Raw genomic sequence first — 57,671 nt, 5'->3', positions numbered from 1 at the left:
CGCTTCCATACATCCTGTAACTCAGCAAACCCTTTGCGCAACACCTGGCTGGTGACACGCTGCCCATTACGCGCGTCTGTCGGCAATTTTACAAACGGTATTTGAGCAAAACCTATCCACCACACGCCGACCAACAAAAACGACAACCTGGGTGCGAAACTGGGATCAGTAATTCCAAACCACTCCGGCTTAAGGATAAAAACGAAACAAATAATCTGTATGGCGACGCATCCTACATAACCGTAAGCGAATCCCTGTGCACTCACGCGATCCTGCTGATCTGCTGTAGCTATCTGTGGCAAGTATGAATTATTAAACAAGACGCCCCCTACATATCCCATGGCGGCTAATGTGAAGCAGACTATCCCCCATTCAAGTGTTTCGAGCTTGAAAAAAAATAGTCCCATACAGGCAACCCCTCCCAGGTAAGTAAATGCCATCATAAACATCTTTCTATTGCCTTTGAAGTCAGCTACCGATGATAATATCGGCAAAATCACCGCCATGAACAAGTACGCAAACGACAGGGCAAAATTTGACAATGCAGTATTAACCACCTGAAATCCAAAGAATTCAACCCGATCTCCGTGTGCTTCCGTATAAGTGATGGCCGTGTAGTATGCCGGGAAAATCGTGGAAGTGATGACCAAATTATATGCAGAATTTGCCCAGTCAAACATAGCCCACGCCCGTATAGTGGGTTTGTGATTTTTAGATGTAACCATGATGTCATTGAAAGGGCTAAGATAGGAAATAGTTAGGTTCGGGGGAACCCTCCAATAAAAAGGGGGGCTGAACAGCCATTACGCCTCAGGCACCCCCATCTGCGTGTTTGTATTAATAGTTAATCTTCAATTGGCCTATGCCATCTCCTGCCCCAACCGCTCAAGCATGGCTTTGGTTTTTGCAATGCCCTCATCGGCCGGAAGGTTATGCCCTTCATATTCAATGCCCACATATCCACTAAATCTGGCATCACGCATGAGCTTTAGGATCCGCTTATAGTCGATGCTGCTTTCATTTCCCTGTTTGTCAAAATCGTATGTCTTCGCGCTCACGCCTTTTGCAAAGGGCAACAATTCTTCGGTGCCTTTATAACGATCATATTCTTCTAAGCATTCGGCAGCCAGGTAGGCCTCGATGGTTTGCTCCGACGGCTCACTCCGGCGGATACAGAAGTTGCCGATATCCGGCAAGGTGCCGCAATTGGGCAACGCCACATCCTGCATCACTTTGCTCAGCCATATCCCATCGGAAGAGTAAACACCGTGGTTTTCTACGATGACGGAAATGCCATAATCCTGCGCAAACGAAGCCAGTTGCCGGAGGCTCTCCGTGACACGTTGGGCGACTTCGGCGGCTGTCCCCCTTCCTGCGGCATTCACACGGATAGCGTGGCACCCCAGAAACTGAGCGGCTTCCACCCATTTGTAGTGGTTTTCGACGGCTTGTTTGCGACTAATGGCATCCGCATCCCCCAAATCGCCCTCTAAGTCACACATAATAAGCACGCTTGTAATACCTTGATCGTCACACCTCCGCTTCATCTCTTTGAGGTATGCCTGATCCTCCGCCTTATCCTTAAAAAACTGATTGACATATTCCACGGCACTTATCCCGAATTTTTCCTTAGCATACGACGGGAAATCCAGGTGGTCTAACTGCCCGCCAAAAATCAACCGGTTCAAAGACCACTCTGCCAATGAAATCTTAAAGAATAACCCGTTACCGCCTTCTTCCGCTTTGGACTCCTGCCCGTCGCAGGAAAACAACGGCAATATGGCTGGGGATGCCACCGTTGCGGCAATCCCAGCGCCTATGTTACGAATAAATCTTTTCCGTGATATCATAAGTCATCAATATTCGTCGTGTTGTACCAATGCGCCCTGGCTTCGGTCTATCTGCTCCTGCGGAATTGGGAAATACTCATTCCGGGGTTGGAAAACCAAACCGCGGTAGGCCGATAGCAACTGTCCTTCAAACGCCGAATAGCTTTCCAACACTTCTTTGGCAATGCCCCAACGTACCAAATCGAAGAAACGGTGCCCCTCCAGCGCCAGTTCAAGTCTCCGTTCGAAACGTATGGCATCACGTGCGTAGTCGGCATTGGGAAACGACGGGTAAGGCTGCACGTTGTAGGCTGCCGCCGGCGCTCCATTCACTTGCTTGCCCGGCAACTGTGCTGCGCGCTCACGGATAGCGTTAACCAACGCCAACGCTTCTCCGAGATTACCGGCCTCCACCTGGCATTCAGCGGCCATCAGGTACACATCAGCCAAGCGGATAAGATTGACATTGAGCCCGGTAATCTGCAGGGTGCCTTGCACGGCATGCGTAGAGAATTGCGACTGCTCAATCATGTGCTTGGCGCCGACGAACGGTCCTGCATAGGCCGGGTCCCTGATCCAGCTGTCTCCCGGCATAATGCCCCAATCCCGGAAGGGAACACCACGACGGCCAACGGTATAATCCAACCGAGGATCGAAAGCGATTGTCCGATCCACTGCATAATTCGTTTTGGCATTGCCGGTAAGCCCGAAATCCGAGGTATAGGCATTGGTACGGTAACTTCCGTCCAGCATTGGAAGGCCTGCTGCGTTTACACGGAAAGCATTAACCAAATCAAATGTAGGCTGAAAAAAACCACAGCAATTGACCGGTGCATTGCCATAAAAGCCTCCAAGCATGTCGCCCACATTAGCATTGTCACCGCTTCCATCGGGGTTGATGGCGTGCTGTACAGCAAATATCGATTCCGGACCGTTTTCTCGGGTGACATCAAAGTTGTCTGTAAAAGGCAAGGTGGTGATATCAGGCCTAGCATCCATCACAGCTTCAAATAAGGGTAGCGCTTCGCTATGCCGCCCCAGGTATAGCAGCACTTTGCCGAGATAAGCCTGTGCCGCTATCCGATCGACACGACCTATCTCGCCAAGCGGTTTATCAGGCGGCAAATTGTCTACAGCAAAACGGAGGTCTGCCTCGATTTGTGGGTATACATCCGTATTGTTAGGAATGGTCACCGCGTCGGCTGTCGCCGTATTTTCATCCACATAGGGTACGTTGCGAAAAACCCGCTTCAAGAAAAAATAATAATGGGCCCGAAGCATCCGCGCTTCAGCAGTAATTTCGGTAGCCCGGCTATCGCTAAGCCGCTCCCCTGAACCGGCCTGTACCGCATTCAGCAGACGCAGCGTATTATTGCACCGTGCGATACCTTCATAACACCGGCTCCACATCACCGCCAGGTTGTCATTGGTACTGATAGCCTGGTGCGATTCAATTTGATTCATATTCGGCTGATCGCCATTGTTGCTGCCTTTGTGGGCATTATCTGCCGCTACTTCACCAAACAGCCATTGGCTCGGGGCTGACGCATAGTTTCCCCACGTTCCATTCACGTTGCCATTCAACAATGCATAAGCCCCCACTAAGGTCGCCTCTACCCCTTCCGGGTTTTCCAATTGAGCGGTAATCAGTTCGCCCTGTGGCACACGTTCCAAAAAATCACCGCTGCAAGCGGTAAATACACCAACTAATGTAAGACAGATGATATTATTTTTCAACTTTTTCATTTGTTCGCTCCTTAACATGTTAAAACCCTACACTAAGACCCAATAGATACTGCCTACCGACCGGATATATCCCGAAATCAACACCGAGTGCCGAAAAAGTACTGTTAGTTTGGCTCACCTCGGGATCCAATCCGGTATACTTGGTGATGGTAAACAGGTTGGTGCCACTTACATACACCCGTAAGTTCCTGACTTTTCCTTGGAACAGGCTCCCCCCAGGGAAGTTATATCCGATCTGCAGGTTTTTCATCCTGAAGAAGCTGCCATCCTGCACATAATAGCTGGATGAGGCCAGCTCGAAGTCGGAAGCACCACGGTATGGCGAATGGACCGTACCTGTAGGATTTGATGGACTCCAGGTGTCCAGCATGCGTACGCTGGCCGAGCCGTCAAACGTGCTGAAATCCGTAAAATATCGGGTAGCTTCATACAGATCATTGCCCTGTGAACCATTGAAAAACATGTTGATATCAAAATTCTTGTACCGGGCGCCTAAACTCAGCGAGTACAAAAAATCCGGATGGGGGTTGCCAATAATGGTACGATCAAAGGGGCTGATGACACCGTCCGGTGTGCCATCCGGACCGGAAAGATCAGCGTATTTGGGGCCTCCTACCCGCGCGCCGTCATACGATGGACTGTTGGCGATATCTTCAGCACTTTGATAAATCCCAGCTAACCGGTAGCCAAAGAACGACCCGAAAGGCGCACCAGGCCGAAGGATTGTCGTTTGCAAGCTGCGGTAATTGCCATACAGTTGCTCCGTAACCGAGGGCGCCAGGGACACAACCTTATTGGTATACTTAGTAAAATTGATGCCCACATCAAATTGGAAAGGACGGTTGTCTCGCTGGCCATGGTGGTAATTTAAAGACAATTCAACGCCCCGGTTTTCCATATCGCCAATATTGATGAATGGCGAACTGCCCATACCCCCTGCTGCCGCAGGGAGTGGCACCGGATACAGCATGTCCGTCGTTTTACGGGTATACCAGTCAAACACACCGTCGAACTGACCGTCAAACAGCGTAAAATCCACACCGAGATTCAACGAGTTTACCTGCTCCCATTTGACGGCAGGATTGTCATACGCATTCTGCCATACCCCGGTCGTCAGCCCACTTCCCTCCATCGGGTAAGACGCCGACGGGATAGAGACCTCGTAGCGGCGTAGATACTGGAATCCCGGAATGCGCTGGTTGCCGGTTACGCCATAGCCAGCCCTCAGCTTCAAATCGGTTAACCATTCGGCATCATTGAGAAATGTTTCCTCGGAAACACGCCATGCCACACTGGCCGCTGGAAACACACCGTATTTATTTTCGGGGCCGAAGTTTGAAGATCCGTCCCGCCGAACTGTGGCGCTGAGCAGGTAGCGGTTATTAAACGAATAATCTGCCCGACCGAAAATGGAAAACATGGACCAAATACTGCCCGAACTTCTGTTACTGATATTGCTGGCTCCCCGCGAGAGGTAATAAAAATCCAGGTTGCCCAACAAAAAGAAGTCGTTTCTGGCGCCCCCCAGCTCGCGTGCATTTGAACGAATGGCCTCCGTACCAGCCATCACCGTCAGATCATGTAGGCCGCCCAACGTCCGTTTATAAGTGAGCGTATTCGTCCAAGTCCAATCCATCGAGAAGCCTTGCCATTCATCTAGGTTATTGGCATTGCTGCCTTCTGAGAACTCCAAATTAGGATACCCGATATTCATTCCGTTGTAGTTTTCATACCGCAATCCGAAACTGGTACGTGCGGTCAGGCCGGTCACTACATCCACTTCGGTAAACACATTGCCGAAGAAGAAATTCCGGCGGCGTTTATTGTCTTTGGCGCGGTACAACATGGCTACCGGATTCTGCGCATTGCCAAGCTTATCGCCCCGGCTACCTGCGAAGTTGCCCATCTCATCATAAACCGGTATGATGGTCGGGATACGGTATGCAAATCCCAATGCGCTGCCTTCACCCTGGTAATCTCCCGCCACGTTAGGATTCACGCCTACACCGAAAAACTCCTCGTAGCTGTATTGCAGATTCTCGCCGAAACGCACCCGTTCATTTAATGCCGAAAAAGTGGTATTCGAACGCACATTGAATCGCTCAAAATTCGTGTGCTTGACGATACCTTGCTGCTCCATGTACCCACCGGAGATCGAATAACTGGCGGCCTCCCCACCCCCGCTCACATTCAATTGATAACTTTGTATTGGTGCATTGCGTGTCATTTCTTCAAACCAATTAGTACCTGCATGATTGGCTCGTGTGATTTGATAGAACGTACCCGGGTCGCGGCTGTAGTTGTAATTTGCCAGATCTGCATCGGCCGCCGTTACGTTATGGCCAGTGGCTGCCCCGGCTACCAGATATTCTGGCAGTTGGATAACGCCGTCTACCAGCCTGTAATTGTTACCGGTAGTCTCCGAAGTGCCCGGCGTAAAATTAGGATTGTTTTCAAAGGACTGCCACAGATAATTGGCATACTGTGTCGGGTTCATCATTTCGGGGAAAGCCTCCCGCCGGGGATTCTGTGTACCGTAGTACATATCCAACGAAATTTGCGGTGCTCCTTTGGCCCCTTTCCTGGTGGTAATAATGACCACACCGTTATTTGCACGCGCTCCATAGATAGAAGCGGCAGAGGCATCCTTCAGTACCTGCATACTTTCAATGTCGTTCTGATTGAGCCAACTCAGCTTTCCTTCGTAAGGTACGCCGTCGATGACATAGAGCGGATCGTTGTTATTGATGGTACTAAAGCCACGGATACGGATTTGCGGAGTAGCCCCCGGTGCACCGTCACTGATGATTTGGACTCCCGTGGCTTTTCCCTGCAAGGCCTCAACAGGGCTGGCTACCGGCTGTGCCTTGAGTTGATTGACATCAACAACGGCCACGGAGCCTGTCACATCTTTTACACGCTGTGCGGAATAGCCGGTGACAACCACCTCGTCCAAGGTACTAAGTGATGGACGCAAACTGATGCTATAAACTTGTTTGTCCTTGTCTACCGTAAATTCCTGCGCGGCAAAGCCAATATAGCTTATCTCAACCAATTCGCCAGGATTGACAACCAGCGAAAACTGGCCGTTATCATTGGTACTGGTACCTCTGGTTGTCCCTTTTACCTTAACGGCAGCGCCCACTATGGGTGCATTGTCCTGGGCATCGACTACCGTTCCGGTAATCGTAAAATCTTGGACCATACTGAACAGCAGCACTTTATCATGCGCTACTTTATACGTAATTCCTACAGGTTTAAATACCCCTTCAAGCACGTCGGACAACGCCCCCTGAATGGTCGGCACTTTAATCCTTCGATCAGCCTTGATAGCAGATGAGCTGTAGATAAAATGTACTTCCGATTGCTCCTCTAAGGCTGCTATCACTTCTTTGATGGTAATACGCTTGGCAGAAAATGCGATCCTTTTATCTAAAACACCCTGTGCATCAGCCTCCTTAGCATGGGTGGAAAATGCCACAGTCAATGTAGTGAGGGCATATAAAAAGGTTAGTCTCATCGCTATCTTGGTTAAAGCAACAATTCGTTCTTTTTTCATACTTTTGAAAAATTATGGTTCGTTAAACAGATTTCTTGAACTGTAAAATTTCCGGAAAACATCACTTCCGGATGTAGCCGGCAATACCCCCATATTGCCGGTTTTTTTTAAGGCTATGTCTCTGGTTTTTTCATAATTGTGTTTGTTTAATGGGCGTAAGTACCCCTTGCCCCACCATCTGTCGGTGGGAATGGTCAAAAAACAGCACTCAGCACTTTGGTGATGCCAAGCGCACTACGAACAACAAGTTTGGTACAATAAGGCAGCAATACTTCTTTATTGCCGGTAATTAGTTAATGAGTTAAGTCTTATCGTCTTTCATATCGTTTACAATTAGTGTGTTTGGGATAAAATTTGTGTTTATTGGGTCAATGTTTGTTTCTCAAAAAAACCGTGGTGCCTTGGGTCTCATACTGCGTATCGGTGACCATACAGATGATATCGAGTTGCTTGAAAAGCCCGATACCACTGATATCCCCTGTAAAGGTGATTCCTGCCAAGCTACTGTCTGCCACGATGTCCAGTGCATAAAGGTCGCTAAGTGTTTTTGCCAACGTCGTCATCGGAATGTCTTTAAACGTTTCATTTCGGATAGCATCCACCTGTTCGCGAACCGGCAAAGGGTTTTCCATGACGGTTTCTTCGATGGTTTTGGATTGCAGTACCGCACGCTGATTAGTGGTGATGGATGCTTTCTCCGGAGCAGCAAGGATTCGTTTTACCAAGTTGCGGCTACCTTGATTATAAAATACGTCTACTTTACCTGAATAAACAATCACTTCGCCGTTGGCATTTCCTTTAGGAGCCTTGATTTTAAACTTGGTCCCCAGCACTTTTGTGATCATCCCTTCGTGAAAAACCCAAAATGGGTTTTCCGAATTAGCAGCCACAGCAAAAAATGCGTCGCCAGCCAATCGGACTTCCCTGTTTTTTTCTTTAAAGCGTTTCGGGTATTCGAGCAACGCCCCCGGGTAAAGTTCAACCAACGACTCATCGGGTAGAATGATATTCATATGGTATTCGGTGTCGTTCTTCACCGTGATTACCTGCCCATCCGGCATGGGATCGGTTGCAAACGAAGGGCTAACCGGATAACAAATAATCCTTAAGTATATGAATATACCAGCCCCGATGAGAAACACCACTGCAGCAGCGGCGGCCAACCATAAGCGCAGCCGCTTTGATGAGAAGGTTGACGGACGCACCGTTGCCTTATTTTCCGGCAAACCGGCATTCATCTGCTGGTGTATTTTACGCCAAATGGCATCTTCGATGGCATCCAGGTTTTCCGGATTGATTTCTTGGTGTTCATCCAGCATATCATACCAGTGATGCACCAACTGTTGTTCAGCAGGCGTACATTGCCCATCAAGGTAGCGCTGCAATAAACGGTGAAAGTTTTCCCTACTCATTGATAAATACCTATAGGTATATAGGGTGTCTATCAAAACGGCGAAATCCCTAAAACTATTTTAAAAAATTTCCCGAAAAAATAAGGCAATGGGAAGAAAGTCCTTCAATGCCAAACGCATCATCTTGAGAGATTGCGTGATATGGTATTCCACCGCTTTTTCAGACAGGTTTAGTTTGCGCGCTATCTCCTTCACGGAATAATGCTCGGTGCGGCTGAGCGTATAGACGGTTTTCGTTTTGGGCGGCATCATGGCTACCCCCTTGTCTATTGCCTCATTCAATTCCTTTATTCGCATAGAGACCTCCACCGGATTTTGCAAATCACTTTGTTCGCGCTGCAAATGATGCACATAGGTATCTTCATGGAATTGGGATTTCAGGTACGAGATAAACTGAAAACGTACGGCAGCTGCCAAATAGGCACCCACATTTCTGACCATCGAAGACCGGCGCTTTTCCCACAACGAAACAAAAATGCTTTGCGTCAAATCCTCTGCCAATGTTGTATCTCCCGAGCGCCTCAAAACCAACATATAACATTTTTTCCAATACCGCTTATACAGCGCTTTGAAAGCCACTTGGTCGTCTTTGCTTATGCGTTCCAGCAATTCAGCGTCCGTTTCAATGTTTGGTTTGTTCAACAAGGCTCTTGTACAATTGGTTATACAAACTTAACATTTTGATTACAAATTTGCAAGGGGGCATTAAATATTCACGAAAATAAGCGATAACTTTCATTCGACGATAGTCCGATCAAAACGACAGATATTCCTATCTTTGACTGATAGACAACCACAAACATAAAGCATGAAAACGCCATGGCTATTATATATAGCTGCTATAGCTGTACTGTGTCCGGCATGTGCCGGCGATGGGCAACAAAGCGACCAACAAGTTACTGCGGATCGCCTGATAACGTCTGAGAAAGCAAGCTTCCGCATTGATACACTTCGCACAGGACTTGAGAATCCATGGGGAATGGTGTGGCTGCCGGATGGTCGCGTACTCGTTACCGAACGGAAGGGCGAAATACTCGCGCTGGGAAACGATCCTGGCAAGACAGAAAAACTCAAGGGATTCCCGGAAGTCTACGAACGTGGGCAAGGCGGACTGATGGACATCCAGCTCCATCCGTATTATGCTAAAAATGGATGGATATATGTAACCTATGCCCGGCCTGGAAAGGAAGGGGGCAGTACAACACTAGCCCGCTTCCGATTGACAGGCAACGAAATTATCGACTTTGAAGCACTGTATCAAACCACCCCCCTATCAACATCCGGTGTACACTTCGGAAGCCGCATTGTATTTGACGAGGCCGGCTATCTGTACTTCAGCACGGGCGAACGGGGCATCAAAGCAAATGCACAGGACCTCACCAACGATATGGGCAAGATACACCGGCTGCATGACGACGGCCGGATACCGAGCGACAACCCGTTCATAGATCATCCGGCGGCCAAGCCGAGTATTTGGTCGTATGGACACCGCAACATACAGGGCATGGCCTACGACCCTGTAAACCGTATTCTCTATGCAACTGAGCATGGTCCCCGCGGCGGTGATGAACTCAACATCATCGAAAAAGGCAAGAACTACGGCTGGCCGATAATTACCTACGGTATCGATTACAGTGGCGCAATCATTTCAGAATTGACAACCAAAGAAGGCATGGAACAACCTATCCATTATTGGACGCCGTCCATTGCCACCTGTGGATTATTGTATTACACCGGCAACCGTTATGCGGACTGGCAGGGCAACCTATTTTCCGGAGCATTGGCGCAAACGCACATCGCACGTATTGAAGTGACCAATGGCATCTACAAGCATGAGGAGCGACTACTTGCCGGTATCGGGCGCGTACGCCATATCGCGCAAGATACGGATGGCTTTATCACGGTGCTCACTGAGGGGCCTGGTATGCTGCTAAAATTGGTTCCAGTCGAATAAAATTCAACGCGTTTCAAAAAGCTGTTGCGTTTATCAAAAACTGCGTATCTTTGCGTTCATGAATGTTGACAAATTGCTAAGCCGGGCGTTGGAATTCGAGTTTCTCTCCATTGACGAAGGAATCCATTTGTACAACAATGCCACGATAGCCGACTTATCGTACGTAGCAAACGAGTTACGAAAAATACAAGTTCCTCACGGCAAAGTGACCTGGCAAATCGACCGTAATGTCAACACCACCAACGTATGCATTGCCAACTGCAAGTTCTGTAATTTTTTCCGCAGGCCGGGGCATGAAGACAGCTACATCACCGACATCGAGACTTATAAGCGGAAAATCGAAGAGACATTCCGCTATGGTGGCGATCAACTACTCTTACAGGGGGGGCACCACCCCGATTTGGGACTGGCATTCTATACCAATCTCTTTCGGGAATTGAAATCGTTGTACCCGACACTGAAGCTGCATTCGCTCGGGCCTCCCGAGGTGGCGCACATTGCCAAGCTGGAGGGCATGAGCCATATCGATGTACTCCGTGCGCTGAAGGATGCCGGCCTCGATTCGTTGCCGGGAGCCGGTGCGGAAATCCTACATGACCGGGTAAGACGGCTTATATCAAAAGGTAAATGTGGCGGCCAGGAATGGTTGGATGTGATGCGTGCTGCCCATCAGATTAACCTGCCCACATCGGCGACCATGATGTTTGGGCATGTTGAAACGCTCACCGAGCGGTTTGAGCATTTAGTCTGGATCAGGCAAGTACAGGAAGAGCGCCCCGCAGGGGCTTATGGTTTCATCGCTTTCATTCCGTGGCCATTTCAGGATGATGGCACGCTGCTTAAGCGCCTTCGTGGCATCCGCAACAATGTCACCGGCGAAGAATACATCCGTATGATAGCGCTGAGCCGGATTATGTTGCCCAACATTAAGAACATCCAAGCTTCGTGGCTCACCGTCGGAAAACGCGTGGCTCAGCTTTGCCTACATGCCGGAGCCAATGACTTTGGGTCCATCATGATAGAAGAAAACGTGGTATCAGCAGCCGGCGCTCCCCATCGGTTTACTTCTAAATCCATTCAAGATGCTATCCGCGAAGCTGGGTTCGAACCGCAGTTACGCACACAGAAATACGAATTCAGGGAATTGCCGGAGGCCATGGAAGAACAAGTTATCAATTATTAATCGCCCACAAAGGATTGGATTTTGGAAAACTTGAATCAACAAATTGAGGCCCTTATTTACGCTTCCGAATATGGCATCGGCATATCAGAAATTAAACAAGTCCTCGAGTCAACCACAGGTACGGATATCGAAGAACATATGATTGAAGCGGCATTGGAGTCGATTCGGGTCCGTTACCTCCAAGAGGAATATGTGGTTGAACTGAAAACCATAAACAATGGGTATCAATTTTTGACCAAACAGCATTATTACCAAACGGTCAACCAGCTCCAAACGCACCGTGCAAAAAAAAAGCTCAGCCAAGCTGCACTGGAAACATTGGCCATTATCGCTTACCGACAACCAATTACCAAATTGGAAATCGAGCAGATCCGCGGTGTTAACTGCGACTATTCCATACAACGACTGCTGGAAAAGGAACTTATCAAGATAGTTGGCAAAGCCGATTCGCTGGGCAAACCTCTGCTATATGGCACGAGCGATTTATTTATGGATCACTTTGGTATAACCAACACAGCCGGCCTGCCAAAGCTCAAAGAAATCATCCAGGAAGACAACGCCATAGGTGAGATAAGCGAATGAGGATGAGGGAGATATTTTTTTTAAAAAAAATGTTTTAAAATCAAAAACTTGCTATTTTTATCCTGAATAAAACAACAATATCTTTTAATGATGATTATGAAAACGCCAATGATGCACGACAATGATTTAGCGATTATGGAGGATGACGTTTTGGTCGCTTTTGACGGTGGGCCCGATGATGATGACGATTCGGACGATCTTTTTGAGGATGAGGATAATTTTGAGTTGGATGAGTTTGACTCGTTGGATGAGTTCGATGACTTCGATGACGACGATGATTTTTGACAAAAAACACCCTCACATATTGAAAGTAAACCCTTACCTGACACCACAAATGTAGGCTTCGATAAGCTGCTTCGTTTGCCGGAGTAGCAGCACTGAAGCCCATTTTGAATCCATACTACTTCATCACATCTACTATGTATGACCCGCGTCATGATAGTAGATGTGTTTGGTTATTGAAAGAATTTGCAATAAAAAACTACTCTGCCGCTTTTTTATGCAATAGTTCGTAAAGTTCAATCACTTTTTTCTGCAGCTCGATTACTTCCGCGTCCCGTTCCTGGAGTTTTTTGTTGGCGATCGCCAATTCTGAGATATATTTTTTCTCTTCTTCAGAGTCGTTTGTAGCTAACAGTTGTACTACAGACAAGCCAAACAATCTGGATATCTGGTCTAGCCGGGATAAGTTGACGTCCGTGATGCCGGTTTCGATTTTGGAGAAAGCCGGTATCGATATATCCAATCGCTTGGCTACATCTTCCTGGCTCCACCCTTTTTGGTGTCGTAATAATCTGATTTTTTTTCCTAATGCATTCATTGGTAAGATGATTGTTGAAACTTAATGACTATCTAATGCTTTCTTTAATTGGAAATCTAATGTAATTAATATTTTTTATTTATACAAAAATTTATCGGCAAAATTAACAAGATTCACACCACCGTAATTTCCTGAACTCATAAACAATAAATTCTTTCCAGCCGGGTCCATTTCCACAAGATACTGTTTCATGCCATCAATACTGTTGAAATATATCAAATTGGGTTGATTAAACGCCTTCTTAAGCGCATCTTCCGAGATCGCCTCGGCATTTTTCTGTTTCAACCCTTCCTGATTGATGAATACCGCCGGATACTCTGCTTCCTGCATGGTATCCATATACTCATTCAAATATGCCTTATTAAGGCTGCTGTATGTATGCAACTCAATAATAGCCACCAATGCCTTGCCCGGAAATTGCTCTTTAAGGGCGTGTATACTTGCTTTTAATTTGGTGGGCGTATGGGCAAAATCCTGGTAAACCACACTATCATTATTGCTGGCAACGTATTCTAAACGCCTTGAAGCCCCTTTAAATTGTTTTATTGCTTCATAAAATGCCTCGCGCTCAACACCTAACCACTCACAAACCGTAAATGCCGCTGCGATATTAGATAAATTGTGCCGGCCGAAAACCTGCAGCGGGATATCGCCCAAGTGGGTATGCATATATGTGATTCCTTTATTGATAGTGTATTCCGGGGTGCGATAGCCATGTTTGTTGATCTTAGATTGGTCCTCGAGTACAAGTTCTTGAAGCCGTTTGTCTTCTTTATTATAGACCAATGTGCCTTTGGGTTCGATACTTTTAATGAAGAGCCTGAATTGGGTCACATAATTTTCAAACGTTGGAAATACATTGACATGATCCCAGGCGATGCCGCTGATCAAGGCAATATGGGGGCGGTATAAATGGAACTTCGGGCGTTGATCAATGGGCGAGGCCAGGTATTCATCACCTTCGATAATCATCAGGGGCGCATCTTTGGTGAGGCGTACCATGTACTCAAATTCATCGAGTTTAGCGCCCACCAGGTAATCGAAATCCCGCCCGATGGATTTTAACACGTGCATAATGATACTGGTGATGGTCGTTTTGCCGTGGCTCCCCCCTATCACGACCCGCGTTTTATCCATCGTTTGCTCATAGATAAATTCCGGATACGAATAAATACGGACACCCAACTCCTTCGCCTTCAATAATTCGGGATTGTCAGCCTTTGCATGCATTCCCAATACTACGGCATCGATATCGGCCGTAATATGTGCCGGATCCCACCCTGGTTCGGGAAGCAACCCTTCGTTGGCCAGGTTGGTGCGCGACGGTTCATAGATGTGGTCGTCAGAACCACTCACCATATACCCTTTTTTGGCCAGTGCAATGGCCAAGTTGTGCATAATGCTACCGCCAATAGCAATAAAGTGTACACGCATAACTATTCTTTTTTAATAAACCGTGCTGCTACCCAACCATCCTGCTGCTTATGACGCTCGTAGATCAGCTGATGCTGGAGACCGGCGGCTTTAAGCAGTGCTAAATCATCGCCGTCATAAAACCCACTCATATATAGCATCCCATCTGGTTTCAACGAGCGGGCATATTGCGCAATTTGATCCAACAGAATATTACGATTGATGTTTGCCAATATGACATCCACAAGTTGGTCGGCCATTAAATCAACCGAACCGCATAAGGCAATGATACCAGGGACGCCATTCAGCACTTTGTTTTCTTCGACGCTGGCTACGCACACCGGGTCATTATCAATCGCCAGAACACGGGATGCACCACGCTTCGCTGCCAATATCGCCAATATCCCTGTACCACATCCCATATCCAGCACCGTCTTCCCTTCGAACGCTGTTTCCAGCATGTACTGTATCATCAAAGCGGTGGTCTGATGATGCCCTGTACCAAAGGCCATCTTGGGGTCGATAATGATTTCATACGGGTACCCGACTGGTGGCTGATGGAACGTCGCCCGCACATAACATTGATTTGCTACCACAACGGGTTCGAAATTGCCCTCCCAGACTGCGTTCCAGTTTTGCGACGGTATTTCATGCACCTGATAATCTACTTGAAATCCCATGGGTTGGTTTATCAACAATGCCTCCAAAGCTTGTAAATCAAGCTGTTCAGAGGCAATATACGCCGCAAACCCATCATTTCGGGGCTCGAAGGTATCGAATCCCATATGAGCCAAGCTATCAATCAGCAGATCCTGGTGCCAATCTTCACCACCATTGCAGGTGAAAATAATCGCGCTGTATTTCATGAAACAATCGCCTTTCCGTTCAGTTATTGAATACCTTGACGATATCAATAAAATCACGGGACTTCAAGGATGCGCCCCCGATAAGGCCACCATCTATATCCGCTTGCGCGAACAATTCCGGTGCATTTTTCGGATTGCAGCTTCCCCCGTACAAGATTGTCAACTGGTCGGCAACGCTTTGATTGTATTGTCCGGCCACTTGTTGGCGGATAAATGCATGCACTTCCTGCGCTTGCTCGGGCGTTGCGGTCAGCCCAGTGCCGATAGCCCACACGGGCTCGTAAGCGAGTACAACCTTGTTGAACACTTCGCTCGGAAGATGGAAGACACCTTTTTCCAATTGACCACGGATGACATCAAAGTAACGGCCTGCTTCGCGTTCTTCCTGTGTTTCGCCAATACAAAAAATCGGAATTAAACCATGTGATAAAGCAGCATCTACTTTTTTACTAAGTAGTTCGTCGCTTTCATTGAAGTACGCACGGCGCTCTGAGTGACCTAAAATCACGTATTCAGCACCTGCGGACTTTACCTGAGTAGCCGATATTTCTCCGGTATAGGCGCCTTTTTCTTCGAAATAGATATTTTGAGCACCTATTGCTACACGGGAAGTTCCCTTAGCCAGCTGCGCAATGCCATGTAGATGGATAAAAGGACTGCAAACAACTACTTGCTGCTGGCCGACCACCTCATCCTTGGCCATATTGACAATCTCGGAAAACAGACTTATCCCCTGTTGAAAGTCGAGGTTCATTTTCCAGTTTCCGGCTACAATTTTCTTTCGCATGATTTTAATGTATAAATGATTAAATAAATTATTTAGCAACCCCTGGCCACAACACCTTTCTGTTCGTCAAATGTACGATCCGCGCGTTGATACTCCAACATCGTGACCCCTAAGAATTTGACAAGTCAACAGGTCGCGAACCCCTCCGGCCCCACTCCATGAAAAACCCGGAATAAACGTCGATACCCCCCTGAGCCGAAGAATAGGGGTCATACCGATACACAAATCGGCCGCCCAACGTTTCAATGGATAAATCCCCGTCCCGCCTATCCGACTGATTAAATAGAACGACATGCATAGGTCTCCATTTAGAACGGCTAAAATAAAAAAGTCCCGATAAAATATCGGGACCAATATCATTAATCTAATGCCTGCCTTATTTCTTGTTGTAACGGTTACGGAACTTGTCGATACGTCCTGCAGTGTCGACCAATTTCATTTTTCCGGTATAATAAGGGTGGGAAGTGTGCGAAATTTCAAGTTTCACCAACGGATATTCATTGCCATCTTCCCATTTTATGGTTTCTTTCGTATCGATGCATGATTTCGTGATGAAAGCATAGTCATTTGACATATCCTTGAAAACCACTAACCTATAATTCGATGGATGCAAGTCTTTCTTCATTTTATCTATGAGTTACTAATATGCGTTATTGAGCGTGCAAAAGTAGCTAATATGATTTTAATTTCCAATTATTTCGCTGATAAATATTTTTCATAGCAATGAGATGCTCTATACCGTTCTGAGCGACAGACATAGCGGTCATTGAAAAAACAATTCGCCAAAACATCCGGGCACATGAAAGTTGGGTGTGGGGTGATTAATCCTGTTCCACGAAACGAAATGCGGCACGGGCAGTTCATCGCCACATTTATAAAAATTCCCTGTACACTGCATGCCAGCCAGGGATTTGATGCTGTGCGCATCAAATACGCTAAACGGCACATTCAGCACGAGTCGCCATGTGGTGTCTTCGCCATGTTTTTGTTTCGTTACGATGTGACTATCCGTATGTATACGTTCGACAAGGGACCTCGGCAACAGAGACCGCTCGTTTTCGGCTTCGCGGCCATACCCGATCAATCCTGTTCCCAAGCAGTTAAACTCGATGTTGTAATAATGCACATGGTCGAAAGATACGAAAAACTCTACACAGCTATCCTTATAAACAGGATCATTCGTGTTCCGGCGGTTCGCGATGGCATGTTTTTCGCTGACCTGATATACCAGCAACAGGCTATCCGCTGTATGGGCTATCTTGACATACACCGACGGTTTATATGGATAATCCGACCAAGCCACTTCATCCAACCTGAAGGCACTCAAACCGGCGAGAGCCGCCAACACCTCATCCGTAGATGAATGGTAGTTTACCCGATCCAGAAAAGGTATGACCAGTCCTTTCATATGTGTTCCTATTGACTTCGCTACAAACCCAGCTACGTATAACGTCCCGCTGTCCGATGAATGCAGTCCTGCAGCACATGTTCGTGGGCTTCAACCAGCTCAACCAATTTGAGCTGTGCCCTAGCACGCTGCAAATTGTGATCGGCGTGATGCGTCTTATAATAATGATCGCCTTCGAGAAAATCGGTAAGGAACCGCACAGCCTGCATATAAGGTAACAGCAGTATGCCCTCTATCAACGAGTTGACTTCACTCGCGGTCAAAAAAGAATCCGCCTCTTCGAAATAACCGGCGGTATAGGCTTCGAACAACGGGATATTCAATGTGATCTTACGCAAATCGGCTTCATCTTCGGCTGCACTGTTGATGATGGTGCGAATCGCATCGCCGAAATCGTAGGCCACATATCCCGGCATTACGGTATCCAAATCAATTACGCATTGTGCACGATCATGAACATCCAGTAAAACATTGTTAAATTTCGTGTCGTTGTGCGTGATACGCAGGGGCAACTTCCCGGCAGCTGCAAGATTTAATAGGGTATGCATGCGGTTTTCGCGGCGTTTTATAAACGTTATTTCGTCAGCTACCCGGCATACCCGGTTTACCCGATCAGCAGCGATGGCACTGTCCAGTTTAGCTAACCGCTTGCCAATGTGATGGAAATCAGGCAACACTTCATGAATAAGGTGAGCATCCAAATCGGATAACAGCCGTTGAAATTGCCCGAATGCACGCCCCCCCTCCTTAGCTTGCAGCGGAGTCTCTACAATATCGTAACTTCGTGTGTTGGCAAGCAGGATAAACATCCGCCAAAAGTTGCCTGCCTCATCTCGATGATAAGTCAGCCCCGCTTCTGTTGGTATTAACGTCAATACCCGATCCGCTACGGGCAGATTATCACCGCCAAAGGAGTCATATTTCCGTTTTAAATGCTGCGTGACCCGCATGATGTTCTGCATCAGCGCCGGCACATCACCGAAGACGTGATGGTTGATTCGCTGAAGCAAATAATCGCTTCCCGTTCCACGCACATGTACACGGTACGTATCATTAATATGTCCTGAACCAAACGGCAGCACATTGAGCACATCGCCTTCAATAATGAATTGTTTTGCTAGCGTAGCGAGTTGCTGTGGATTAAAATTGCTCATAGCGATAACTGAATCGGCTTTATGCGTTCAAAATGACACGCAATATGCAAATTCACCCAGTAAAAACAATAGCTTTTCCACAAGCAATCGTTTGCGTGATTTTATCAAAAAAAGCCCACTATCGATGAGGGCCCTATACCGAAGGGTTGCCGGCAAGTACCGTCGGGGCGGCGGCCAGCACATCGTCGCTTACCGCATCTTCGAATTTCCTGAAGTTCGCTATGAAAAGCTTAGCTAACTGGTTCGCTTGGCCGTAATACGCATTTTCGTCAGGCCATAGCTGCACCGGATCCAGCACCGCATCCGGCACACCGGGGCAACTGGCGGGATAATGCAGCCCAAATACCGGGTGGGTCCGGAACGTAGACTCCTTAAGCACGCCGTTCAGGGCTGCCCTCACGATAGCCCGTGTATATTCCAGTTTGATACGACGACCAACGCCGAACGGGCCAGCAATCCATCCCGTATTGATTAACCACACATTAATTTTCCTGCCTGCCAACCTATCCCTTAACAGCTCGGCGTAATGCGAAGGGTGCAGCGGTAAGAAAGCCTCTCCAAAACATGCCGAAAATACAGCCCTTGGCTCCTTAACGCCTACCTCTGTACCCCCAACCTTAGCTGTATAGCCGGAGATAAAATGATACATCGCCTGTGTGGTAGTCAGCAATGATACCGGGGGAATGACGCCAAAGGCATCTGCCGTGAGAAAGAAGATGTCCCGCGGCGCCGGTGCCATACCGGTTGGGACACTATCTGCCACATGGTGGATGGGATAAGCAGCCCTGGTGTTTTCCGTTTTTGAGACATCCCGGTAGTCAGGCACGCGCGTGCCGGGGATGAAATTAGTATTTTCAACTAGCGCACCAAAGCGAACCGCCCGGAAAATCTCCGGCTCATCATCTTCATTCAGCCCGATGCATTTGGCATAACACCCCCCTTCCAAATTAAAAATCCCTTTTTCGTCCCAACCGTGTTCATCGTCTCCTATCAACGACCGGTCGTGAGCAGCAGAAAGTGTGGTCTTCCCGGTCCCTGAGAGGCCAAAGAAAAGCGCAGTGTGCCCGTCATCATTCGTATTGGCCGCACAATGCATGGCGAGTATCCGTTTTTCGAGCGGCAAAATATAGTTCATTACTGAAAACATGCTCTTCTTAATCTCTCCTGTATAACCTGTGCCGGCGATCAAAACCACTTTCCACGTAAAGTTGATGACCACAAAATTGGGGTTATGCAATCCATGCTGCTCTGGTTCGGCGCAGGTATATCCCGGAGCCGCCAACACCGACCATTCGGGGCGCACTTTGGAATCTGGCGAGGCCGGCCTTACAAATAGATTGTTTGCAAAAATGCTCTGATAAGCCGTTTCAGTAACCACCCGCACATCAATACTATGGCCGGGATCGGCCCCGACGATGGCATCACGCACGAACACATCCTTATCTCGAAAGTACCGCCCCATTTGTTCAAACAGCCGCTCGAACGCCTCGCTGGTCAGCGGCTGATTATTGGAGCCCCACCACACCGTATTTTCAGTTTGCGCATCGCGGACAATGAACCTGTCAAACGGCGTGCGACCGGTGAAACGGCCGGTATCGACACATAGCGCACCGGAATCAGCAAGTTTCCCCTCGCTTCTTGCAACGGCCTGTTCAACCAGTTCTGCCGTTTTTTTCTGATAGTGTACATTTACGTTTTCCTGAATAAAAAGATAACTCAAGTCAAAAAACAACTTTGTATACTCATTCATAGCGTTTTATTTACATATTTTATTTACCTCTGTAGCGCAAATCGTAGCAAATGTCAGACTAAAAATTGGTAAAATAAAACAAAAAATCGCTGAAAATCAGTTTATTGTAAATTATACACTAAGACAACAAACTGACGCACAATACCGTTTAACGTTTTAGCCATTTTTATCAAAAAGAAAAAAATCAAGGACGATAATGCGGCATATTTATTGGCGTTTTACTTTTAAGTATGCATTTGCTATCTTTAGCAACTGACCAAGGCTATATTATAACATTAAGAATTAAAAACGATGAGGCTATATACGATTGATACCGGATTTTTCAAGCTTGACGGAGGAGCTATGTTTGGCGTAGTACCCAAGTCAATATGGCAACGGACAAATCCAGCAGACGAGCGAAACATGTGTACTTGGGCGACAAGGCTGCTGCTTATTGAAGACGAATCGCGCTTGATCTTGGTGGATACCGGTATAGGTAATAAACAGGGAGATAAATTTTTCAGCCATTATTATCGCCATGGCGATGCCACATTGGACAGCTCACTTGCCACCCATGGATTCCACAGGGATGACATCACCGACGTATTCATCACCCACCTCCATTTCGACCATGTAGGGGGCGCTATCATACGTGAACAGGCGAATTTAGTTCCTGCTTTCAAAAATGCCACTTACTGGAGTAATGAACAGCATTGGGACTGGGCCCTGTTCCCCAATCACCGGGAAAAGCCTTCCTTCCTGCAAGAGAACATTATCCCCATCTATGAAAGTGGCCAGCTTCGTTTCATACCCGTTGAAGACGGCGTGAAATTTACCGAAAACATTACCGTACGCTTTGCTTACGGCCATACCGATGCGATGATGCTGCCACAGATCAATTACAACGGAAAAACATTGCTTTACATGGCCGATCTTCTCCCGTCGGCGGGACACATCCCCCTGCCCTACGTGATGAGTTATGACGTCAGGCCGCTTACCACGATGGAAGAGCGAAAACACTACTGGCAGGAAGCTGTTGACAACGACTACGCATTGTTCTTGGAGCACGACCCCGTCAACGAATGTTGCACAATACAGCTTACCGAAAAAGGATATCGGCTTAAGGACACCTTTTCGCTGAACGAATGGCTATAAAAAATAAAAGCCATTCCGGCACACCGGAACGGCTTTTGTTTAGTTTAGTTAGTTAATTCGTATTACGCAGAAGCTTGGGTCTGGCGGATGATATTCAACGCCCCTCCTGCCCTGAACCAGCCAATCTGCTGCTCATTATAGCTGTGGTTGACGTTGATTTCGTCTACCGAGCCATCCGCATGGCGGATGACCAATGTAAGCGGCTTATTGGGCGCAAATTCAGTAAGCCCCACAATATCAAAGGTATCATCCTCCAATATCTTATTGTAGTCATCCTTATCAGCAAATGTCAAAGCCAACATGCCTTGCTTTTTCAGATTGGTCTCGTGAATACGGGCAAATGATTTGACCAATACCGCACGGACCCCCAAATGCCGGGGCTCCATCGCTGCATGTTCGCGAGACGAACCTTCGCCATAATTCTCATCTCCCACCACGATGGAACCGATTCCCGCCGCCTTATAGTCCCGTTGCGTAGCAGGCACCGGACCGTATTCATTCGTCAACTGGTTTTTCACGTAATCCGTTTTATCATTGAAGAAATTAACGGCACCGATAAGTAAATTATTGGAGATGTTATCCAAATGGCCACGATATTTCAACCAAGGCCCAGCCATGGAAATGTGGTCAGTAGTACACTTGCCTTTGGCTTTGATAAGCAACTTCAGCCCCGTAAGGTCTGTTCCCTCCCACGCCGGAAACGGATCGAGTAACTGCAGGCGATCAGAAGTGGGCGATACCGCCACGACAACGTGGCTACCATCTTCCGCGGGTGCTTGATAGCCCGGGTCTTCCACGTCAAATCCCTTTTGCGGCAACTCATCGCCAACAGGGGGGTCCAATTTCACTGCCTCGCCTTTGTCGTTGATCAATGTATCCGTAATCGGATTGAACGACAAATCGCCAGAAATGGCAATGGCTGCGACTAGCTCAGGAGAAGCCACAAACGCATACGTATTCGGGTTGCCATCCGCCCGTTTTGCAAAATTCCGGTTAAACGAATGAACAATTGTATTTTTTTCGGCTTTTTCAGCTCCCACGCGTGCCCACATACCAATACACGGGCCGCATGCGTTGGTGAAAATCGTGGCATCCAAATCGGTAAATGTATCCAGCAAACCATCCCGTTCCGCTGTATAACGCACCTGTTCAGAGCCGGGGTTGATACCAAATTCAGCCTTCCTGGCCAGCCCTTTTTCTACCGCTTGCTTCGCCACAGACGCTGCACGGGATAAATCTTCATACGATGAATTGGTGCAGGAGCCGATCAACCCCCATTCTACCTTCAATGGCCAGCCGTTCTTCGCGGCCTCCTCTTTCATTTTCGAGACCGGCGTAGCCAAATCCGGAGTAAAGGGACCGTTCAAGTGAGGTTCAAGCTCAGAAAGATTAATTTCAATGACTTGGTCAAAGTAAGCTTCCGGATCAGCATATACCTCCGGGTCCGCAGTTAAGTGTTCTTTGATAGCGTTTGCAGCGTCGGCCACATCCGCACGATTGGTGGCTCGCAGGTAGCGCTCCATGGACTCGTCGTACCCGAACGTAGAGGTTGTCGCCCCTATCTCTGCGCCCATATTACAGATGGTTCCTTTGCCGGTGCAGGACATGGACCGTGCGCCTTCACCAAAATACTCAACGATGCAGCCTGTCCCACCTTTCACGGTGAGGATACCAGCTACTTTCAAGATCACATCCTTGGGCGCCGTCCAACCGTTAAGCTTACCGGTTAGCTTGACACCGATTAATTTCGGAAATTTAAGCTCCCAAGGCAAACCAGCCATCACATCGCAGGCATCAGCCCCACCAACGCCAATGGCCAGCATGCCCAACCCGCCCGCATTGACCGTGTGCGAATCCGTTCCGATCATCATGCCGCCCGGAAAAGCGTAATTTTCCAGAACCACCTGGTGGATAATCCCTGCACCTGGCTTCCAAAAACCGATGCCATATTTGTTGGACACTGACGCCAGAAAATCAAATACCTCCTTACTTTCCGTGGTCGCAACGGCTAAGTCCTTTTCGGCGCCTTCCTTTGCCCGGATAAGGTGGTCGCAATGAACAGTAGAGGGAACGGCTACCCGAGGCCTTCCTGCCTGCATGAATTGCAACAGGGCCATCTGGGCAGTAGCGTCTTGCATGGCCACCCGGTCAGGCGCAAAATCTACATACGAAATTCCTCGTTCATACCCCTGGGTAGCATTGCCGTCCCACAAGTGAGTATATAAAATCTTCTCTGTAAGTGTCAAAGGCCTATTCACCACGTTACGGGCGGCAGCAATCCGCTCGGCGTACTGGGCGTAGACCTTTTTAATCATGTCAATATCAAATGCCATCTATTACTAGTAATTAATTATAAAGAAAAGACAAAATAACGGTCGATAAGGTGTCGTTATTTTTAAATTGTTGCGAATTTACAAAAAAAACAAGTTACAACGAGGTTTGGCCAATCGCCCGTTTAATTTGGAAATATTCTAAACAAGTTGATACGTATGGCAACGGGCCCTTTACGTCGAAATCAAATCCGGCGTTATGCGTTTGAGCTCGGCAATGGTATGGATAGGGTTTTTGGCAGCAAATATAAAGTTGCCTGCCACCAGCACATCCGCCCCTGCCTTCAATAATGCCAGGGCATTGTGGTTGTTTACTCCGCCGTCTATTTCGATGAGCAGCCCGTCATTTCGTCCTGCTGCCAATGCCCTCAATTCCCTAATCTTCCGATAGGTCGCTTCAATGAAGTTTTGCCCACCGAAACCGGGATTAACCGACATGATAAGCACGAGATCTACATCATCCACAATTTCGTGAAGCTGGGCCACGGGCGTGCTCGGATTAATAGCCACGCCGGCGGTACATCCCATTTCTTTAATGGCATGTACCGTTCGGTTGAGGTGGGTACACGCCTCCAGATGCACGGTAATGTTGTCCGCTCCCGCAGCTTTGAATTGCTTAATGTAACGGTCGGGATGGGTAATCATCAAATGTACGTCCAGTGGTTTTTTTGCGTAGTGGGCTATGGAAGCCAACACCGGAAAACCAAAAGAAATGTTGGGCACAAAAACGCCATCCATAATGTCGATATGGAACCAATCGGCTTCGCTTTGGTTGACCATTGCAATGTCATCATATAAATGCGCAAAATCTGCGGACAATACGGACGGGGCAACAAGGTGTTTACGCTTGGGCATGACTTTTTTTGGCAAAGATAACGAATTGCGGCCATTGTCAGCCAAAGCGATCGCCGTTATTATTTGTCGGCAAGGAAGTCGAAACGCTCCCCGAGCTCTGCAGGATATTTACCTGTCAAATCTTCGTCATTCGGAAGCCCTGTTTCTTGATGAAGATTACCACTGAGCAATCTGTTCAACAGCTTACGCACCAACGGATATTCAAACTCTGATTTATCCAGGGTGATGAGGTATGCGTTGTCCGTGATTTCAATACTAGATTTTGTCATGATGCGACTTTTTGTTTTCATCCGTAATTAATTACCCTTTATGGCCTCATGCCCATTTCAGGGTGAAAAATTACAACACAAACAATAAGCTATCATTAATTGCTATTTATGATACTGTTAAAAACAGGCTATTCGTCCGCCCATAATAAAAGCGTTTTGCTACATTTGCCACAGGTAATCCTCCGTTCCTTCCGTATAACGGATTATTTTAGTAAGTTTGAGATTAAAAATACGGCATCGTGGCACGGCTAAAAATTAAATATCAAGCAGCTCATAAAGGCGGGCGGTATGGTTATATACTCAAATACGGGATGATATTATCCAGTATTGTGTTGATTACCTTATTTTTACCTAAGCAGCCCCGCTTCAGGTATGAGTTTGAGAAAGGGAAAGTCTGGATGCACGAAGATCTGATATCTCCCTATAACTTTGCCGTTTTAAAAACGCAGGCCGAGCTTGAGAAGGAACGGGAAAATGTTTTAAAATCGGTATATCCCATTTACGACCACAATACCCAGATCGCTGAACAGCAAATTGCCCAATTCGAGGCTGATCTACCCGAAAAATGGCAGGCCGCTGGCTTGGATACGTTGAATATAGACGTCGCCACCTATGAACAAACGGGCAAAAAGCTACTGACGGATATTTACCGGCGGGGAGTCATTGCGCTGAACAACAAATTCCAAGGTGATCGTACACATTACAATTTTACGTTATTGACCGATCATGTAGCCAAACAAATGAATACTGCGGCTGTATTTACAACCGAAACCGCGGCGGAATATATCAGCAAAACGATCAATGGCCGAACGGCCATCAAACAAAAAGAATGGTTCATCGATGTCATTGGCAGCTATATTTCCGTCAATTACCTCTTCAACGAATCGCTGACCGCAAGGCTGGAAGAAGACGCATTGGCCAGCATTTCCACGACAAGGGGCATGGTACAACGCGGTGAACTCATTGTGGCTAATGGCACCACGGTCAACAACGAAATCTACCAAAAAATAGAGTCTTTGCGGAAAGCTTACGAAGAAGAAGCGCGCATCGGAGGCAACCGCGCATTGGTCATGCTAGGACAGTTTTTCATTGTCGCCTTGGTCGTCTCGCTGCTCTTCGTGTTCATTTACCTCTTTCGCAAGGATATTTACCACAACAACCGGTTGATATTCCTTATCCTTATTGTCATTACCGGCATGCTGCTCGTCTTGTCTTGGGCCATTAAAATCAAGCTGCCGAGTCTTTATTACATCCCCTACTGCATTGTCCCCATCATTATACGGATCCTGTTTGACACGCGTCTGGCGCTGAATATCCACCTGCTTATGGTCCTGCTAGCCGCCTTTTTTGTGCCCAACAGTTTTGAATTTGTGTTTCTTCAGTTTTCCGCGGGTATGGTAGCCATATACAGCATCAAAACACTGGTGAAACGGGAGCAATTCCTGATTTCATCCGCCATCATACTGGGCACGTACTTGATCGCTTATATCGGTATGGGACTGATGCGCGACGGGTCACTCGGCAACCTTTACTGGTCGGACATCGCGCCCTTTGTGTTCAGCGTGTTGCTCACCCTGCTGGCTTATCCGCTTATTTATGCGTTCGAGCGCTTGTTTGGCATTATTTCAGATGTCACCTTAATGGAGCTTACTAACAGCAACTCGAAATTGCTTCGCGAATTGTCATATAAAGCCCCCGGCACATTCCAGCATTCCATGCAAGTGGCCAATCTTGCGGAGGCGGCCATTTATAAAATCGGTGGCAATACCTTATTAGTAAGAGCCGGTGCCCTGTACCACGATATCGGTAAAATGTTCAATCCACAGTATTTTATCGAAAATCAAACCAAAGGACACAATCCGCATGACGGTCTTTCGTTCGAACAAAGTGCGCAGATTATTATCTCGCACGTCGCCAAAGGCGTAGAGCTTGCCAGAAAAAACCAGCTGCCCGAAGTAATCATCGATTTTATCCGTACCCATCACGGTACAACCAGGGTAGATTATTTCTATCAATCCTACATTAAGTCGTTTCCGGAAAAGTTCGTGGATGAGGATATCTTTCATTATCCTGGCCCTGTTCCCTTCTCGCGGGAAACTGCCGTCTTGATGATGGCCGATTCCGTCGAAGCGGCGTCAAGGAGTTTGAAGGAGCCCAGTGCACAAAGCCTGAATGATCTGGTTGATAAAATTATTGAATCCAAGCTGAACCAAAAACAACTTGTAAACAGCAATATCACCCTGAAAGACATCACCATGGTCAGCGAAATATTCAAAGATATGCTAAAGAGCATCTACCACGTACGCATTGACTATGACACCAGTGGCAAAAAAAGCAATACGACGACAAAAGTCAACATGGAGACGCCACACACAAACTGATTGCTGCTGGATATGCAAAAATATTCCCCTATTTTTGTGCATCCGTGTCTTGACGAAACGATAACCAATTTTACATAGGTCATAATGATCATGACGACTTCAATGTATTTGTCAACACCGGCGTGGCTTACCATAATATTCAGTATGTTCACGTTTTTGGGCTATTGCCAACATCCAAGACCTACGGTGGGCGTTTGCGCATCGGCTGCACAGCAAGAGGAAGCCCAACGGGCCGGTTTTGATTTTATGGTCCCCGGTGTCTCTCCTTACTTGTTGGCAGCCGCTGACGGCAACGAAATACATGCACTTCCCGTTTATGCATGCAACGTGTTTTTGCCCGCAAAGGCAAAATGTGTAGGGCCCGAGGCCAATGCAGAGGCTTTAATGGCTTATGCCGATACTGTGTTCCGGCGGGCACAGCAACTCAACGTCCCTATTATCATCTTTGGGAGTGGCGCCGCGCGGAGGATCCCTGATGGATATAGCCTCAATCAAGCGACGGAACAATTCGTTACGCTTTGTAGAAAGCTTGCCGACCGTGCTGCCACATACGGCGTAAAAATAGCCTTGGAAAACCTCAATAGCGAGGAAACAAACTTCATTACGACCTTGGAGGAAGCACGGCTGATTTGCGAGCAGGTGAATCGACCGAATTTCGGCATTAACGCAGACATCTACCACATGTTAAAGGAACGTGAGCCGGCAACGCAGTTGCAGAAGGCAGGAAAGCACATCGTGCATTGCGATATTGCTGAGCCGGAAAACCGCACGCCTCCAGGCGTAGAGGGAACCGATTTTACCGCCTATCTGGAAGCTCTGAAAGCGATCGGCTACCAGGGAGGTATCGGTGTAGAGGCTCGCTGGACCGATTTCCCAAGCCAAGCAACGACAGCCTACGAAACACTGACCAGGCAACTCGATGCTGTTTATCGCACCCATTGAGTCGAAGGCTCAGATGCTGGGCGTACCAGAAGTTTCCCCGCAACGATATGCTTTGCCGGGAGATTTCTGATCGGTGACTGGCCAGAAATCCAATGGCGTGGATCCCCCGTGATGAACACGAAAACATCGCAATGGATAACGGGTTTAAACAATAAAAACAAACAAATGGCATAAGCTAATGACAACGGAACAAAACGACAAAGACCGGCTCACCAATGGACAGGGCGCAACCCCTTTCACTCAAACTTTTTTCCATGGGACAAAGGCAGACCTAAATGTTGGCGACCTAATCGAAGCAGGCTACAATTCAAATTATGGGCTGCAGAAAAACGCAAAATATATTTTCCTAACGGCGACGCTGGACGCTGCTATCTGGGGCGCTGAACTTGCCTTAGGCGACGGACGAGAGCGGATTTATTTAGTAGAACCAACGGGAGAAATTGAAGATGACCCTGATTTGACAGATAAAAAATTCCCAGGAAACCCCACTAAATCTTATCGCTCAACACGACCGTTCAGGGTTGTAGGCGAAGTTACGATTTGGCATGGACACCCAGCCGAGCAAGTTAAGGCAATGAAAGAACATCTTGATGAACTTAAAGCACAAGGTGTCAATTCGTTAAACGACTAATCGGAGAAACAACGACGCCCCGCTAACAACAAGCACAAAAACCCCAGCAAGCCATTCGCTTCACCTGGCAAACAAAAAAGCCCGACAATAGTCGGGCTGCCCCAGCTTTGGCGGTGAGGGCGGGATTCGAACCCGCGGTACCGTTTCCAGTACGACAGTTTAGCAAACTGTTCCTTTCGGCCTCTCAGGCACCTCACCGTTTTTGCGAGTGCAAACGTACTACAAAAAATCGAATTTGAAAAACTTGTATGTGAAAAAAGGTGAAAGAAACCAAATTTTTCCGGCAGGGGATTGTTCACCCAATCCATAACGATAGTGGCCAAAACGGGCTAAATAAGATTTTGTACCTTTGTGACGTAGGCCGTCATCAAAAATCATTATGGGGCACATCAAAGCATATTACGAACAAATCACTGCAATAAGCCAAGCGGATTGGCAATACATTTCTGCACAATTTGAGCGGGTCCGCTTTTTAAAAGGTGAGGTGCTGACTGAAAAGGGAGACATTGAACGGTTCCTCTATTTTATTGAGTGTGGTGTGCTCCGCTATTATATCCCTGACGATGATGGCGAACTGACATTCGGCTTTTGCTTTAGCAAGGAATTTGCCAGTGCCTATGACTCCCTGCTGATGCAAAGCCCTTCAACGTACCGACTTCAAGCATTGGCGGACACAATCGCCTGGCGCATATCACACGATGGACTCCAAAAGGTATACGCAAAAACACAAATCGGTAACGTGATCGGACGGTATACCGCAGAAAGGCTATTTTTGGCAAAGAATAAGCGGGAACTGGAATTGCTTCGGCAGACCGCCAAAGAACGCTACCTCAATCTCTTTGCCGAGCAACCCGAGATTATCAAACGCATTCCACTCAAATACATCGCCTCCTATATAGGCATTACACCGCAAGCGCTCAGCAGAATACGCAGGCAGATTTGTTAACATCGGTTCATTGTGTCGGAAAGAGTTTCTGCGGATCTTTGCTGCAAAACTATTGGCAATGATACTATCCATCCGTCCTTATGGGCATCCTATACTTCGGCAAAAATGCGCCTCCATTTCCAGTGATTATCCAGGGTTGCAACCCCTTATAGACAGCATGTGGGAAACCATGTACAACGCTCAAGGGTGCGGATTGGCAGCTCCCCAAGTCGGACACGCCATCCGGTTATTTACGGTGGACAGCAAGACTAGCTATGAGAGCTATGACACAGCCGAACGTGAAACCTATTTTGCCGCCACTGACGAAGGTATCGTCGAAACGTTTATCAATGCCCAAATCATCGAGCAATCTGATGAAACCTGGGAAGATGAAGAAGGTTGCCTAAGCATTCCACATCTCTCCCAGAAGGTAAAAAGGCCTTGGCGTATAACCATCCGTTATGAAGACCGCCATTTTACGACGCGTACGAGGGTGTTCGGCGGTATCACTGCGCGCATGATACAGCATGAATATGATCATACCGAAGGTGTCTTATACCTCGACTATCTACAGCCGCTTACCAAGCGGATGCTGACGGCTAAAATCAAGCAAATTGCCCGACGACAACCGGTTGTAAATTATCCCATGTTGTACAAAAGTAACCGCTAAGCGTGGCCGCGAACGGTAAACGCCTTGGCAAACGTCTGCTTTCTCAAGTAGGCATAAGACACCAACAAAATCACCAAAGCTATCAGTGGTCCCATGACCATTGAAACCGGATCTCCACTGGCTACATGTGCAATAAATGCTGAAATAAACGTGATACCAAATCCCACGTAAGTCCATTCTTTCAACCAAATCGGCACAAAGGGCAGCAATAGCAGCAATACACCGATAATCTTAGCAACCCCCAGCTGTATCCTAAAATAGCTCGGAAAACCCAGATGAACAAAGCCCTGATTGATGTTGGGATCAGTAAAATAGGCATATCCGGAATATAACATCATTAAGGAGATTAATCCGGTAGCCAGCCAATAAATCAATTTCTGTTTCATATAATTATACGTTTAATAGTAACTACAAAGTTAGCATATACACACTATATATTTTATATTACTATACTAATGTATAGCTTATGTTATTATGCAAAAAGTGTATCTTTGCAAGAAAGGTATCAGCTCATTTCATGGAAGACTCTCACAAATTAGATCATTCAGAATGCCAGAATCGGATACGTCCCGTAAAGGAAGCTTTGGCATTTTTAAGCGGCAAATGGAAGCTTCCCATTATTCTCTCCCTTTGGCTTGGCAACAAGCGTTTTTCAGAGATATCAAAAGAAGTAAATGGCATCACCGACCGCATGCTATCCAAAGAATTACGGGACTTGGAAATAAACGGCTTTGTAAAACGTGTCATTCATGACTCCTATCCCGTGGTTGTCGAATACATCCTAACGGATTACGGCAAGACATTAAAACCCGTCATCGATGCTTTAGGTGAGTGGGGAGCATCTTATCACAGCCGGCCTGCCAATGGATCCAAGCGAGCCTCCCATCCCGATACGGAATAGGCCAGCAGTTTTCGGTCCCGGAACATTAATATTTTTTCTATTGCATTGCTAATTGGACGGAAAAAGCGTACTTTTGCCAAGAATTTTTGACTCCGTAGCTCAGCTGGTAGAGCAACTGACTCTTAATCAGTGGGTCGACAGTTCGAACCTGTCCGGGGTCACTTCTTGGGACAAGTCTTTTTTTAGATTTGTCCCTTTTTTTATCCGTGGTGTCACAACATCATTCCCTACAAGTCCTATCGCAAAATAAAACTCGCAGGAGCATAGGCATTCATATAACAATTGAATGTTCCTGATATTATTGTTATCGGTTCCCCTACCTGCTCTCCCCGCAAATCAACAGGCATTGCCGTTCGTGCTTGTAGGCCGCTGGGAAGTGTTACGGTAATTTTCCCTGGAGTCCCTGCTTGCTCCCACAATCGCAATACCATTCCATCCCCGTCTGGATTTCGTCCAAATGCAGTAACCATGGCACCCTTCCTTGACAATTGAACACCCGCCGCGGCTGCAGGCAACCGGCCTCCATTACCATTTACCAAAGCGGACAACAGCGGAGAACGGGATTCTTCAGCAGGCGTAATAAGCGATTTCTCGTTATTAAACTCGGTTGTAAACCATAAGTCAATCCGTGCAGACCACGAGCCTTCAATCCATTCCGTGAAGTTGGTGCTCCAAAGATTATTGTAGAGATTGACAAAAACATTCGGCCTTTCCGGAATAAAATGCCCTGAATATTTCCATAAACCGGGCCTATCGAGGCTAACCCCCGGTGCGTCAGGCGTGGCCATGCCGATTCCGTTTCCCTCATCATCAATTACTGCCAGGCCTGAATTAAGGAAATTATAATCAAAATTGCTTCCTTTAACGAAATCCGTCGCGGGGTTTACCACGGCTCCCAATCTTGCTAATCTAAACGTCGGATTATCAACTTGGAAGGGCAGGCTTATCCACCCCGCTTCCGCCCAGGAATCGGCAGGCTTATTATGGATACTCCAAATCAGCTCTACTTTCGGGCTGTCTCTGTACAAACTTACCGTAATGCTATAATCGTGAGGAAGATCAGCGGATGCCGAAAAAAGCATCGTTGCGGTTACGGAAACATCATTTTTCCAGAAGAAAATTTTTGCATTGTTCCCTTTCGCTGTTACATGAGGTTCTTCTGTTAAATTCGGCTTGCCTACGCGATCACCATCTCCGCTTTTTATATAACTTTTTACGTAATTAGCTGCATCTTCTTTACTGAATCGCTCGTATAGGTATTGTCCAAACCCAAATTCGCTGTTTTTATCCACCATCTCCCTGCCGGAACTTTTTTCTACGATGGAGGTGATGCTTCCCTTGGCCGGGTCCAATTGAATCTTTATATAGCTATTCGCTATGGTATAGGCAGATTCGTCTGCTTCGAGCTCATTTCCCGAATTGACGGAGCCCCCATCCGTCAATATGTAATTCCGGTAGCCGGATGCGGGCACATCTTTCGCTACAAATTGAAGGATGTTTTTCTCGTTTGAAAACGGGATAACCTCGCCCGTCTCGACATCTTTAATGGCAGTCCCCTTATGCGATGAACTGGGAGCTTTGATGGTCACCACACCACTTCTTTGCCAGGGAAGCGGGTTGTACACAAAGATTCTTTTCCCTGTTAGATTAACCTCGCCGGCCAACTCCGATAATTGCCTGTTCAAGGACGGGGTGACAACCTTGTCCGCCGAAAACACCCGGTTGGCTTTTTCCTTCCATGATTTTTCTATGTCTTCATAAACCCCTTTTGCGCGTTGTATTTTAAATTCATCGCCGTAGCTCCATGTACCATTCCTGCCATGAGGCATCGCCATTCCAAAGGTATGTTCATCAAATAAGAGCTTATCCGTATACGCATCCGATAGCCGTGCTGAAATATCATATCCATTAGGCAACCAGGTATTATATAGTGCATTCAGCGATTCCCATGCAAAAAGATCACGGCTAATCCTGCGGGAATCTTTAACTTCACGAGGCATAGACATAAACCCATGTATCCAGGTGTCCGGCATATCCCCTCGGACAACGGGCAAGGAGGGATTTTCGCGCATTATAGCGTCATAGAAATCCGCCATCTGTCCAATCCGGACCTTTACATGCGGGGCCTTTTTCTGGATTTCCGCCAGGTATTGATCAACGGTTTCCGGTGTGGGAGGACCTGCATTGTTCCCGTTTTGCATAATGGCCAGCCAAGTTTTATAGGGCCAGTTGGGCGGAGGAAGTAAGGAAGTACCATAATTTTCTTTCCAGTACATGGTCATCAACTTTGAGCCATCAGGTCCCTCCCACCAGAACAATACCGGCACATCCGGAGTTTGGGGGGCCGGATTGCTGCCTATATGGAGAAATTTCACACCGGAGTGCGATAGAAGTGTCGGCAATATCCACGAATGGCTTGGTACATCGGACATTTTTGCGTCAATCGCCAAAGGCAAACCATACGTCCGTGAAATAGTAGACGAGATGTTCATCCCCCGAACTAATGCTTCAAGATCGCTGGCTCCTGTCTCCAGCGTAAAGGGCAACGCATGTACAACAAAGCGCCGACTTCTTAACGCATCTTCGACTTTTGACCGGACATCAGGCAAGCTCTGATTAATCATTTGCCTCATCGGCCAGCTGGGCACGGTCCAAATAAATTGTTTTTCGGGTGGCCTACCTTCACTCCGCTCCAGTATGTCAAACGCATTATCCATCATCGAAGTACTATACTGTTGCACAACAGCTTCGGCATAATCCGTATACCCGATATCAAAATGCGTTTTAAATACAATAACAATTTCGCTAACCGTACTATCCACCTGTTGAGCAGACAATGAAGCGCTAGAAAATAACAACCAGCATAAAAAGCATACTATCTTTGGCCTCATCAATCACACGCATAAATGTACATACATACAACAATAAAAATCTGATAAGAATTATATGTTAAACGGATTAATAAATCCATAAAACAACAAAAACCTCACTTATTAGTCGACAATAATAGAATATAAAATACATCAAGACAAAAAAATCCGTTAAAAAAGTTTTAAGATACGGTTAAATGTACATACAATATCCGATTACTTGCTCCTATAACGAATTAACCGGTAAAATAAAAAACCCTGATGGGGGCTTTTAATTTTACCGGTTTTTGCCCTGCTATTCCGTCCAACCGCCACCGAGCGCACGGTAGATGTTGACCATGGCGTTCATCTGCTGCATTTTGGTTTCTATCAACTCAAATCGAGCCTCAAGTGCATCCCTTTGGGTAAGGAGCACTTCCATATAGTCTGCCCGTGCCGATCCAAAAAGGCTGTTTGAAATGCCGATAGACGCCGAAAGGGCTTCCACTTGCCTTGATTTCAGCTGGTAGCTTTTTTCGAGATTGGCTATTTTTGCCAATTGGTTGGCAACTTCCAAATAGGCGTTTAGAATCCGTTGTTCGTATTCATATACCGCCTGCAACTGTTTGGCGCTGGCACTGTAATAGGCTGCTTTGATAGCATTCCGGTTAATTATTGGAGCCGTGACATCGCCGGCCAACGAGTAGAGCAACGATTCGGGTGTTGTGATCAAATAAGCGGGATTAAATGCTTGATACCCGATAGCGGCAGAGATATCCAGCGAAGGGTAAAACCTTGCCCTAGCGACTTTGACATCCAACTTTGCCGCGGCGAGTCCAAGCTCCGCTTGTTTGACGTCCGGCCGGTTGGCCAGCAACTGCGCGGGGATTCCGGCATGTATAGCCTCCGGCAATTGCGATTCCAGGGATTGGCTGGTCCTTGGTATCGGCTGGGGGTACCGGCCCAGCAAAAAGTTTATCCGGTTCTCTATTTCGGTAATCCGTTGCTGGATGCCATACTGAAGACTCTGCGTATGGAGTACTTCAGCTTCGAACCGTCGTACGGCAAGTTCGGTTGTTTTGGCTGCTTCCTTCTGTAACCGCACAATACGCAGTGCGTTTTGTTGGATCTCGATATTCTTTTTTACAATCCCAAGCTGATTGTCAAGGGCCAGCAACTCGTAATATGAGCTGGCGATTTCGGCGATGAGGTTGGTGACCACGAAGTGCTTGCCTTCCACCGAAGACAAATACCGCATCACCGCTGCCTTCTTCGCATTACGCAGCTTTTTCCAAATATCGACCTCCCAGGTAGCATACGCCGCTATCAGGTAATCGGCCAGCGGTTCTGGCATTTCATGGCCTGGCTTGATGTCGGTATTTGCTTCCATTGCACCGATATTGGTATACCTGGGCACTTTATCCACGCTGGCAGCTCCCCTTAGCCCTACAAAAGGCAAATACTCCCCTTTTTTTTCACGAATCTCATTGCGCGAAATCTCAATTTCCTGTAGCGTGATGTTCAACTCCTGGTTATTTTTCAATGCCGTATCAATCAGGGTAATCAAATACGGATCGGTGAAATATTCTTTCCATGTCAAGGTGGCTATATTGGTGGTGTCCGACGAGCCCTGAAAGCTCGCCGGAACTTGATTGTTTTCAGATCGCACAATGAACTCGGGACCTTTGCAGCTCACCACCATCGCTACCAAAAACGCAATTTGTACGGTTTTATATGCTATTTTCATCTTTTTTATTTGCTTTGCTTGGAGTTAAGTAAGGATTTCAGCTTTTTCAGTAGTTTCCTTTCGGGCCGTTCTTGCACCAAATCTTCAGTAAGCGGATTTTCGTCTTCATCGCGGATAAGTTTCCGTCCCTCGGCCATCGTTCCAAAAACATAATACAGACCCGGCACGACGATTACCCCAAATACCGTCCCGAATAGCATGCCTCCCAGGGCCGAAGCGCCAATGGTACGGTTTCCCACGGCTCCCGGACCAGTAGCAATCACAAGCGGCATCAGGCCGGCAATAAAGGCAAAAGATGTCATCAGTATCGGGCGAAAACGCACTTTGGCACCTTCGATAGCGGCGTCCAACACCGTTGCCCCTTGCCAGTGTTTCATCACCGCAAACTCCACAATCAGCACCGCATTTTTACCGAGCAATCCCACCAACATGATCAGCCCGATCTGGGCATAGATATTGTTTGCCAAGCCCAAAAGCTTCAACATGAGGAACGAGCCAAAAATTCCGACCGGCAATGATAAAAGCACCGCCAACGGAATAATAAAGCTTTCGTATTGCGATGCCAAGACCAGATAAACGAAAACCAAGACCACGACAAAGACGTAAACGGCTTCATTCCCCCTGTTCGCCTCGTCGTAAGAAAGCCCTTCCCATGCGATGTCATAGCCAATCGGCAGGGTGCTTTTGGCGACTTCCTGGATAGCGGCAATAGCGTCTCCGGTCGTATAACCGGGGGCTGGCACGCCGCGGATGGCCGAAGATGTGTACAAATTGAAACGTGTAATCTCATTCGGTCCCTGTGTTTTTTCCATGGTCATAAACGATGAATACGGAACCATTTCACCTGCTTCGTTTTTGATAAACAGGTTTAGGATATCGGAAGGCAATTTCCGGTATTCGGGTGCAGATTGTGTATACACCTTGAAAAAGGTGTTGAAGCGCGTAAAGCCCTGCTCATACGAGCTACCGATTAGCACGTTGAGATTTTCCATGGCCTTACCTATCGACACACCTTTTTGCATAGCGAGTTCGTTATCGATGATCAGCTCATACTGTGGGTAATTAGCCGCATAAAAGGTAAAAAGCCCACTCAATTCTTTCCGCTTATGCAATTCTTCCATGAAATCCTTATTGATTTGATCGAATTCGTGGTAATCTATCGTACTACCTTTGTCCAACAACCGGAGCGAGAACCCGTCGGACGAACCGTAGCCAGGTACGGCCGGCGGCTCGAAGTATTCGATAACAGCACCGATGTCCTTCGTTTTTTCTTCCAGTTCTTCGATGATCTCATGCACGGAGTGTTTACGCTTGTCCCAATCGTTCAGGTTAATCATACAGGTACCTGCATTTGACCCCCGGCCTTCGGTCAGGATTTCATAGCCCGCCAATGACGAGACGGACTGAATACCTTCTACCTCTTCAGCTATCTTTTGCAATTGGCGGGAAACATCGTTTGTGCGTTCCAGGGTAGTCCCGGGAGGCGTCTGGATGATGGCATAGATTTGCCCCTGGTCTTCATTTGGGATGAACCCAGAAGGCAAGGTCTTATTGACCGCAAAAATCCCGAATCCGAAAGCAAGGAGTATTGCGTACGTAACTACTCGCCTGTTGACGATCACCTTCAGTAGGGCGGTATACCTTCCGGTCAGCCGGTCAAACCTTCGATTAAACCAGTCGATAAACTTATCCACCGATGATTTTTTTCGTGGCTTGCCATGATGGTTCTTGAGTATCATGGCGCATAGCACGGGTGTAAGGGTCAACGCCACGACACCCGAAAGCACGATGGAGCTGGCCATAGTGATGGAAAACTGACGGTAGAAGATCCCTACTGGACCAGTCATGAACGCCACGGGTATAAATACCGCTGTCATGATTAGCGTGATGGCAATGATTGCACCGCTAATTTCGCCCAGCACTTTCTTCACCGCTTTGAAGGGCGACAGGTGCTCTTCTTCCATTTTGGCGTGTACGGCCTCCACCACAACAATGGCATCATCAACCACAATACCGATTGCCAGCACCAGCGCAAACAGCGTAATCAAGTTGATGGTCAAACCGAATAGCTGCATGACCACAAACGCACCAACCAGGGAGACAGGCACGGCAAGCGTAGGAATGAGCGTAGACCGCCAGTCGCCGAGAAACACAAATACCACCAAGGCCACCAGCACAAATGCTTCAACCAAGGTATGCATGACCTTATCTATCGATGCGTCTACAAACTTCGACACGTCGTAATTAATTTCATAGTCCATGCCGGGGGGAAAAGTCGGCCTTAGTTCCTCCAGTTTGGCTTTTACATGTTCAATCACCTTACTGGCGTTGCTGCCAAAGTTTTGTTTCAGCATGATGGACGCCGCAGGATAACCATCCTTATTGGAATAGATATCAAAAAACTCGCTGCCCAATTCGACCTCGGCGATATCTTTCAGCTTGACCATTTCGCCTGCCGCTGTGGCCTCCACAATGATGTTTTCATATTGTTCCGGCTTATTAAACCGGCCTTCGTAAGACAACACGTATTCCAGCGACTGTGCGGTTTTCCCGGAGGCTTGCCCTACCCGCCCCGGGCGGCCAATCACGCTTTGCTCCTCCATGGCTTCCATCACTTCCTCTGTGGAAATGTTATAAGCCCGCATGCGGTCGGGCTTCAGCCAGATACGCATAGCAAATTGGCGGCTACCCAATATCTGGGCGCGCCCCATGCCACTGATACGTTGCAGTTCCGGCAAAATATGTACATTGGCGTAGTTGTAGAGGAACTTCTCATCTGCATGATCGTCGGTACTGTATAGGTTGACATACATCAACATACTCGGTTGGATAGGTGTAATCACCACCCCTTCCCGCTGTACCAACGGCGGCAAATTGTTCATCACCTGATCTACGCGGGTCTTTACATTCACCACGGCGGCGTTCGGATCCGTACCTGGCTCAAAAATCACTTGGATGGTCGCCTCGCCTGCACTTGTTGCGTCGGAGATAATATACTGCATCCCCTGAACACCGTTTATGGCCCGTTCCAAGGGAATCAGCGTTGATTCGACTAATACTTGTGCACTCGAGCCGGGATAGGCAATAAAAATGTTGACCCGCGGCGGCGCAATTTCTGGAAACTGAGAAACCGGACGCGTATTGATAGCTAAAATTCCCATGAATACGATGGCCAAGGAAATGGCGATGGCCAGCACCGGTCTTTGTATGAATTTACTAAACATGGTATACGATATGAAGGTGTGAGGCTATTCAGCCATTAGTTCGCTGAGTGATGCAAAGACTTTTTCGGGCGCTTCGAATCGGGGATGGATCTGATCATTATGCTTCACCCTCCGTAGACCTTCAACGAGGATCTGATCTTTTTCGGAAAGCCCGGATGCTACGACAAACAAATGGGGCAGCTCCTGCGCAACAACAATTTCCCTGGCTTGCACACGGTTGTTTTGATCGATCACATAGACATATTTCCTATCCAGCACTTCGAAGGTAGCCTTCTGCGGAATGATAAGGGCATCTCTCAACGGTACCGCCATCAGAATACTCCCCGTTTCGCCATGACGCAATAGCCCTTGCGGGTTATCAAACGACGCACGAAAAGCGATGTTTCCGTTTTCATTATTAAAGTCCGCCATAATGGCTTCGACTATGCCCTTCTGGTTAAACAGCTGATGATTTGCCATTTTTAGCAGAACTTCCTGGCGCTTGCCACGCCCGGACCGTGCCGCAAAATCCAGGTACTCCGCTTCGGGCACATTGAAGTACACCCACATTTTACTGTTATCAGAAAGTGAGGTAAGCAATTCGCCTTCATCCAGAAGACTACCCAAGCGCACGTAGAATTTATCCATAATACCATTAAATGGCGCACGGATTTCGGTAAAGCCCAAGTGCGCTTTTGCCACCTCATACCTCGCTTTTCGCTCTTCGTATTCGGCTTTAGCCAATGCCAGTTCCCGTGCCGAAACCACGTTGCTGTCGGCCAATTTCTGGGTGTTCTCATACTGAATCAGCGCATGGCGCATGCTTGCTTCTTCTTGCAGCACTTCCGCTTCATATACAGCAGGGTTGAGTTTAAACATCAACTGGCCCTTCTTTATGGCTTGACCTTCATTGACGTAGATTTCCTGGAGATAACCTTTTTCCAGTGCCCGCAATTCAATGTGTTGGATAGCGTGAATCTGGCATACGTATTCTTGGGTTACCAATGTATCTTTCAGAACCGGACTGGTCACCAAAAAACTTGCTTCTTCGTGTTGTTGTTCATGCTTTGGAGCACAGGCAATCGGCCATAGCAGGAGACATAGGCCTGCTAGCTTAAATATTCTATTCATAACGATTTCACGTTGAACAATAATGGAGTTTTGATTAAATTGACATAGTAAAGGATGTGATCTACGCGAATACGCTTAGACACATTAAGTGTCCGGGTAGATGCACACTACGTAGATTGGCAGGCGCTTTCCGGACTGTCGCTTTGAAAAAGAGGTTATAAGGGGCTAAATCCGCAGCACGCCAAACAGGAGATAGGCACGAAACGGCAGCCGAATACAGCCTTGCGAAAGCTGGGGCGCCTTCACATAACGGCAATTTGCCTCGCGAATCTTAAAATCAAAAAAAGCTGCAAGAAATCTTACAGCTTTTTTATTCTTTTTGAGCGAACCAAGCCGCTCGTCTTTATTTTCGGATTCGCTGTTGGCAGCGTCAATCTGATCGCGATGCCTGTCTGAATCGTTTGAAAATGGTCTGACGGTCGCATACTGGATGTGCTTCAGAATTCCGGCATGCACCTCGCCCTGTTGCTTGTCTTTCGCGGGGATGGCAACATGAACGGCATCAACTTCTGCATAGACGCGGAAACCGCTACAACCGAGCAGCAAGAATAGGCAAATTACCCATGGAAACCGAAACGATGAACCCATCATGTGGCGGCAAAAATAGAGAAAGTTGATTGTTTTGCAAACGGGTAATTGTTAAAAATTAGTTACACCGCTGCGACGACATCGGTTCCACGAAAAAACATCATATCCCATTGAAAAAGACAACGATTATTTTCCCATCTTTACACCAACCTATTGAAGTTTATTTTTCATGAAAATTGCTACATACAACGTCAACAGCATCAACGCCCGTCTTCCAATCGTATTAAGATGGCTGAAAGAAACCCAACCCGATGTCGTCTGTTTGCAGGAGCTGAAGGCCATCCAAGAAAATTTTCCCGAGCAAGCGCTGCGGGATGCCGGATACGATAGCATCTGGCACGGTCAGAAAAGCTGGAACGGTGTGGCGATCCTATCTCGAGTGGGACAGCCTGAAGAAATCTGCCGTGCATTACCGGGAGAGCCGGAAGATAACCATAGTCGTTATATCGAAGCAAAAATCAATGAGATCGTCATCGGCTGCCTGTACCTGCCCAACGGCAATCCCGCACCGGGACCTAAGTTTGATTATAAGCTCCGCTGGCTGGACCGCCTCATCGCCCACGGTCAATCGTTGCTCGACCAACATGTACCGGTCATACTAACCGGCGACTTTAATGTAATCCCTACCGAAGTGGACGTCTACAAACCGGAACGTTGGACAGACGATGCACTTTTCCGACCTGAAACCCGCGAGGCTTTCCGCAGGCTACTTGCTCAGGGTTGGACAGACGCGCTCAGGCGCCTATATCCCGATGAAACCATCTATACCTTCTGGGATTACTTCCGCAATGCATTTGGCCGCAATGCGGGGTTGCGCATCGACCATTTTCTGCTCAGCCCCATGGTGACCCCACGGCTCCAATCCGCCGGAGTAGACCGGCAGGTAAGGGGGTGGGAAAAGACCAGCGACCATGCACCCGTTTGGATTGACATAACGTAATGCCATTCAACGTCGTCGTCACTTGCCGGCGACTTTCAAGATAATCTTGCCGTTGACATGGCCGCCTTGGCTCTCTTGCTGGGCGGCAGCCGCGTCTTCCAGTTCCATGACTTTATAAATGACAGGCTTCACGCTGCGTTCATCAATCAGCGAAGCGATGGCTTCGAGTTGATGTGGGTAAGCTTGGGCGGTATAGCCCTCCAAATGGATGTTGCGGGTTTTTGCTTCGTCAACGTATTCCGGCTTTAACGTGGTGATCAGCCTTCCTCCAGGTCTGATGACATCCAACGACCGCCGTTGGGTCTCGCCGCCGATCGTATCGAACACCAGGTCCAGGTTACTTAGCTTTTCCCAAAAATACGCCTGCCGGTAGTCAATAAGCTCGTCTGCACCAAGTTCATTCAGCAACCCGAAGTTCTTTTCCGAAGCTGTACCGATGACATGAGCACCCTTCCATTTGGCAAACTGAACGGCAAGTGTACCGACACCACCCGATGCACCGTGAATGAGCACACGCTGGCCTTCGGTGAGGTGCCCATGGTCAAACAGCCCTTGCCAGGCGGTCAGCCCTGCCAACGGCACCGCCGCGGCATGGATGTGGTCAATGCTTTTTGGTTTTTTGGCCAGCTCATCGGCCGGTAAGGCAATATACTCCGCGTAAGCGCCATTTCGCGTTGGGTGGGGCCGGCCATAGACCTCGTCGCCGGCCTTTAGCCCCTGAACCCCCTCTCCTACCTCCTGCACTACGCCGGAGACATCCCAGCCGGGGGTGAAAGGAAACTGTACCGGGAATTTTTCCTTTCGCTGGCCTGACCGTATCCGCCAATCCACCGGATTCACACTGGTCGCATGTACGCTCACCAGTACTTCACCGGGGGCAGGCCGCGGGATGGGCACTTCTTCCAGTTTCAGCACTTCCGGCCCACCAAATTCATGTATCCTGATTGCTCTCATTCCTGTTTGCTACAATTCTCAAGTCGGTTATTACGTAAATCAAAACATCTGGCTTCCTAAATGGTTTGCTCTTTTGAATGGTACCCATGAAATAGACACACCATGAAAACGATGACATTTATTGCGGTTTTTTCATTTGCAATCCATCAATTGCCATTATTCGGCCAGGACGGCAATAAGGAAATTATCGAACGCCGCATGGAAGGCCATATTTTCAGACCGAAACAATTGTTGCCGACACCGGAAAACATTGCCTCCCTGAAACTTCCTCCGGGTTTTACCATTGAGAAGTTTGCTGAGGGGTTGGGCAAATCGCGCATGCTGGCTGTGGCAGCCAACGGGTCGGTCTATGTGACCGACCGTGACCACGGCACGCTGACGTTGCTGCAAGACCAAGACCAAGATGGGAAGGCCGACGTGGTAAGGATACTGACAAAAAAAGACCAACTCCATGGCATCGCGGTAGATGGTGACAATCTGTACCTCATCACGGTCAATGAATTGTATAAAACTACCATCCACCCCGATGGCAACATCGATAGCCTGCAGCTGTTGGTGGATGACCTTCCCGATGGCGGCCAACATGGTAACCGGACGCTCAAGGTAGGTCCAGACAACGCTTTGTATGTCTCCGTGGGCAGCACCTGCAATGCCTGCGTCGAAACGAATAAGGAAAATGCCACAATGCTCAAGGTAAGTCTCGACGGAAGCCAACGGGCGACATATGCCACGGGACTACGGAATACGATCGGGTTTGATTGGCACCCGCAAACCGGCGATTTGTGGGGCTTTGACCACGGTATCGATTGGCTGGGAAACGATGAGCAGCAGGAAGAACTCAATAAAATCGAGGAAGGCCAGGACTACGGTTGGCCCTTTGTATACGGCGATGGACAATTCGAGGTGCATCATGATCCCAAAGGGATGACACACGAGGAATATGCAGCCAAATCGGTCAAACCAACCCTGCTTTATGATGCACATGCCGCACCGATGGATTTGCTGTTCTATACGGGCGATCAGTTTCCTGAAGAATTTAGCGGTGACGCTTTCGTCACCATGCATGGTTCGTGGAACAGAGCCGAACCCTCCGGCTATAAGGTCGTCCGCATCCGGTACGAAAACGGGCATCCAACCCGCGTGGAGGATTTTATAACTGGCTTTCTCACGGACGACAAAAAAGGACAGTTCGCCCGTGTATGCGGTCTCGCACAATATACCGATGGTTCTTTGTTGATAGCGGACGATGCGCACGGCGTGATCTATCGCGTGCGTTTCGGCAAATAGTTGTCCTGAGTCACCTGTGAGCGGGCAGGCATAAAGGCGTAATGATCTCTCGATGACCTGCAAAGGGGCGTGCCTGAACGGGCTAAAGGCGAGCTACGGAAAGCATTTGGCCGGGAACCGCAAAATCTGCCTAAAAAATCTTAGCAGTTATTTTGTTAGTAAAAAGCTTAAAATTACCGGAAACTTTTGGATAACTTGGCAGCAACACCGCATCTCATGCCTGCCATGCCAAAAATAACGGATACCCCACCCCATAACGTGCGACAAGAGTTGCAGTTCTTGGCTGCCGACCTCGACGAGCAATTACCCACCAAGCAGTTGGATCGCAATGTGCTTATCTGCACCTGGAATATCCGTGCTTTCGGCGGATTGACCGAAGAATGGCAAGCGTCCGACCAGCAAAGCCCGAAAAGGGATTTACAATCTTTGCTGTGCATCGTGACGATATTGAAGCGGTTCGACATCATTGCCGTCCAGGAGGTCAAAGGCAATTTCAAGGCTTTGCGCCATGCGTTGAAACTTATGGGGCCGCACTGGGGGTTTCTTATGACCGATGTCACCAAGGGACGTCCAGGTAATGACGAACGATTGGCCTTCCTGTTTGACATGCGGAAGGTGAAGCTCTCCGGGCTGGCTTGTGAAGTTGTCATCCCCGATGACGTACTGGAAGAAAACCGAGCGCTGAACAATAATTCGCTCCAACGACAATTCGCCCGCACACCATATGGCGTGAGCTTCCTCGTCGGCGGCAAAACCTTTGTGTTGCTCACCTTGCATGTACTGTACGGTACACCTGCCTCGCGCATACCCGAATTGCAGGCTATCGCCGATTGGGTGCACGACTGGGCAGATGAACTACACAGCTGGAATCACAGCCTGATCACATTGGGCGATTTCAATATTGCCAAAGCCGGCGATCCCACTTACGAGGCTTTTGTTTCCAAGGGCCTGCATGTGCCGGCGGACTTACAGGACATCGATCGCACAATCTTCAAGAAGACGTATTCCTTCTACGACCAAATTGCTTGGTTTGAAAGCGAACTCTCCATGACCTATTCCCGCGGAGGCGTCTACGATTTTCGTGGTAAAGTGCTGCAAAGCAGGAATTATAACGAAAGCCAGCTCTCGTGGCGCATCAGCGACCACTTCCCACTCTGGGCTGAATTCCTGACTTGACGCTATCGGCAGGGCGCTGTACCCGTCAACCAAATTGCCCGCAACCACTCGGCCTGTGGGTTGGCATGCTCATCAACAACCAACTTCTTGGTTTCCCCGGGCTGATACCGTATCCCCACCATACCGAAATATTCTTCGTAGGGAATGGGCAAATTTCCTTGTGTGTATTTCACCAAGAACGCTTTGGCCTCCGGGTAGCTCAATCGGGCGATTTCGTCGAAAAGTTCATCATCCTCAAAAAAACGGTCCTTCCCATAGCGTATACCCAGATCGTGCGTCAGGTTTTTCAATCCATATCCTCCTTCCGACAAGTGGAGCAGGTAGATGTCCAGACAAGCCCCTATCAACGCACCTTTCTGATACACATTTCCGTATTGATCGGCATACGTGGAAGCCGCGTATTTGCTGAGCTGGGTGAATGACAGGGTATCGTTATAGTGTTCTCGGGAGTCGACGATTTTCTCAGCAAGTTTATCCAAGAACTGTTCGGGTGTATTCATACCATGCTGCACCTGTACGTGGTGTGCCGTATATTCGGTGGTACCTTCATACAGCCATAGGTGCTTGGATAATATCGGTGTGTCGTAGTTGAATTCTTTCACTTCCCGCGATGCAATGGTCAATGGCGTGATAATGTGGAAAAACTCATGTGACGAGACATCCACCAACAGGTTTTTCAAAACATTAGCTGGCAGTTCCGGAATGTAGTAAAACGACGATGTGGTGTGCTCCAAAGCCCCGGCCATACCCAATTGGAAGGATTGCTGGATCGCCATGTCTTTGAAATAATACAGAAACGCATACCGATCGGCCGGCAGCTTACCTCCGAGGTATTTACGGGCGCCCTGTAGCAATCCGCTCAACCAATCCGCGATTTCACGCGATGTGATGGTCTTATTGGGCGAGTATACCGATACCAAAACTTCGCAGTTACCTACTTGTACCGTTGTGGTGTCTGGCACACCATACATAATGGGGGTGTCGTATAGATCATCTATACTTTCCATCAGGAAAACGTCGCGCGTAGCCGTGCTTTCCACCGGCAATTTTGCCGACGATGCATAGAAATCAGCAGGCTTTTCAAACGTCAATTCGATAGGCAGTTTATTTTGGCCTTCTACATAGCCGAAAATCCCCGGTGTATGGACCACCACGTTTTTTTCTTCGATGTTGGTCGCCGCCATTGGGTATATTTTGTGTTCCTTATCGGTATCGAAGATATCCTCCACCTCATAAGTAATCCGGTAGAGGCGCTTCGCGTTGCTTATCTCCCACTGGTTGGTGTTCAGCTGTTTTACCGGCAAGCGCCTGCCTTTGCTGTCCTCCGCCACGATGTTTGATGCGAAAGTCCCATAGTCGCTAATGGAATAGGTACCCGGGATTATCTTGGGTAACGCGAAGATCACGGTCCTTTCCGAGATCTCAGGCGTAAGGAGCGTCACGTTGAATTTATCATTCTGCAGATCGGTCAAATCAACCGTATACTGGTAGCGTTGAGCCCATAGCACCTGTAGGGAAGCTGCCATTGCACACAGCAGCAGCAGCGCATTTTTCGTTTTATACATGGCGCCAAATTAGATAAAGTTGCTTTTATATGCAACTATATCGATCGTCTGCCGCTGAGTATGCCGGTAATTGGTGGTATGCATGTCATCGCTTACGGTGACTGGTCCGCATCTGCAAAGCTACAACCTACCAGTGACAGTGCTATGACAGCGTGTGATCCAGCCGGTGCATGATATTGGCCAATTGGTGATTATGCCGTAACGTGTGCACCAGCACAAAATTAAGCCATTCGTTTCGGGTGAGTGCGCCTAACGTGGGCAATTCAAAATCAAGACAAGTCAATGTCATATCCGCATGGCTTGCTGCAAAATCAAGGATTGCTGATGTCCGCTGCTTTAGACCATCCAGCAGCCGTTCTTTTGCTATGGGGGCTTCGGTAGGCAGAATAAAATCAGGAGATTGCATTTTGACCTCGAAATTCAGGAATTGTTCGCTCAATGGCGCGACGTATGCACCGGGATCGCGCTGCGTCACCTCAGTACGCCCAGTAAGGCACCCAACCACGTCATAAGACTGGCGCAGATGATCGCCCACCTGCCCGGCTGTCCAGCTCCCTGCGAAAGGCACGGTATTCAGCTCTTGCTCATCAAGAGACGACAACGTGGTCAGTAACTCGCCAAAGGCGTTTTCCAAAGAGCGTGATAAGCTTTCTTGCATAATCGTTTATTTTAATATAAATATAACATGAGCAAATTTACTGATTGCCGGCCAACGATGGTACGGCAGGTTGCGACAATCATGGGTGCAAAACAAGACAACCTATTCCTCCTTTCTTTTATCATTCTCCTGTCATCTTCCGTGTACGATGCGGAGCTGATCCGGGGTGTATCTGTGAAATTCCCGGATCCACGTCGCATGCGGCCCGGATCAAACCCGCATTACGGTAGAACAAGAACAAAAAAGAGGAAGAAAAAAGCAGGTATAAATGACGGAGCGATGCATAGTACCGAATATTGTCGTTATATTTGCATAACTGGTTATGTAATTAGTTATACAGATGGATTTATTTTCAAAAACAGGCAAGATGGCCTTGGGAAGCCGACTGCGGATGCTCGCTGCAAAGGTGACAGATGATGCAGCTAAAATCTACGGGTTGTATGAGGTAACGCTCGCCCCCAAATGGTTTCCGGTTTTTTTCGTGCTCTCCGAAGCGGATGGAAAAACTATTACCGAAATCGCTAAAGAGATCGGCCATTCCCAACCTTCCGTCAGCAAAATCGTGCGCGAAATGGCCGCAAGCGGCTTAATCGTCGAAAACATCAACTCCGGAGACAAACGCCAGAACGTTATCTCCTTATCGGAGAAAGGAAAGGAGTTAATTGACAAAATCAGTTTCCAATACCGGGACATTGACCGGGCTATTGATGGCATCATTGCTGAAGCGACCCATAACTTATGGGAAGCCTTAGCGGAATGGGAATTTTTGCTGGAACAGCAATCGTTATTCAGCAGGGTGCAGGAGGAGAAAAAACGCCGGGAAAGCGACGAGGTAATCCTTGTTGACTACCAGTCGAAATATCAGGCAGCTTTTAAGGCGCTCAACGAGGCCTGGATTTCCGACTACTTTGAAATGGAAGAGTCCGACTATAAGGCGCTGGATAATCCGCAGGAATACATCTTGGACAATGGCGGCAAAATACTGGTAGCCTTATACCAAGGTGAACCTGTCGGCGTTTGCGCGCTAATCAAAATGAACGACCCCCGTTATGATTACGAACTGGCAAAGATGGCCGTCTCGCCCAAGGTGCAGGGCAAAGGTATTGGTTGGCTGCTCGGCAAGGCTATCGTGGACAAAGCCCGGAAAGCGGGCGCTAAAGCGCTGTACCTTGAAAGCAACACCATCCTGAAACCGGCAATTAATCTGTACCACAAGTTAGGATTCCGGAAAGTCACCGGATACCCTTCACCGTACAAACGCTGCAATATCCAAATGGAATTGGCAATTAACCCACCGACTGCCACCTGACCAGCCGGTATGCGCTATCCCAGAATCGGTATTCCAGCCGGCTGGCCGTGATGAACGCTTCCGTCATCCGTTCGCGTACGCTGTCTGTAGTAGCTGCGGCTACCCTGTCACAAATTGCGATGGCCTGCCGCACAGAAATCGCGAAGTCCTCACCGGCATAGGTATCGATCCACCGTTGATAAGGGTTGTCGCCCGCGTGTTGATGAGCGTAGATATAGTCGCCCACTTTCTTGTAAATCCAGAAACAGGGCAGCACGGCAGCCATCGCTACCTCCACGGGGGCTAATGCCGCAGTGCTTTTCAAGTAATGCACGTAGTGGTGGCAGGCGGGCTCGAGCATGCCATGTTCGGCAACGCCGAAATCATTGAAATACGACTCGTGCAGAGCTTTTTCTACCACAATAGCACCTTCACCGAAGCGCAGGAATGCCAATACGTCATCCGTGTCGTGGGCGCGCGCACCGATAAGCGCCAGTGCCCGGCCGAAATGCTCCAGGTAGCCCGAGTCCTGCGCCATATAAAACTGGAATTTCTCAATGGGAAGTGTGCCGTCCTGCAATTCGGTGATGAAGGGCATGGCGATGATGGATTGGTAAATCGGTTCGATGGCCACCCAAGCGTATTCAGACCAGGTCATATTTCGTGAGTTTCTGCGGATTAAAAAAATGGTTCAACGGCCCATTGCCTTTGCCTACCTGCACGTCACTGCCGTGGAGAATGGCTTGATACACATACTCCTGCCCTTTACGCACAGCCTCCAACAAGCTATTCCTCAGCGCAATATAGCTGGCAATTGCCGAAGACAACGTACAGCCCGATCCGTGCGTGTTGTTTGTCTCAGACTTGGTAAAACCAAACTCGTGGACAGTCCCCTGCGCATCGAAATATAAGGAGGTAAGTCGCGGTGCATCCAAGTGGCCGCCTTTGAGTAGCACCGATTGGCAACCCAATTTCCGGATCTTCAGTCCAGCGACGTAAAGGTCGTCCAGCGTGCGTACCGGCATTTCGGCGAGGATAGCCGCCTCATCCATATTGGGCGTAATGACGGCCGCCATAGGAAACAACCGCTCGACAATGGTGGTAATGGTCTTATCCTCGATAAGTTTATCGCCGCTGGTCGCTACCATCACGGGGTCAAACACGACCGGCGTCTGGGCATATTCTGCCAGCGTATCCACGATGGTATCCACCAGTTCGCCAGTATGCACCATACCGATTTTGATGGCGTCAGGAAAAATATCGTCGAGAATAGTGACAAGCTGGTCCTGCACCGTGTGGTAAGGTATCGGGTAGATGGCCTTTACCCCTTGCGTATTCTGCACGGGAAGCGCAGTAAGCGCGGAGGTGGCGTAGCAACCCAATGCCGAAATAGTCTTGATATCCGCTTGAATACCAGCGCCGCCGCTGCCGTCAAATCCGGCGATGGTCAGCACCGACGGATACCGGTACGTTTTTGTGTTCATATAGCTATTGCATTATTGATGAGTGCTTTCAAGTCAGCGGCAGCGGCGCGCGGATCGTCGGCAGCGCAGATGACTGACACCACCGCGACACAATCAGCACCCGCTTGGATTACCGCAGCCACGTTCCCCCGGTTCATCCTGCCGATGGCAACCAAGGGCTTGTCCGTAAGCCCTCGAAGCTGCCGGATGCCGGCGATCCCCCACTCCGACACTGTGTCGGTCTTTGTAGCAGTGCGGAAGATCGGGCTGACACCCAAATAATCAGCCAAGGCTGCCTCGGCACTTTGCAACTGCTCCAGCCGTTCAATGGAATAGCCCAGCAACCGACAATCGGACCATGCTTCGCGGACGCCGCTTGGGGGAAGATCCTGCTGACCGACATGCATACCGAAAGCCCCGACCCGTATGGCTACCTTCAGGTCGTCGTTGATGATTAAAGGCACATCATACCGATCGGTCACGGTCTTCAATTGCGCTGCTTTTTTTAAAAATACTTCAACCGCTGCTCCCTTCTCGCGCAGTTGGATGATATCCACACCGCCGAGGATGGCTTCTTCAGCCACCCACAGTGGATCCCGGCCATGGCAGTCAGCCTCCGACATCACCAGATATAGGCGGTAAGGGAATGGGCGATCAAGCTTCATGGGAAATCCGGACCCGGGTGACAAATTCTTCTTCCGTGATATTATACAGCTTGTCCAGCAGGTTGACCTGCAAACTACCCGGCCCGGCGCTTACGGCGACCGCCAGCTCACCGCAGACCCCCAATAGGCCCATGGCGGCGCTCACCGCCTCCACGGTATCGGAAGAAACCGCGATAAAAGCACCGATGATAGCTGTCGCCGAGCAGCCCAGGCCGGTCACCTTCGTCATCAGCGGATCGCCATTGCGGATATAAACCAACGGGCCTTCTCCCACCACAATGTCCATCTCTCCGGAGATGCAAACGACACTGCCATACCGCTGTTGAATATACCGTGCGGCATCCAGCGCCTCACCGCTTGTCGCCCTGCTGTCTACACCTTTTGTAGCGCCGCTATTGGCCTTGGCAAGCGCTAAAATTTCAGAAGCATTGCCCCGCACCACCGTTGGCCGCAGGGCCAGCAACCGGCTGACCGCATTGTCGCGGTACCGCGTAGCTCCCGCTCCTACTGGATCCAATATCCAAGGTTTACCAGAACGATGTGCTGTGGCAGATGCCTGCAGCATCGACTCAAGCCATTGGTTATCCAGTGTACCGATGTTAATCACCAACGATTGGCAAACACCAACCATATCGGTCAGCTCTCCGTCAGCATGTGCCATAATGGGCGACGCACCTACAGCCAGCAGGGCATTTGCCGTATTGTTCATAACTACAAAATTGGTGATGTTTTGCACCAGAGGTGATTGCTGGCGCACCCGTTGCACGTGATCCCAAAGTCGCTTCTCCATGCTCCAAACGTTTAAAATTTCAATGGCTAAAGTGGGTTTCCTTGGAAGGATCGAGAAGCGCAAAGTGGCCACGCTAAAAGTGACGGTTGAACTTTTCCCTACGCCGGTATAAGCCGGATCAGGTTCAAAGGGTCTTTCTCAATTCTTCTTCAGAATACCCCTAAAGCCAACGTCAAAGATACGACAAAATATTGAATAACCTATGCAAGGCGGCCTACGTTTGCCGATAAACGATCAGCGGCCTATTAAAGAAAAATTCCGCCGGACACCTCAATACGCTGTCCGTTGATCCATCGGGCTTCATCCGAACAAAGGAATGCTACCACGCCGCCGATATCATCGGGCAGGCCGACACGACCTAATGCCGTCAGGCCGGCGATATGTGCATTTATCTCCTTATTGTCACGCACCAAGCCACCGCTGAAGTCCGTTTCAATAGCTCCAGGCGCCACAACATTGGCCGCAATGCCACGAGGCCCCAACTCTTTGGCCAAGTAACGTGTCAGTACTTCGACGGCCCCTTTCATGGCACCGTAGGCGGACGAACCGTTGAACGAAAAGCGGGCAAGGCCGGATGAAATGTTGATAATCCGCCCACCGTCCTCCAGGTAAGGCAGCGCCTTTTGCGTCAAAAGAAACACACCCTTAAAATGGATATTCACAATGGTGTCGAGCTGTTCCTCGGTGGTTTCAGCAAAATCGGCATGCAATGCCGTACCGGCATTATTGATCAAGAAATCAAAACGTGCTGTGCCGAATACCTCCTGTAATACGTTACCGAGCCGCATAATGAACGCATCAAACCCTTTTGTGTCGGCTGTATCCAATTGAAGGGCAACAGCCCGTTGCCCGGCTGCCTCAACCGCCGCCACGACCTTTTCAGCCTCGATCTGATTGCGATTGTACGTCAGCACCACATCAATGCCCTTTGCAGCCAGTTTCAAAGCCATGTTTTTGCCTAAGCCCCGGCTACCGCCAGTAACCAACGCTATTTTACTTGTGTTTTTCTCCATCGTTTTATCGTTTTTATTTTGATGATACAAAGATGGCCTACAACGGTAAGCATGCGTTTGCGAGGAGCAAATCAATAGTTGCAAAATTCAAACATTTGCATCAAGATCGGAATGCCAGCGGGGATAGATCGGTCTGTTTCTTAAAAAAGTTGGAAAAATGAGCAATTTCATCGAAGCCCAAACTATATGCAATTTCGGAAACATTCCAGTCGGTTTGCTTCAACAGGATTTTGGCCTCCTGGGTTATCCTACTCGCAATGATTTCAGTGGTCGTTTTCCCAGTCTGTGCTTTGAGCACCCTATTCAAGTAGTTGACGTGGATAGCCAGGCGATCCGCATAGTCCTTCGCGGTGCGCAATTTTAGCTGCTGTTGGGGCGATTCAATGGGAAACTGCCGTTCCAGTAATTCCACAAACAACGATGCGACGCGGGTAGCCGCGTTTTGCGTGTTAGCCAATGCCATGGCTGGTTGCAACTTTTGCCCGCAATGGATAAGCTCCAGCACATAATTGCGAAGCAAATCGTACTTAAAGGAGTAATCGGAAGCGATCTCCTTTTTCATTTTAACAAAAACGCGCCCGATTTCATCGGCTGTTTCATCGTCAATCTCAAAAACCGGATACCCGCCCGATTGGAAAATCGGTAGGTCATCCAATACGACACCGCTTTTATTTTTGACCAGAAATTCATCCGTAAATACACAGAAATGCCCAGATTGGTTGGCGTCCATCGGAATCCAGTGATAAGGCACTTTGGGTGTGGCAAATAATAAGGCATTCCGCTCGATCTCCATCACCTTATCCGCATATTCAGCCCTATTGCGTCCACGGATGAGGCTGATTTTATAATAAGCCCGGCGATTATAGGGCATGGTGTTTTTCCGCTTGACTTCCTCAATGGTAGCGGCGATATCGAAAATATTGAAATGGCCGATTTCTTTATGGATGCCGGGCGGCAATAATTCGCTTACATTTTTGCCGGTAAAGCCTGCTGCCTGCTGATAGAACTCGTCGAGCGAGGTGGACTTGATGATTTCCATTGATTGGATGATTCTATTTGTAAAATCCAAACTTAGGCAAAGTTCCTTTGATATACAACTATTCATGTGTTGACGGTAAAAAAGCAATCTTACCGCTGCGGCTGGTCCGCCCGGTGGCGTATCGTTGCCCCGTACAAACGCAATATTACGCACAAAAGCAATATCGGGTATAAAACCTTCGTTAATAACTAAAACCAATCATTCATGGCTACACCAACATCACTGACTTACAAAATCGGCGGCGTACTGGAAATCAACCGGATGGGTTACGGCGGCATGCAACTGACGGGGCCCGGCGTATGGGGTGACGCTCCCGAGCGTGAAACTGCCAAACGTGTATTGCTTTACGCTGTGGAATCCGGCGTCAACTTTATCGATACGGCCGATTCATACGGTCCGCATACCAATGAAGTGCTCATCCGGGAAGCGCTGTCCTCCCACTATTCGGATATCGTCGTGGCCACCAAGGGTGGGCTGGAACGTACCGGCCCCAACCAATGGCCTGTAAACGGCCGTCCGGAGTACATCCGGCAAACTATAGACGGGAGTCTTCAGCGGCTCGGCAAGGACGAGATCCAGCTGTGGCAATTGCACCGCGTGGATCCCGACGTGCCTATCGAGGAAACGCTGGGGCCTGTGGCTGACGCGGTAAAAGCTGGCAAAATACGCCACGTAGGCCTCTCGGAAGCCGGAATCGCCGATATTGAGCGCGCCCAAACAGTGGTACCCATCGTCTCTGTGCAAAACCGATACAACCTGTCAGAACGCAGTTGGGAAGAAATCGTCGACTACACCGCTGAGCGGGGCATCGCTTTCATCCCTTGGTACCCGCTTGCTTCCGGCCCGGCCAAGATGCAGGAAAAAATCGGGACATTAGCGGAAAAATACGAAGCCACCCCAGCACAGATTGCACTGGCATGGCTATTGAACCGATCGCCCAACATCCTGCTCATCCCTGGAACCAAATCGCTTAAGCACTTGCAGGAAAACCTGAAAGCTGTTGAGCTCGATCTGTCTGGCGAAGATGTCGAAAGCCTCACTGCTTATTGAGGCACAACCGCTTTGGCCTGCCCTACCGGCACGTCCAGCTGGCCGATCCGTATCGCCTTCCACAAGTCTGATGCAACCTCCTCCGGCGGTATGCCCGCCGCACCGCCGATGGCTTGGGAAAATGCTGTATTGACCAGCGGCGGTATCAGTTCGTATACCTGTACGGAGCTCGCCTTAAGTTGTTCGCGGAGCATCTGCGTATAAACATGCAGCGCAGCCTTGCTGGCCGAATACGTTGGCACAGCAATAAATGGCGAAAATGCAACGATAGACGTGACATTGACGATGGCCGCCTCCGGCTGTTGTTTTAGCATCGGCAGCAACAAAGCGGTCAGCCGCACGACAGCCAGGTAATTGGTTCGGATTTCCTCTGCCGCATAACGCGATGTATCATCCTCACCAAGCGAATAAGCAAAGGCACTCCCCGCGTTATTGATTAAGAGATTCAACTGCGGGTAATCCTGTTTTACCCGATTGACCAACTGGCCGATATCGGCCGCATCGACCACGTCGCTCTGAATGGCTACTACATTGACTTGTCCCGCCGTTATATTGGCAATTTCAGCGATAGCCTGATCCAACCGCTCACGATTCCGGCCTGTGATGATGATTTGATTGCCCTGCGCTGCAAATTGTTTGGCGATGGCCAATCCGATACCGGCCGAACCGCCGGTGATTAAAATGGTGTTTCCTGTGGTATTCATTTTACTTGTGATTAAAAAAAACCTAATTATGATGACTAAAAAAAATAAACCGAACGGTCTTTTATTGTACAAAAAAAATGTCAGACTCCGAATTAGGAATCCGACGCAGGCGACGCCGTCAGATGCCGTTCAAATTCCGATTTAATCGCGGCAACGACCATGCGCATCTGTGTATTGTCGCGCATCACACGCCTTATAAGCATAGCGCCTTCCAAAAGCGCAACGACTTTTACGCTAAAGGCTTCGGCATCTAAGCCCGCAACGACCTCGCCACTCGTGATGCCCGCCTGCACGACTGAGGCGATTCGGCGTTCTGCATTCAGTATCGCCCGTTTGACCATATCACGCACGACTGGATGCGTATCGTCAGCTTCAACGCCAAAATTTAACAGCGGGCACCCCCCTTCTACCTGCTCGCGCCCCTCGTAAAACGATAGAACACTATATAATTTTTCCTTAGCGGACCGCCCTTTGCTTACACGTTGATCCAGCAATGCAGCAAGTTGTCCGCTAAGGTGCGTGAATACGGCCTGGCAGATGTCATCTTTGCTTCCAAAATTCCCATAGATTCCTCCTTTCGTCAGCCGCGTTGCATCCATGATATCGGTCAACGACGTAGCCGCCATCCCTTTCTTATTGACAATAGGGGCCGATTTCTCGATAATGAATTGCTTGGTTTGCTCCGCTTTAGTCATGGTGTTGCCAGTATTGCTTTGCAAAATTAAAAAAAATAAACCGAACGGTATATAAAAATCAAATTAGCTAGTGAATCTACACAAGCACGCAAAACCATACATCCAATTTCGTGTTTGTATAAAGCAGCGTATTTTGTATCGTTAACCATGAAAGTCACGTTTTTCTCGACCAAACCCTATGACCGGGAGTTTTTTGACCGGTTCAATCCATCTTTTGGTTTTGAACTGGAATACTATGAGACACACCTTGGCCCGCATATTGTCAATGCAGTGGAGCATGCAACGGCCATCTGTGCATTTGTCAACGACAAGCTGAATGCAGAAGTAATTGACGTATTGGCTAGGAAGGGCATAAAATACATCGCATTGCGGTGTGCTGGGTTCAACAACGTTGATTTGGAAGCCGCGAGACAAGCAGGCCTTCGCGTCTGCCGCGTACCGGCCTATTCGCCTGAGGCCGTCGCCGAGCATGCCTTGGCCATGATATTGACACTAAACCGCAAAACCCACAAGGCATATAATCGTGTACGCGAACAGAACTTCTCGCTAAAGGGCTTGATGGGATTCAACCTCCATGGGAAAATTATCGGTATCATCGGTACCGGAAACATCGGACGCGCCTTCGCACGGCTTATGCGGGGTTTCGGATGCACGCTGATCGCCTACGATGTTGTGGAGAGCGACGAGCTTAAACGCTTTGGTGTACAATATTTACCCCTGCGTGAGGTGTTTGCCCAATCGGATATCCTATCGCTGCATTGTCCGCTATTGGAAAGCACCCGGCACTTGATTAATGCAGAAACCCTCCGCCAGATGAAAAAGGGGGTGATGATCATCAATACGAGCCGCGGCGGGCTCATCGACAGTCAGGCGGTGCTGGAGGGGCTGCGGTTTAAACAGATCGGATATCTCGGTATTGATGTTTATGAGCAGGAAGACAAACTTTTTTTTCGCGACCTTTCGCACACCATCATTGACGATGACACCATCCAGTTATTGATGAGTTTTCCCAACGTGTTGGTCACCGGTCATCAAGCGTTTTTTACCAGCGAAGCGATGGAAGAAATTGCCTTGACCACACTGAAAAACCTCGCCCGGTTGGCGCAAGGACTGGAGCCCGAAAACCCTGCGGCCGTGGTTGTATAGCCACTGCAATGCCGGCTTAGGTTAATGGTAGCTTAGCACCCGGTTGATGCTCCAAGCGTATGCCCCGCTGCGACAGCCCCCCTCCAGCGAAGCGTCATGCCAACAACGCGCTAAAGCAGGATGCATAAGCTTGGCACATCCTATCCCATCCGAAGTGCTGGAGAGTATAGTGCTGAAAATCGGCTGCGATATGCCGATATTGCGCAGGGTGGCTGATGA

At 48.4% G+C, this 57,671-nt stretch carries 52 protein-coding genes, 2 tRNA genes and 1 riboswitch (1 of these 55 running past the window's edge); of the genes, 18 read left to right on the top strand and 36 right to left on the bottom strand.

What is annotated here, in order from left to right:
* From JHJ32_RS18265 to JHJ32_RS18240, 6 genes are all read right to left on the bottom strand, one after another.
* Positions 1–725, bottom strand: partial view of an MFS transporter gene (locus tag JHJ32_RS18265; protein WP_176146098.1) — the 5' portion only. The gene continues 586 nt to the left of window position 1, outside the view; 725 of the gene's 1,311 nt are visible here — the first part of the coding sequence; it begins with the start codon at positions 723–725; its stop codon lies beyond the left edge, outside the window.
* Positions 726–860: 135 nt separating this feature from the next.
* A complete protein-coding gene (locus JHJ32_RS18260; RefSeq protein ID WP_200121953.1) occupies positions 861–1,850 on the bottom strand; it encodes a sugar phosphate isomerase/epimerase in 990 nt (329 codons plus the stop codon).
* 6 nt (positions 1,851–1,856) lie between these two features.
* Complete coding sequence (locus JHJ32_RS18255; RefSeq protein WP_200121952.1) at positions 1,857–3,575, bottom strand: RagB/SusD family nutrient uptake outer membrane protein; 1,719 nt, start codon at positions 3,573–3,575, stop codon at positions 1,857–1,859.
* Between the two features lie 19 nt (positions 3,576–3,594).
* Positions 3,595–7,095: a TonB-dependent receptor gene (locus JHJ32_RS18250; protein ID WP_233632745.1), complete on the bottom strand. Its 3,501-nt coding sequence runs from the start codon at positions 7,093–7,095 to the stop codon at positions 3,595–3,597.
* A 407-nt stretch (positions 7,096–7,502) separates the two neighbouring features.
* Positions 7,503–8,546 carry a FecR family protein gene (locus tag JHJ32_RS18245; protein ID WP_079715673.1) on the bottom strand — a complete coding sequence of 348 codons (1,044 nt, stop codon included), beginning with the start codon at positions 8,544–8,546 and terminating at the stop codon, positions 7,503–7,505.
* Positions 8,547–8,606: 60 nt separating this feature from the next.
* Positions 8,607–9,188 carry a sigma-70 family RNA polymerase sigma factor gene (locus tag JHJ32_RS18240; RefSeq protein WP_139378534.1) on the bottom strand — a complete coding sequence of 194 codons (582 nt, stop codon included), beginning with the start codon at positions 9,186–9,188 and terminating at the stop codon, positions 8,607–8,609.
* 166 nt (positions 9,189–9,354) lie between these two features.
* Here JHJ32_RS18240 and JHJ32_RS18235 point away from each other — a divergent pair, with 166 nt between their 5' ends.
* The 4 genes from JHJ32_RS18235 (at position 9,355) to JHJ32_RS18220 (ending at position 12,550) form a co-directional block, all read left to right on the top strand.
* On the top strand, positions 9,355–10,500 hold the full coding sequence (locus JHJ32_RS18235; RefSeq protein WP_200121950.1) for a PQQ-dependent sugar dehydrogenase: 1,146 nt from the start codon (positions 9,355–9,357) through the stop codon (positions 10,498–10,500).
* Positions 10,501–10,558: 58 nt separating this feature from the next.
* Complete coding sequence (gene mqnC / locus JHJ32_RS18230; RefSeq protein WP_200121949.1) at positions 10,559–11,683, top strand: cyclic dehypoxanthinyl futalosine synthase; 1,125 nt, start codon at positions 10,559–10,561, stop codon at positions 11,681–11,683.
* A 21-nt stretch (positions 11,684–11,704) separates the two neighbouring features.
* Positions 11,705–12,265, top strand: a complete 561-nt coding sequence (gene scpB / locus JHJ32_RS18225) for an SMC-Scp complex subunit ScpB (protein ID WP_079715669.1) — start codon at positions 11,705–11,707, stop codon at positions 12,263–12,265.
* 96 nt (positions 12,266–12,361) lie between these two features.
* Complete coding sequence (locus JHJ32_RS18220) at positions 12,362–12,550, top strand: hypothetical protein (protein WP_233632744.1); 189 nt, start codon at positions 12,362–12,364, stop codon at positions 12,548–12,550.
* A 196-nt stretch (positions 12,551–12,746) separates the two neighbouring features.
* Here the strand turns inward: JHJ32_RS18220 and JHJ32_RS18215 are convergent, their stop codons facing one another.
* The 8 genes from JHJ32_RS18215 to pckA form a co-directional block, all read right to left on the bottom strand.
* Positions 12,747–13,085, bottom strand: coding sequence for a helix-turn-helix domain-containing protein (locus JHJ32_RS18215; RefSeq protein ID WP_079715667.1), 339 nt, complete (start codon positions 13,083–13,085; stop codon positions 12,747–12,749).
* A 75-nt stretch (positions 13,086–13,160) separates the two neighbouring features.
* A complete protein-coding gene (gene murC / locus JHJ32_RS18210) occupies positions 13,161–14,519 on the bottom strand; it encodes a UDP-N-acetylmuramate--L-alanine ligase (RefSeq protein ID WP_079715666.1) in 1,359 nt (452 codons plus the stop codon).
* Positions 14,520–14,521: 2 nt separating this feature from the next.
* Complete coding sequence (prmA, locus tag JHJ32_RS18205) at positions 14,522–15,364, bottom strand: 50S ribosomal protein L11 methyltransferase (RefSeq protein WP_200121948.1); 843 nt, start codon at positions 15,362–15,364, stop codon at positions 14,522–14,524.
* A gap of 19 nt (positions 15,365–15,383) precedes the next feature.
* Positions 15,384–16,151 (bottom strand): triose-phosphate isomerase, encoded by a 768-nt coding sequence (gene tpiA / locus JHJ32_RS18200; RefSeq protein WP_079715664.1) that lies wholly within the window; start codon positions 16,149–16,151, stop codon positions 15,384–15,386.
* A 376-nt stretch (positions 16,152–16,527) separates the two neighbouring features.
* Complete coding sequence (locus JHJ32_RS18195; RefSeq protein ID WP_079715663.1) at positions 16,528–16,776, bottom strand: type B 50S ribosomal protein L31; 249 nt, start codon at positions 16,774–16,776, stop codon at positions 16,528–16,530.
* Positions 16,777–16,914: 138 nt separating this feature from the next.
* Positions 16,915–17,559: a carbohydrate-binding family 9-like protein gene (locus JHJ32_RS18190; RefSeq protein WP_200121947.1), complete on the bottom strand. Its 645-nt coding sequence runs from the start codon at positions 17,557–17,559 to the stop codon at positions 16,915–16,917.
* 32 nt (positions 17,560–17,591) lie between these two features.
* Complete coding sequence (locus JHJ32_RS18185; RefSeq protein ID WP_079715661.1) at positions 17,592–18,713, bottom strand: phosphotransferase enzyme family protein; 1,122 nt, start codon at positions 18,711–18,713, stop codon at positions 17,592–17,594.
* Between the two features lie 133 nt (positions 18,714–18,846).
* Positions 18,847–20,463, bottom strand: coding sequence for a phosphoenolpyruvate carboxykinase (ATP) (pckA, locus tag JHJ32_RS18180; RefSeq protein ID WP_079715660.1), 1,617 nt, complete (start codon positions 20,461–20,463; stop codon positions 18,847–18,849).
* A 291-nt stretch (positions 20,464–20,754) separates the two neighbouring features.
* Here pckA and JHJ32_RS18175 point away from each other — a divergent pair, with 291 nt between their 5' ends.
* Positions 20,755–21,597 (top strand): MBL fold metallo-hydrolase, encoded by an 843-nt coding sequence (locus JHJ32_RS18175; protein WP_200121946.1) that lies wholly within the window; start codon positions 20,755–20,757, stop codon positions 21,595–21,597.
* A gap of 62 nt (positions 21,598–21,659) precedes the next feature.
* Here JHJ32_RS18175 and JHJ32_RS18170 read toward each other — a convergent pair whose 3' ends face one another.
* From JHJ32_RS18170 to JHJ32_RS18160, 3 genes are all read right to left on the bottom strand, one after another.
* Positions 21,660–23,930 (bottom strand): aconitate hydratase, encoded by a 2,271-nt coding sequence (locus tag JHJ32_RS18170; protein ID WP_079715658.1) that lies wholly within the window; start codon positions 23,928–23,930, stop codon positions 21,660–21,662.
* A gap of 171 nt (positions 23,931–24,101) precedes the next feature.
* Positions 24,102–24,782 (bottom strand): ribulose-phosphate 3-epimerase, encoded by a 681-nt coding sequence (gene rpe, locus JHJ32_RS18165; RefSeq protein ID WP_079715657.1) that lies wholly within the window; start codon positions 24,780–24,782, stop codon positions 24,102–24,104.
* A gap of 59 nt (positions 24,783–24,841) precedes the next feature.
* Positions 24,842–25,051: a hypothetical protein gene (locus JHJ32_RS18160; RefSeq protein ID WP_139378533.1), complete on the bottom strand. Its 210-nt coding sequence runs from the start codon at positions 25,049–25,051 to the stop codon at positions 24,842–24,844.
* Positions 25,052–25,362: 311 nt separating this feature from the next.
* Here JHJ32_RS18160 and JHJ32_RS18155 point away from each other — a divergent pair, with 311 nt between their 5' ends.
* The 3 genes from JHJ32_RS18155 (at position 25,363) to arr (ending at position 29,005) form a co-directional block, all read left to right on the top strand.
* A complete protein-coding gene (locus JHJ32_RS18155) occupies positions 25,363–27,432 on the top strand; it encodes an HD family phosphohydrolase (protein ID WP_200121945.1) in 2,070 nt (689 codons plus the stop codon).
* A gap of 144 nt (positions 27,433–27,576) precedes the next feature.
* On the top strand, positions 27,577–28,374 hold the full coding sequence (locus tag JHJ32_RS18150) for a sugar phosphate isomerase/epimerase (RefSeq protein ID WP_200121944.1): 798 nt from the start codon (positions 27,577–27,579) through the stop codon (positions 28,372–28,374).
* Positions 28,375–28,552: 178 nt separating this feature from the next.
* On the top strand, positions 28,553–29,005 hold the full coding sequence (gene arr, locus JHJ32_RS18145) for an NAD(+)--rifampin ADP-ribosyltransferase (protein ID WP_079715653.1): 453 nt from the start codon (positions 28,553–28,555) through the stop codon (positions 29,003–29,005).
* 108 nt (positions 29,006–29,113) lie between these two features.
* Here arr and JHJ32_RS18140 read toward each other — a convergent pair.
* Positions 29,114–29,203: transfer RNA gene (locus tag JHJ32_RS18140), tRNA-Ser, on the bottom strand.
* Between the two features lie 181 nt (positions 29,204–29,384).
* On the opposite strand from JHJ32_RS18140, the gene JHJ32_RS18135 reads away from it, so the two are divergent.
* Complete coding sequence (locus JHJ32_RS18135; RefSeq protein WP_079715652.1) at positions 29,385–29,951, top strand: Crp/Fnr family transcriptional regulator; 567 nt, start codon at positions 29,385–29,387, stop codon at positions 29,949–29,951.
* Between the two features lie 58 nt (positions 29,952–30,009).
* Complete coding sequence (gene def, locus JHJ32_RS18130; protein WP_079715651.1) at positions 30,010–30,600, top strand: peptide deformylase; 591 nt, start codon at positions 30,010–30,012, stop codon at positions 30,598–30,600.
* On the opposite strand, the gene JHJ32_RS18125 is transcribed toward def, so the two are convergent.
* Positions 30,597–30,986 (bottom strand): DoxX family protein, encoded by a 390-nt coding sequence (locus JHJ32_RS18125; protein WP_079715650.1) that lies wholly within the window; start codon positions 30,984–30,986, stop codon positions 30,597–30,599. The two genes, def and JHJ32_RS18125, sit on opposite strands and share 4 nt — an antisense overlap.
* 131 nt (positions 30,987–31,117) lie before the next feature.
* Here JHJ32_RS18125 and JHJ32_RS18120 point away from each other — a divergent pair, with 131 nt between their 5' ends.
* Both JHJ32_RS18120 and JHJ32_RS18115 read left to right on the top strand, forming a co-directional pair.
* Positions 31,118–31,501 (top strand): helix-turn-helix domain-containing protein, encoded by a 384-nt coding sequence (locus JHJ32_RS18120; RefSeq protein ID WP_079715649.1) that lies wholly within the window; start codon positions 31,118–31,120, stop codon positions 31,499–31,501.
* 88 nt (positions 31,502–31,589) lie between these two features.
* Positions 31,590–31,662: transfer RNA gene (locus tag JHJ32_RS18115), tRNA-Lys, on the top strand.
* A gap of 75 nt (positions 31,663–31,737) precedes the next feature.
* Here JHJ32_RS18115 and JHJ32_RS18110 read toward each other — a convergent pair.
* From JHJ32_RS18110 to JHJ32_RS18090, 5 genes are all read right to left on the bottom strand, one after another.
* On the bottom strand, positions 31,738–34,392 hold the full coding sequence (locus tag JHJ32_RS18110) for a glycoside hydrolase family 38 C-terminal domain-containing protein (RefSeq protein WP_200121943.1): 2,655 nt from the start codon (positions 34,390–34,392) through the stop codon (positions 31,738–31,740).
* Positions 34,393–34,666: 274 nt separating this feature from the next.
* On the bottom strand, positions 34,667–36,097 hold the full coding sequence (locus tag JHJ32_RS18105; RefSeq protein ID WP_200121942.1) for a TolC family protein: 1,431 nt from the start codon (positions 36,095–36,097) through the stop codon (positions 34,667–34,669).
* 5 nt (positions 36,098–36,102) lie between these two features.
* A complete protein-coding gene (locus JHJ32_RS18100) occupies positions 36,103–39,321 on the bottom strand; it encodes an efflux RND transporter permease subunit (RefSeq protein WP_200121941.1) in 3,219 nt (1,072 codons plus the stop codon).
* A gap of 24 nt (positions 39,322–39,345) precedes the next feature.
* Positions 39,346–40,431, bottom strand: coding sequence for an efflux RND transporter periplasmic adaptor subunit (locus JHJ32_RS18095; RefSeq protein WP_200121940.1), 1,086 nt, complete (start codon positions 40,429–40,431; stop codon positions 39,346–39,348).
* A gap of 165 nt (positions 40,432–40,596) precedes the next feature.
* Complete coding sequence (locus JHJ32_RS18090; protein WP_079715644.1) at positions 40,597–41,022, bottom strand: hypothetical protein; 426 nt, start codon at positions 41,020–41,022, stop codon at positions 40,597–40,599.
* Between the two features lie 166 nt (positions 41,023–41,188).
* Here JHJ32_RS18090 and xth point away from each other — a divergent pair, with 166 nt between their 5' ends.
* Positions 41,189–41,959 carry an exodeoxyribonuclease III gene (xth, locus tag JHJ32_RS18085; protein ID WP_079715643.1) on the top strand — a complete coding sequence of 257 codons (771 nt, stop codon included), beginning with the start codon at positions 41,189–41,191 and terminating at the stop codon, positions 41,957–41,959.
* Between the two features lie 18 nt (positions 41,960–41,977).
* Here xth and JHJ32_RS18080 read toward each other — a convergent pair whose 3' ends face one another.
* Positions 41,978–42,913, bottom strand: coding sequence for an NADP-dependent oxidoreductase (locus JHJ32_RS18080; RefSeq protein ID WP_079715642.1), 936 nt, complete (start codon positions 42,911–42,913; stop codon positions 41,978–41,980).
* Positions 42,914–43,015: 102 nt separating this feature from the next.
* Here JHJ32_RS18080 and JHJ32_RS18075 point away from each other — a divergent pair, with 102 nt between their 5' ends.
* Positions 43,016–44,200, top strand: coding sequence for a sorbosone dehydrogenase family protein (locus JHJ32_RS18075; protein WP_200121939.1), 1,185 nt, complete (start codon positions 43,016–43,018; stop codon positions 44,198–44,200).
* A gap of 195 nt (positions 44,201–44,395) precedes the next feature.
* Positions 44,396–45,376, top strand: a complete 981-nt coding sequence (locus JHJ32_RS18070; protein ID WP_200121938.1) for an endonuclease/exonuclease/phosphatase family protein — start codon at positions 44,396–44,398, stop codon at positions 45,374–45,376.
* Between the two features lie 2 nt (positions 45,377–45,378).
* Here the strand turns inward: JHJ32_RS18070 and JHJ32_RS18065 are convergent, their stop codons facing one another.
* Both JHJ32_RS18065 and JHJ32_RS18060 read right to left on the bottom strand, forming a co-directional pair.
* A complete protein-coding gene (locus JHJ32_RS18065) occupies positions 45,379–46,941 on the bottom strand; it encodes a peptidase M61 (protein WP_200121937.1) in 1,563 nt (520 codons plus the stop codon).
* 142 nt (positions 46,942–47,083) lie between these two features.
* Positions 47,084–47,599, bottom strand: a complete 516-nt coding sequence (locus JHJ32_RS18060; protein WP_200121936.1) for a DinB family protein — start codon at positions 47,597–47,599, stop codon at positions 47,084–47,086.
* Positions 47,600–47,939: 340 nt separating this feature from the next.
* On the opposite strand from JHJ32_RS18060, the gene JHJ32_RS18055 reads away from it, so the two are divergent.
* Complete coding sequence (locus JHJ32_RS18055; RefSeq protein WP_079715638.1) at positions 47,940–48,908, top strand: helix-turn-helix domain-containing GNAT family N-acetyltransferase; 969 nt, start codon at positions 47,940–47,942, stop codon at positions 48,906–48,908.
* Here the strand turns inward: JHJ32_RS18055 and tenA are convergent.
* The 6 genes from tenA to JHJ32_RS18025 form a co-directional block, all read right to left on the bottom strand.
* A complete protein-coding gene (gene tenA / locus JHJ32_RS18050) occupies positions 48,886–49,545 on the bottom strand; it encodes a thiaminase II (protein ID WP_079715637.1) in 660 nt (219 codons plus the stop codon). The two genes, JHJ32_RS18055 and tenA, sit on opposite strands and share 23 nt — an antisense overlap.
* The gene (gene thiD / locus JHJ32_RS18045; protein ID WP_079715636.1) at positions 49,532–50,371 is read right to left on the bottom strand and encodes a bifunctional hydroxymethylpyrimidine kinase/phosphomethylpyrimidine kinase; all 840 of its coding nucleotides are present in this window, start codon (positions 50,369–50,371) and stop codon (positions 49,532–49,534) included. The genes tenA and thiD overlap by 14 nt, the downstream gene beginning before the upstream one ends.
* Positions 50,368–51,015 carry a thiamine phosphate synthase gene (gene thiE, locus JHJ32_RS18040; protein WP_200121935.1) on the bottom strand — a complete coding sequence of 216 codons (648 nt, stop codon included), beginning with the start codon at positions 51,013–51,015 and terminating at the stop codon, positions 50,368–50,370. Before thiE ends, thiD begins: the two co-directional genes overlap by 4 nt.
* Positions 51,005–51,805 carry a hydroxyethylthiazole kinase gene (thiM, locus tag JHJ32_RS18035; protein ID WP_079715634.1) on the bottom strand — a complete coding sequence of 267 codons (801 nt, stop codon included), beginning with the start codon at positions 51,803–51,805 and terminating at the stop codon, positions 51,005–51,007. Before thiM ends, thiE begins: the two co-directional genes overlap by 11 nt.
* A 78-nt stretch (positions 51,806–51,883) precedes the next feature.
* A riboswitch (TPP riboswitch) is annotated at positions 51,884–51,977 on the bottom strand.
* A 73-nt stretch (positions 51,978–52,050) separates the two neighbouring features.
* On the bottom strand, positions 52,051–52,818 hold the full coding sequence (locus JHJ32_RS18030) for an SDR family NAD(P)-dependent oxidoreductase (protein WP_079715633.1): 768 nt from the start codon (positions 52,816–52,818) through the stop codon (positions 52,051–52,053).
* A gap of 100 nt (positions 52,819–52,918) precedes the next feature.
* Positions 52,919–53,857, bottom strand: coding sequence for an AraC family transcriptional regulator (locus tag JHJ32_RS18025; RefSeq protein ID WP_079716007.1), 939 nt, complete (start codon positions 53,855–53,857; stop codon positions 52,919–52,921).
* Positions 53,858–54,061: 204 nt separating this feature from the next.
* Here JHJ32_RS18025 and JHJ32_RS18020 point away from each other — a divergent pair, with 204 nt between their 5' ends.
* On the top strand, positions 54,062–54,907 hold the full coding sequence (locus JHJ32_RS18020) for an aldo/keto reductase (protein ID WP_079715632.1): 846 nt from the start codon (positions 54,062–54,064) through the stop codon (positions 54,905–54,907).
* Here the strand turns inward: JHJ32_RS18020 and JHJ32_RS18015 are convergent.
* Together JHJ32_RS18015 and JHJ32_RS18010 are read right to left on the bottom strand one after the other, a co-directional pair.
* On the bottom strand, positions 54,901–55,611 hold the full coding sequence (locus JHJ32_RS18015; RefSeq protein WP_079715631.1) for an SDR family oxidoreductase: 711 nt from the start codon (positions 55,609–55,611) through the stop codon (positions 54,901–54,903). The genes JHJ32_RS18020 and JHJ32_RS18015 overlap by 7 nt on opposite strands.
* Before the next feature lie 92 nt (positions 55,612–55,703).
* Positions 55,704–56,306 carry a TetR/AcrR family transcriptional regulator gene (locus JHJ32_RS18010; protein WP_079715630.1) on the bottom strand — a complete coding sequence of 201 codons (603 nt, stop codon included), beginning with the start codon at positions 56,304–56,306 and terminating at the stop codon, positions 55,704–55,706.
* A 147-nt stretch (positions 56,307–56,453) separates the two neighbouring features.
* On the opposite strand from JHJ32_RS18010, the gene JHJ32_RS18005 reads away from it, so the two are divergent.
* The gene (locus JHJ32_RS18005) at positions 56,454–57,452 is read left to right on the top strand and encodes a 2-hydroxyacid dehydrogenase (RefSeq protein WP_079715629.1); all 999 of its coding nucleotides are present in this window, start codon (positions 56,454–56,456) and stop codon (positions 57,450–57,452) included.
* 21 nt (positions 57,453–57,473) lie between these two features.
* Here JHJ32_RS18005 and JHJ32_RS22910 read toward each other — a convergent pair.
* On the bottom strand, positions 57,474–57,671 hold a 198-nt coding region (locus JHJ32_RS22910; protein ID WP_233632743.1), incomplete at its 5' end, for a hypothetical protein.

This window comes from Parapedobacter sp. ISTM3, assembly GCF_016533505.1.
Lineage (GTDB): Bacteria > Bacteroidota > Bacteroidia > Sphingobacteriales > Sphingobacteriaceae > Parapedobacter > Parapedobacter luteus.
This window is presented reverse-complemented; position numbering and strand designations above follow the sequence as displayed.

What these genes read in the sequence shown, in the direction of transcription:
- JHJ32_RS18220 (WP_233632744.1), top strand. Translation starts at nt 12,362, where the DNA reads ATGAAAACGCCAATGATGCACGACAATGATTTAGCGATTATGGAGGAT.
- JHJ32_RS18080 (WP_079715642.1), bottom strand. Translation starts at nt 42,913, where the DNA reads ATGAGAGCAATCAGGATACATGAATTTGGTGGGCCGGAAGTGCTGAAA.
- rpe (WP_079715657.1), bottom strand. Translation starts at nt 24,782, where the DNA reads ATGCCCAAGCGTAAACACCTTGTTGCCCCGTCCGTATTGTCCGCAGAT.
- JHJ32_RS18175 (WP_200121946.1), top strand. Translation starts at nt 20,755, where the DNA reads ATGAGGCTATATACGATTGATACCGGATTTTTCAAGCTTGACGGAGGA.
- thiD (WP_079715636.1), bottom strand. Translation starts at nt 50,371, where the DNA reads ATGAACACAAAAACGTACCGGTATCCGTCGGTGCTGACCATCGCCGGA.
- tenA (WP_079715637.1), bottom strand. Translation starts at nt 49,545, where the DNA reads ATGACCTGGTCTGAATACGCTTGGGTGGCCATCGAACCGATTTACCAA.
- thiM (WP_079715634.1), bottom strand. Translation starts at nt 51,805, where the DNA reads ATGGAGAAGCGACTTTGGGATCACGTGCAACGGGTGCGCCAGCAATCA.
- JHJ32_RS18155 (WP_200121945.1), top strand. Translation starts at nt 25,363, where the DNA reads ATGATATTATCCAGTATTGTGTTGATTACCTTATTTTTACCTAAGCAG.
- JHJ32_RS18110 (WP_200121943.1), bottom strand. Translation starts at nt 34,392, where the DNA reads ATGAGGCCAAAGATAGTATGCTTTTTATGCTGGTTGTTATTTTCTAGC.
- thiE (WP_200121935.1), bottom strand. Translation starts at nt 51,015, where the DNA reads ATGAAGCTTGATCGCCCATTCCCTTACCGCCTATATCTGGTGATGTCG.
- pckA (WP_079715660.1), bottom strand. Translation starts at nt 20,463, where the DNA reads ATGAATGAGTATACAAAGTTGTTTTTTGACTTGAGTTATCTTTTTATT.
- JHJ32_RS18100 (WP_200121941.1), bottom strand. Translation starts at nt 39,321, where the DNA reads ATGTTTAGTAAATTCATACAAAGACCGGTGCTGGCCATCGCCATTTCC.
- JHJ32_RS18075 (WP_200121939.1), top strand. Translation starts at nt 43,016, where the DNA reads ATGAAAACGATGACATTTATTGCGGTTTTTTCATTTGCAATCCATCAA.
- JHJ32_RS18020 (WP_079715632.1), top strand. Translation starts at nt 54,062, where the DNA reads ATGGCTACACCAACATCACTGACTTACAAAATCGGCGGCGTACTGGAA.
- JHJ32_RS18015 (WP_079715631.1), bottom strand. Translation starts at nt 55,611, where the DNA reads ATGAATACCACAGGAAACACCATTTTAATCACCGGCGGTTCGGCCGGT.
- JHJ32_RS18235 (WP_200121950.1), top strand. Translation starts at nt 9,355, where the DNA reads ATGAAAACGCCATGGCTATTATATATAGCTGCTATAGCTGTACTGTGT.
- JHJ32_RS18060 (WP_200121936.1), bottom strand. Translation starts at nt 47,599, where the DNA reads ATGCAAGAAAGCTTATCACGCTCTTTGGAAAACGCCTTTGGCGAGTTA.
- prmA (WP_200121948.1), bottom strand. Translation starts at nt 15,364, where the DNA reads ATGAAATACAGCGCGATTATTTTCACCTGCAATGGTGGTGAAGATTGG.
- JHJ32_RS18255 (WP_200121952.1), bottom strand. Translation starts at nt 3,575, where the DNA reads ATGAAAAAGTTGAAAAATAATATCATCTGTCTTACATTAGTTGGTGTA.
- JHJ32_RS18190 (WP_200121947.1), bottom strand. Translation starts at nt 17,559, where the DNA reads ATGAAAGGACTGGTCATACCTTTTCTGGATCGGGTAAACTACCATTCA.
- JHJ32_RS18160 (WP_139378533.1), bottom strand. Translation starts at nt 25,051, where the DNA reads ATGACAAAATCTAGTATTGAAATCACGGACAACGCATACCTCATCACC.
- JHJ32_RS18095 (WP_200121940.1), bottom strand. Translation starts at nt 40,431, where the DNA reads ATGAATAGAATATTTAAGCTAGCAGGCCTATGTCTCCTGCTATGGCCG.
- JHJ32_RS18055 (WP_079715638.1), top strand. Translation starts at nt 47,940, where the DNA reads ATGGATTTATTTTCAAAAACAGGCAAGATGGCCTTGGGAAGCCGACTG.
- JHJ32_RS18005 (WP_079715629.1), top strand. Translation starts at nt 56,454, where the DNA reads ATGAAAGTCACGTTTTTCTCGACCAAACCCTATGACCGGGAGTTTTTT.
- arr (WP_079715653.1), top strand. Translation starts at nt 28,553, where the DNA reads ATGACAACGGAACAAAACGACAAAGACCGGCTCACCAATGGACAGGGC.
- JHJ32_RS18195 (WP_079715663.1), bottom strand. Translation starts at nt 16,776, where the DNA reads ATGAAGAAAGACTTGCATCCATCGAATTATAGGTTAGTGGTTTTCAAG.
- JHJ32_RS18105 (WP_200121942.1), bottom strand. Translation starts at nt 36,097, where the DNA reads ATGAAAATAGCATATAAAACCGTACAAATTGCGTTTTTGGTAGCGATG.
- JHJ32_RS18120 (WP_079715649.1), top strand. Translation starts at nt 31,118, where the DNA reads ATGGAAGACTCTCACAAATTAGATCATTCAGAATGCCAGAATCGGATA.
- murC (WP_079715666.1), bottom strand. Translation starts at nt 14,519, where the DNA reads ATGCGTGTACACTTTATTGCTATTGGCGGTAGCATTATGCACAACTTG.
- JHJ32_RS18185 (WP_079715661.1), bottom strand. Translation starts at nt 18,713, where the DNA reads ATGAGCAATTTTAATCCACAGCAACTCGCTACGCTAGCAAAACAATTC.
- JHJ32_RS18030 (WP_079715633.1), bottom strand. Translation starts at nt 52,818, where the DNA reads ATGGAGAAAAACACAAGTAAAATAGCGTTGGTTACTGGCGGTAGCCGG.
- JHJ32_RS18065 (WP_200121937.1), bottom strand. Translation starts at nt 46,941, where the DNA reads ATGTATAAAACGAAAAATGCGCTGCTGCTGCTGTGTGCAATGGCAGCT.
- JHJ32_RS18250 (WP_233632745.1), bottom strand. Translation starts at nt 7,095, where the DNA reads ATGAGACTAACCTTTTTATATGCCCTCACTACATTGACTGTGGCATTT.
- JHJ32_RS18125 (WP_079715650.1), bottom strand. Translation starts at nt 30,986, where the DNA reads ATGAAACAGAAATTGATTTATTGGCTGGCTACCGGATTAATCTCCTTA.
- JHJ32_RS18010 (WP_079715630.1), bottom strand. Translation starts at nt 56,306, where the DNA reads ATGACTAAAGCGGAGCAAACCAAGCAATTCATTATCGAGAAATCGGCC.
- JHJ32_RS18025 (WP_079716007.1), bottom strand. Translation starts at nt 53,857, where the DNA reads ATGGAAATCATCAAGTCCACCTCGCTCGACGAGTTCTATCAGCAGGCA.
- tpiA (WP_079715664.1), bottom strand. Translation starts at nt 16,151, where the DNA reads ATGCGAAAGAAAATTGTAGCCGGAAACTGGAAAATGAACCTCGACTTT.
- JHJ32_RS18135 (WP_079715652.1), top strand. Translation starts at nt 29,385, where the DNA reads ATGGGGCACATCAAAGCATATTACGAACAAATCACTGCAATAAGCCAA.
- def (WP_079715651.1), top strand. Translation starts at nt 30,010, where the DNA reads ATGATACTATCCATCCGTCCTTATGGGCATCCTATACTTCGGCAAAAA.
- JHJ32_RS18170 (WP_079715658.1), bottom strand. Translation starts at nt 23,930, where the DNA reads ATGGCATTTGATATTGACATGATTAAAAAGGTCTACGCCCAGTACGCC.
- JHJ32_RS18215 (WP_079715667.1), bottom strand. Translation starts at nt 13,085, where the DNA reads ATGAATGCATTAGGAAAAAAAATCAGATTATTACGACACCAAAAAGGG.
- mqnC (WP_200121949.1), top strand. Translation starts at nt 10,559, where the DNA reads ATGAATGTTGACAAATTGCTAAGCCGGGCGTTGGAATTCGAGTTTCTC.
- xth (WP_079715643.1), top strand. Translation starts at nt 41,189, where the DNA reads ATGAAAATTGCTACATACAACGTCAACAGCATCAACGCCCGTCTTCCA.
- JHJ32_RS18245 (WP_079715673.1), bottom strand. Translation starts at nt 8,546, where the DNA reads ATGAGTAGGGAAAACTTTCACCGTTTATTGCAGCGCTACCTTGATGGG.
- JHJ32_RS18260 (WP_200121953.1), bottom strand. Translation starts at nt 1,850, where the DNA reads ATGATATCACGGAAAAGATTTATTCGTAACATAGGCGCTGGGATTGCC.
- JHJ32_RS18090 (WP_079715644.1), bottom strand. Translation starts at nt 41,022, where the DNA reads ATGATGGGTTCATCGTTTCGGTTTCCATGGGTAATTTGCCTATTCTTG.
- JHJ32_RS18150 (WP_200121944.1), top strand. Translation starts at nt 27,577, where the DNA reads ATGTTCACGTTTTTGGGCTATTGCCAACATCCAAGACCTACGGTGGGC.